This is a genomic window from Brachybacterium sp. AG952, from assembly GCF_004362645.1.
GTDB classification, from domain to species: Bacteria; Actinomycetota; Actinomycetes; order Actinomycetales; family Dermabacteraceae; genus Brachybacterium; species Brachybacterium conglomeratum.
Map to the genome: position 1 here is coordinate 1 of NZ_SNXV01000007.1, position 55,247 is coordinate 55,247.

The 55,247-nt window shown below is 72.6% G+C and carries 53 protein-coding genes and 1 other RNA gene (1 of these 54 running past the window's edge); 20 read left to right on the top strand and 34 right to left on the bottom strand.

The window, feature by feature from the left end; translation table 11 throughout:
- Positions 1–299: 299 nt before the first annotated feature.
- The 6 genes from rdgB to clpS form a co-directional block, all read right to left on the bottom strand.
- A complete protein-coding gene (rdgB, locus tag DEU31_RS15245) occupies positions 300–938 on the bottom strand; it encodes an RdgB/HAM1 family non-canonical purine NTP pyrophosphatase (RefSeq protein ID WP_133677760.1) in 639 nt (212 codons plus the stop codon).
- A complete protein-coding gene (gene rph / locus DEU31_RS15250) occupies positions 935–1,693 on the bottom strand; it encodes a ribonuclease PH (RefSeq protein WP_010549737.1) in 759 nt (252 codons plus the stop codon). The genes rdgB and rph overlap by 4 nt, the downstream gene beginning before the upstream one ends.
- A 24-nt stretch (positions 1,694–1,717) precedes the next feature.
- Positions 1,718–2,500, bottom strand: coding sequence for an MBL fold metallo-hydrolase (locus DEU31_RS15255; RefSeq protein ID WP_010549738.1), 783 nt, complete (start codon positions 2,498–2,500; stop codon positions 1,718–1,720).
- A complete protein-coding gene (gene murI / locus DEU31_RS15260; RefSeq protein ID WP_133677761.1) occupies positions 2,497–3,309 on the bottom strand; it encodes a glutamate racemase in 813 nt (270 codons plus the stop codon). The genes DEU31_RS15255 and murI overlap by 4 nt, the downstream gene beginning before the upstream one ends.
- Positions 3,310–3,411: 102 nt before the next feature.
- On the bottom strand, positions 3,412–4,047 hold the full coding sequence (locus tag DEU31_RS15265) for a DUF2017 domain-containing protein (protein ID WP_010549740.1): 636 nt from the start codon (positions 4,045–4,047) through the stop codon (positions 3,412–3,414).
- The gene (gene clpS, locus DEU31_RS15270) at positions 4,047–4,370 is read right to left on the bottom strand and encodes an ATP-dependent Clp protease adapter ClpS (RefSeq protein WP_010549741.1); all 324 of its coding nucleotides are present in this window, start codon (positions 4,368–4,370) and stop codon (positions 4,047–4,049) included. The genes DEU31_RS15265 and clpS overlap by 1 nt, the downstream gene beginning before the upstream one ends.
- A 111-nt stretch (positions 4,371–4,481) precedes the next feature.
- Here clpS and DEU31_RS15275 point away from each other — a divergent pair, with 111 nt between their 5' ends.
- Positions 4,482–5,861 (top strand): nicotinate phosphoribosyltransferase, encoded by a 1,380-nt coding sequence (locus tag DEU31_RS15275; RefSeq protein ID WP_010549742.1) that lies wholly within the window; start codon positions 4,482–4,484, stop codon positions 5,859–5,861.
- Between the two features lie 323 nt (positions 5,862–6,184).
- Here the strand turns inward: DEU31_RS15275 and DEU31_RS15280 are convergent, their stop codons facing one another.
- Positions 6,185–7,993 carry a DEAD/DEAH box helicase gene (locus DEU31_RS15280; RefSeq protein WP_224765315.1) on the bottom strand — a complete coding sequence of 603 codons (1,809 nt, stop codon included), beginning with the start codon at positions 7,991–7,993 and terminating at the stop codon, positions 6,185–6,187.
- 136 nt (positions 7,994–8,129) lie between these two features.
- The gene (locus DEU31_RS15285; RefSeq protein WP_040366846.1) at positions 8,130–8,504 is read right to left on the bottom strand and encodes a DUF3039 domain-containing protein; all 375 of its coding nucleotides are present in this window, start codon (positions 8,502–8,504) and stop codon (positions 8,130–8,132) included.
- Positions 8,505–8,614: 110 nt separating this feature from the next.
- On the opposite strand from DEU31_RS15285, the gene DEU31_RS15290 reads away from it, so the two are divergent.
- Positions 8,615–9,079 carry a VanZ family protein gene (locus DEU31_RS15290; RefSeq protein WP_243733857.1) on the top strand — a complete coding sequence of 155 codons (465 nt, stop codon included), beginning with the start codon at positions 8,615–8,617 and terminating at the stop codon, positions 9,077–9,079.
- Between the two features lie 150 nt (positions 9,080–9,229).
- Here the strand turns inward: DEU31_RS15290 and DEU31_RS15295 are convergent, their stop codons facing one another.
- Positions 9,230–10,687, bottom strand: coding sequence for an NAD-dependent malic enzyme (locus tag DEU31_RS15295; RefSeq protein WP_010549746.1), 1,458 nt, complete (start codon positions 10,685–10,687; stop codon positions 9,230–9,232).
- 193 nt (positions 10,688–10,880) lie between these two features.
- Here DEU31_RS15295 and DEU31_RS15300 point away from each other — a divergent pair, with 193 nt between their 5' ends.
- The 3 genes from DEU31_RS15300 to DEU31_RS15310 are packed head-to-tail and all read left to right on the top strand — an operon-like array spanning position 10,881 to position 12,848.
- Positions 10,881–11,993: a C2 family cysteine protease gene (locus DEU31_RS15300; RefSeq protein WP_166649541.1), complete on the top strand. Its 1,113-nt coding sequence runs from the start codon at positions 10,881–10,883 to the stop codon at positions 11,991–11,993.
- A complete protein-coding gene (locus DEU31_RS15305) occupies positions 11,993–12,334 on the top strand; it encodes a hypothetical protein (protein ID WP_133677763.1) in 342 nt (113 codons plus the stop codon). The genes DEU31_RS15300 and DEU31_RS15305 overlap by 1 nt, the downstream gene beginning before the upstream one ends.
- Entirely contained in the window at positions 12,327–12,848 is a 522-nt protein-coding gene (locus tag DEU31_RS15310) for a hypothetical protein (RefSeq protein ID WP_133677764.1), read from the top strand. The genes DEU31_RS15305 and DEU31_RS15310 overlap by 8 nt, the downstream gene beginning before the upstream one ends.
- Positions 12,849–12,898: 50 nt before the next feature.
- Here DEU31_RS15310 and DEU31_RS15315 read toward each other — a convergent pair whose 3' ends face one another.
- The 3 genes from DEU31_RS15315 to DEU31_RS15325 all read right to left on the bottom strand — a co-directional run bounded on the left by DEU31_RS15315 (position 12,899) and on the right by DEU31_RS15325 (position 18,352).
- Complete coding sequence (locus DEU31_RS15315; RefSeq protein ID WP_010549750.1) at positions 12,899–13,498, bottom strand: hypothetical protein; 600 nt, start codon at positions 13,496–13,498, stop codon at positions 12,899–12,901.
- Between the two features lie 368 nt (positions 13,499–13,866).
- Positions 13,867–17,781, bottom strand: a complete 3,915-nt coding sequence (hrpA, locus tag DEU31_RS15320) for an ATP-dependent RNA helicase HrpA (protein WP_133677765.1) — start codon at positions 17,779–17,781, stop codon at positions 13,867–13,869.
- Positions 17,782–17,878: 97 nt separating this feature from the next.
- The gene (locus DEU31_RS15325) at positions 17,879–18,352 is read right to left on the bottom strand and encodes a hypothetical protein (protein ID WP_133677766.1); all 474 of its coding nucleotides are present in this window, start codon (positions 18,350–18,352) and stop codon (positions 17,879–17,881) included.
- A 313-nt stretch (positions 18,353–18,665) separates the two neighbouring features.
- Here DEU31_RS15325 and DEU31_RS15330 point away from each other — a divergent pair, with 313 nt between their 5' ends.
- Positions 18,666–19,193: a hypothetical protein gene (locus DEU31_RS15330; protein ID WP_010549753.1), complete on the top strand. Its 528-nt coding sequence runs from the start codon at positions 18,666–18,668 to the stop codon at positions 19,191–19,193.
- A 58-nt stretch (positions 19,194–19,251) separates the two neighbouring features.
- Here the strand turns inward: DEU31_RS15330 and DEU31_RS15335 are convergent, their stop codons facing one another.
- Positions 19,252–20,205, bottom strand: coding sequence for a phosphotransferase (locus tag DEU31_RS15335; protein ID WP_133677767.1), 954 nt, complete (start codon positions 20,203–20,205; stop codon positions 19,252–19,254).
- A gap of 335 nt (positions 20,206–20,540) precedes the next feature.
- On the opposite strand from DEU31_RS15335, the gene DEU31_RS15340 reads away from it, so the two are divergent.
- Positions 20,541–21,422 carry a sugar phosphate isomerase/epimerase gene (locus tag DEU31_RS15340; protein WP_133677768.1) on the top strand — a complete coding sequence of 294 codons (882 nt, stop codon included), beginning with the start codon at positions 20,541–20,543 and terminating at the stop codon, positions 21,420–21,422.
- Positions 21,419–23,437 (top strand): glycoside hydrolase family 3 N-terminal domain-containing protein, encoded by a 2,019-nt coding sequence (locus DEU31_RS15345; protein WP_133677769.1) that lies wholly within the window; start codon positions 21,419–21,421, stop codon positions 23,435–23,437. The genes DEU31_RS15340 and DEU31_RS15345 overlap by 4 nt, the downstream gene beginning before the upstream one ends.
- A gap of 175 nt (positions 23,438–23,612) precedes the next feature.
- On the opposite strand, the gene ssrA is transcribed toward DEU31_RS15345, so the two are convergent.
- Positions 23,613–23,983: a transfer-messenger RNA gene (ssrA, locus tag DEU31_RS15350) on the bottom strand.
- A gap of 254 nt (positions 23,984–24,237) precedes the next feature.
- On the opposite strand from ssrA, the gene DEU31_RS15355 reads away from it, so the two are divergent.
- Positions 24,238–24,810: a hypothetical protein gene (locus tag DEU31_RS15355; RefSeq protein ID WP_166649542.1), complete on the top strand. Its 573-nt coding sequence runs from the start codon at positions 24,238–24,240 to the stop codon at positions 24,808–24,810.
- An 80-nt stretch (positions 24,811–24,890) separates the two neighbouring features.
- Here DEU31_RS15355 and smpB read toward each other — a convergent pair whose 3' ends face one another.
- The 13 genes from smpB to DEU31_RS15420 form a co-directional block, all read right to left on the bottom strand.
- Positions 24,891–25,397 (bottom strand): SsrA-binding protein SmpB, encoded by a 507-nt coding sequence (smpB, locus tag DEU31_RS15360; RefSeq protein WP_053917651.1) that lies wholly within the window; start codon positions 25,395–25,397, stop codon positions 24,891–24,893.
- Positions 25,398–25,528: 131 nt separating this feature from the next.
- Positions 25,529–26,851, bottom strand: a complete 1,323-nt coding sequence (locus DEU31_RS15365) for a M23 family metallopeptidase (RefSeq protein ID WP_133677770.1) — start codon at positions 26,849–26,851, stop codon at positions 25,529–25,531.
- A 2-nt stretch (positions 26,852–26,853) separates the two neighbouring features.
- Positions 26,854–27,771, bottom strand: coding sequence for a permease-like cell division protein FtsX (gene ftsX / locus DEU31_RS15370; protein ID WP_133677771.1), 918 nt, complete (start codon positions 27,769–27,771; stop codon positions 26,854–26,856).
- Entirely contained in the window at positions 27,768–28,799 is a 1,032-nt protein-coding gene (gene ftsE / locus DEU31_RS15375; RefSeq protein WP_133677772.1) for a cell division ATP-binding protein FtsE, read from the bottom strand. The genes ftsX and ftsE overlap by 4 nt, the downstream gene beginning before the upstream one ends.
- Before the next feature lie 183 nt (positions 28,800–28,982).
- Entirely contained in the window at positions 28,983–30,098 is a 1,116-nt protein-coding gene (prfB, locus tag DEU31_RS15380) for a peptide chain release factor 2 (protein WP_010549763.1), read from the bottom strand.
- Positions 30,099–30,109: 11 nt separating this feature from the next.
- Complete coding sequence (locus DEU31_RS15385) at positions 30,110–31,261, bottom strand: glycerate kinase (RefSeq protein ID WP_133677773.1); 1,152 nt, start codon at positions 31,259–31,261, stop codon at positions 30,110–30,112.
- 220 nt (positions 31,262–31,481) lie between these two features.
- On the bottom strand, positions 31,482–31,889 hold the full coding sequence (locus DEU31_RS15390) for a pilus assembly protein TadG-related protein (protein WP_243733858.1): 408 nt from the start codon (positions 31,887–31,889) through the stop codon (positions 31,482–31,484).
- Positions 31,890–32,017: 128 nt separating this feature from the next.
- Positions 32,018–32,497: a hypothetical protein gene (locus tag DEU31_RS15395; protein ID WP_133677775.1), complete on the bottom strand. Its 480-nt coding sequence runs from the start codon at positions 32,495–32,497 to the stop codon at positions 32,018–32,020.
- Positions 32,491–32,835: a TadE/TadG family type IV pilus assembly protein gene (locus tag DEU31_RS15400; RefSeq protein WP_010549767.1), complete on the bottom strand. Its 345-nt coding sequence runs from the start codon at positions 32,833–32,835 to the stop codon at positions 32,491–32,493. Before DEU31_RS15400 ends, DEU31_RS15395 begins: the two co-directional genes overlap by 7 nt.
- Positions 32,836–33,013: 178 nt before the next feature.
- Positions 33,014–33,283, bottom strand: coding sequence for a hypothetical protein (locus DEU31_RS15405; protein WP_010549768.1), 270 nt, complete (start codon positions 33,281–33,283; stop codon positions 33,014–33,016).
- Between the two features lie 167 nt (positions 33,284–33,450).
- Positions 33,451–34,389, bottom strand: coding sequence for a type II secretion system F family protein (locus DEU31_RS15410; RefSeq protein WP_010549769.1), 939 nt, complete (start codon positions 34,387–34,389; stop codon positions 33,451–33,453).
- Complete coding sequence (locus tag DEU31_RS15415; RefSeq protein WP_010549770.1) at positions 34,386–35,258, bottom strand: type II secretion system F family protein; 873 nt, start codon at positions 35,256–35,258, stop codon at positions 34,386–34,388. The genes DEU31_RS15410 and DEU31_RS15415 overlap by 4 nt, the downstream gene beginning before the upstream one ends.
- Complete coding sequence (locus DEU31_RS15420; RefSeq protein ID WP_133677777.1) at positions 35,255–36,481, bottom strand: ATPase, T2SS/T4P/T4SS family; 1,227 nt, start codon at positions 36,479–36,481, stop codon at positions 35,255–35,257. The genes DEU31_RS15415 and DEU31_RS15420 overlap by 4 nt, the downstream gene beginning before the upstream one ends.
- A 197-nt stretch (positions 36,482–36,678) precedes the next feature.
- On the opposite strand from DEU31_RS15420, the gene DEU31_RS15425 reads away from it, so the two are divergent.
- The 6 genes from DEU31_RS15425 (at position 36,679) to DEU31_RS15450 (ending at position 44,380) form a co-directional block, all read left to right on the top strand.
- Positions 36,679–37,842 (top strand): YihY/virulence factor BrkB family protein, encoded by a 1,164-nt coding sequence (locus tag DEU31_RS15425; RefSeq protein ID WP_133677778.1) that lies wholly within the window; start codon positions 36,679–36,681, stop codon positions 37,840–37,842.
- A 1-nt stretch (position 37,843) separates the two neighbouring features.
- Positions 37,844–38,590, top strand: coding sequence for an SOS response-associated peptidase (locus DEU31_RS15430; protein ID WP_010549773.1), 747 nt, complete (start codon positions 37,844–37,846; stop codon positions 38,588–38,590).
- 130 nt (positions 38,591–38,720) lie between these two features.
- A complete protein-coding gene (locus tag DEU31_RS15435) occupies positions 38,721–40,175 on the top strand; it encodes a sensor histidine kinase (RefSeq protein ID WP_133677779.1) in 1,455 nt (484 codons plus the stop codon).
- Positions 40,172–40,861 (top strand): response regulator transcription factor, encoded by a 690-nt coding sequence (locus tag DEU31_RS15440; RefSeq protein ID WP_010549775.1) that lies wholly within the window; start codon positions 40,172–40,174, stop codon positions 40,859–40,861. The genes DEU31_RS15435 and DEU31_RS15440 overlap by 4 nt, the downstream gene beginning before the upstream one ends.
- A gap of 211 nt (positions 40,862–41,072) precedes the next feature.
- On the top strand, positions 41,073–41,852 hold the full coding sequence (locus DEU31_RS15445) for an ABC transporter ATP-binding protein (protein WP_133677780.1): 780 nt from the start codon (positions 41,073–41,075) through the stop codon (positions 41,850–41,852).
- On the top strand, positions 41,852–44,380 hold the full coding sequence (locus tag DEU31_RS15450) for an FtsX-like permease family protein (protein WP_133677781.1): 2,529 nt from the start codon (positions 41,852–41,854) through the stop codon (positions 44,378–44,380). The genes DEU31_RS15445 and DEU31_RS15450 overlap by 1 nt, the downstream gene beginning before the upstream one ends.
- A 206-nt stretch (positions 44,381–44,586) precedes the next feature.
- Here the strand turns inward: DEU31_RS15450 and DEU31_RS15455 are convergent, their stop codons facing one another.
- Entirely contained in the window at positions 44,587–45,006 is a 420-nt protein-coding gene (locus DEU31_RS15455) for a hypothetical protein (RefSeq protein ID WP_010549778.1), read from the bottom strand.
- Positions 45,007–45,346: 340 nt separating this feature from the next.
- Between DEU31_RS15455 and DEU31_RS15460 the strand changes: the two genes are divergently transcribed.
- Positions 45,347–45,595 carry a WhiB family transcriptional regulator gene (locus DEU31_RS15460; protein WP_010549779.1) on the top strand — a complete coding sequence of 83 codons (249 nt, stop codon included), beginning with the start codon at positions 45,347–45,349 and terminating at the stop codon, positions 45,593–45,595.
- Positions 45,596–45,752: 157 nt separating this feature from the next.
- Here the strand turns inward: DEU31_RS15460 and DEU31_RS15465 are convergent, their stop codons facing one another.
- Positions 45,753–47,264 carry a histidine kinase N-terminal domain-containing protein gene (locus tag DEU31_RS15465; protein ID WP_133677782.1) on the bottom strand — a complete coding sequence of 504 codons (1,512 nt, stop codon included), beginning with the start codon at positions 47,262–47,264 and terminating at the stop codon, positions 45,753–45,755.
- Positions 47,265–47,358: 94 nt separating this feature from the next.
- On the opposite strand from DEU31_RS15465, the gene DEU31_RS15470 reads away from it, so the two are divergent.
- On the top strand, positions 47,359–47,865 hold the full coding sequence (locus DEU31_RS15470) for a DUF2505 domain-containing protein (RefSeq protein WP_133677783.1): 507 nt from the start codon (positions 47,359–47,361) through the stop codon (positions 47,863–47,865).
- A 10-nt stretch (positions 47,866–47,875) separates the two neighbouring features.
- Here the strand turns inward: DEU31_RS15470 and DEU31_RS15475 are convergent, their stop codons facing one another.
- The 3 genes from DEU31_RS15475 to DEU31_RS15485 are packed head-to-tail and all read right to left on the bottom strand — an operon-like array spanning position 47,876 to position 50,226.
- The gene (locus tag DEU31_RS15475; RefSeq protein ID WP_126988190.1) at positions 47,876–48,322 is read right to left on the bottom strand and encodes a hypothetical protein; all 447 of its coding nucleotides are present in this window, start codon (positions 48,320–48,322) and stop codon (positions 47,876–47,878) included.
- A 12-nt stretch (positions 48,323–48,334) separates the two neighbouring features.
- Positions 48,335–49,609 (bottom strand): P-loop NTPase, encoded by a 1,275-nt coding sequence (locus DEU31_RS15480; protein WP_133677784.1) that lies wholly within the window; start codon positions 49,607–49,609, stop codon positions 48,335–48,337.
- On the bottom strand, positions 49,606–50,226 hold the full coding sequence (locus tag DEU31_RS15485) for an SAF domain-containing protein (RefSeq protein ID WP_224765239.1): 621 nt from the start codon (positions 50,224–50,226) through the stop codon (positions 49,606–49,608). The genes DEU31_RS15480 and DEU31_RS15485 overlap by 4 nt, the downstream gene beginning before the upstream one ends.
- Before the next feature lie 233 nt (positions 50,227–50,459).
- Between DEU31_RS15485 and DEU31_RS15490 the strand changes: the two genes are divergently transcribed.
- On the top strand, positions 50,460–50,699 hold the full coding sequence (locus DEU31_RS15490) for a helix-turn-helix domain-containing protein (protein ID WP_010549785.1): 240 nt from the start codon (positions 50,460–50,462) through the stop codon (positions 50,697–50,699).
- Between the two features lie 113 nt (positions 50,700–50,812).
- Here DEU31_RS15490 and DEU31_RS15495 read toward each other — a convergent pair whose 3' ends face one another.
- Positions 50,813–51,358: a hypothetical protein gene (locus DEU31_RS15495; RefSeq protein WP_010549786.1), complete on the bottom strand. Its 546-nt coding sequence runs from the start codon at positions 51,356–51,358 to the stop codon at positions 50,813–50,815.
- Between the two features lie 427 nt (positions 51,359–51,785).
- Between DEU31_RS15495 and DEU31_RS15500 the strand changes: the two genes are divergently transcribed.
- Both DEU31_RS15500 and DEU31_RS15505 read left to right on the top strand, forming a co-directional pair.
- On the top strand, positions 51,786–52,862 hold the full coding sequence (locus DEU31_RS15500; protein ID WP_133677785.1) for a hypothetical protein: 1,077 nt from the start codon (positions 51,786–51,788) through the stop codon (positions 52,860–52,862).
- Entirely contained in the window at positions 52,859–53,260 is a 402-nt protein-coding gene (locus DEU31_RS15505) for an Rv3235 family protein (RefSeq protein ID WP_010549788.1), read from the top strand. The genes DEU31_RS15500 and DEU31_RS15505 overlap by 4 nt, the downstream gene beginning before the upstream one ends.
- 70 nt (positions 53,261–53,330) lie before the next feature.
- Here DEU31_RS15505 and secA read toward each other — a convergent pair whose 3' ends face one another.
- A protein-coding gene (secA, locus tag DEU31_RS15510) for a preprotein translocase subunit SecA (protein WP_133677786.1) crosses the window boundary here: on the bottom strand, positions 53,331–55,247 show its 3' portion. The gene runs 1,065 nt beyond the window's last position; the window shows 1,917 of its 2,982 coding nt (coding positions 1,066–2,982); its start codon lies beyond the right edge, outside the window; its stop codon occupies positions 53,331–53,333.

Here is a 55,247-nt window from a genome sequence, read left to right on the forward strand (position 1 = left end):
CGGCTATGACTGCCTCGATGACCTCCGCTCGAAACGACGCAGGCAACATCAGCAACTCCCTCCTCAGGAGTCGCACTCACCCGTTGAGGCGGCCTCAGTGATACCGGTCGAAACCTGCCACTCGATTCCGTCGGGGACCCGCCAGGCCGCCCCGGGCCGTCGACCCGCCGCCGAGTGCCGCATCGGGACCGGCACCCGGCGGGCCGGTGCAACGGTCGGGATGCAGCATCGGGTCCTGGGGGGGGGGATGGGGTGGCCGGTGCAGGGACGGGGCGGCCGAGGCAGCGCCTGCCGGCGGCTCAGCCGAGGAGGCGGGCGACGTGCGGGGCGATCGCGCGGAACGCCTTCCCGCGGTGGGAGATCGCGTCCTTCGCCTCGGCGGTGAGCTCGGCGGAGGTGAGCTCCTCCCCGTCGGGCAGGAACAGCGGGTCGTAGCCGAAGCCGTCCTCGCCCCGTCGCTCCCGCAGCAGCACACCGGTCATCTCGCCGCGCTCGACGTGCTCGACGCCGTCCGGGCCGACGAGCGCCGCCGCGCACACGAAGCGGGCGCCGCGATGCGCGTCGGGCACGTCGGAGAGCTGGGCGAGCAGCAGGTCGTTGTTCGCCTCGTCGTCGCCGTGACGGCCCGACCAGCGGGCCGAGAAGATGCCCGGGGCGCCGCCGAGCACGTCCACGGCCAGGCCCGAGTCATCGGCGACGGCGAGCAGACCGGTCGCCGACGCGGCGGAGCGGGCCTTCAGCAGGGCGTTCCCCTCGAAGCTCACCTCGTCCTCGACCACGTCGGGCAGCGCGATCCCGGCAGAGGAGATGACCTGCTCAGGGGCGAGGCCGGGCACGGCCGCGGCGAGGATCCGCTGCAGCTCGCGGAGCTTCTTCGCGTTGTGGGAGGCGAGGATGACCCGGGCCCCGGCGGGGACGACGCCGGAGGCGGCGCTCATGCCTGCGCGGCCAGGACGTCGCGCTGGATCTCGGCCAGCTGGGCGCAGCCGGTGGTCGCGAGGTCCAGCAGGGTGCCGAGCTCGGCGCGGTCGAAGGGGGTGCCCTCGGCGGTGCCCTGCACCTCGACGAAGCCGCCGGTGCCGGTGACCACGACGTTCATGTCGGTGTCGGCGGTGACGTCCTCGCGGTACTCGAGATCCAGCAGCGGCCGGCCGTCGACGATGCCGACGCTGATGGCGCTGACAGTGTCGGTGAGCACCTCGGACGCGGCCGGCAGATCGGTGTGGCGCTTCGCCCAGGAGACCGCGTCGGCCAGCGCCACGTAGGCGCCGGTGATCGCGGCCGTACGGGTGCCGCCGTCGGCCTGGAGCACGTCGCAGTCGAGCTGGATGGTGTTCTCGCCGAGCGCATCAAGGTCGATGACTGCACGCAGCGAGCGGCCGATGAGGCGGGAGATCTCGTGGGTGCGCCCGCCGATCTTCCCCTTCACGCTCTCGCGCGGGGAGCGGGTGTTCGTGGCCCGCGGCAGCATCGCGTACTCGGCGGTGACCCAGCCGGAGCCGGAGCCCTTCTTCCACCGCGGCACGCCCTCGGTGAAGGAGGCGGTGCACAGCACACGGGTGCGGCCGAACTCGATCAGCGCGCTGCCCTCGGCCTGGTCCTGCCAGCCCCGGGTGATGCGCACCTCCCGCAGCTGGTCGGGGGTGCGGCCGTCGACGCGGTCGCCGACGAAGGTCTCGGTCTGGGGGCTCACGGGAGCTGCCTCCTCAGGGGTGGGTCAGACGGTCACCTCGAGGATATCGGCCGGGCGGACCATCGTGATCGGGCCCGAGTGGACCTCCTGCGCCTCCGCGAGCGGGATCGCCGGATCGGTCCAGGCCGGGATGTGGGTGAGCGCGAGATGGCCCACCCCGGCTCGGGCGGCGGCCTCGCCGGCGCGGCGTCCGGTCAGGTGCACGCCGGTGAAGCGGTCGTCGCGACCCTCGATGTAGCCGGCCTCGCACAGGAACAGGTCCGCGCCGCGTGCCAGGTCGTCCAGCGCCTCGCAGGCGTCGGTGTCGCCGGAGTAGGCGAGGACGGCGTCACCCGCGGTGATGCGGAAGCCGTAGGCCTCCACCGGGTGCAGCACGGCGCGGGTCTCGATCGAGAAGGGCCCGATCGTGAAGCGGTGTCCGTCGGAGAGCGGGTGGTGCTCGAACGGGGAGCAGGTCACGCCGTCGGGCACGTTCCCCTCGCGGCTGAGCACCGCGGAGAGCCGGTCCGGCAGCGGGGCCGGGGCGTGGATCGACAGCTGGCCCAGGTCCGTGCGGGAGTGGTAGGCCCAGAACACCTCGAGACCGGTGAGGTCGAGGTAGTGGTCGGGGTGGAGGTGGGAGATGATCACCGCGTCGAGATCGGCGGGGTCGATCACGCTCTGCAGCGGCCCGAAGGCGCCGGAGCCGAGGTCCATCAGCACCCGCCATGTGCGCCCCGCCTCGTCCTCGTGCTCGAGGAGGTAGCTGGAGGCGGCGCCCTCGGGGCCGGCGAAGCTGCCGGAGCAGCCGATGACGTGGACCCTCATGCGCTCACCACCGGCAGCGACTCGGTCATGTCCAGGGTGGGGCCGAGGAAGCGGCGCGAGAGCAGCGCGAACTGCTCGCTGCCGCGGCCCTCGGCGGTCTGGGAGAAGACGTGGCGCGGGGAGCGGTCGGTCTCGCGCAGGGCGTCCGCGGCGTGCAGCTGGCGGAACACGTCCAGCGCCGTCTCCTCCGCGGACGAGACGAGGGTGACGTCCGGACCCATCAGGTAGCTGATGGGACCGGCGAGCATCGGGTAGTGGGTGCAGCCGAGCACGAGCGTGTCCACGCCCGCCTCGCGCACGGGGGCGAGGTACTCCTCGGCCACCTCGAGCACCTCCCGCCCGCTGACCACGCCGTTCTCGACGAACTCGACGAAGCGGGGGCAGGCCTGGGTGATCAGGTCGAGCTGCGGGGCCGCGGCGAAAGCGTCCTCGTAGGCGCGGGAGGTGACGGTGCCCTGGGTGGCGATCACGCCTACCCTCCCGTTGCGGGTCGCGGCGACGGCGCGGCGCACGGCCGGCTGGATCACCTCGATGACCGGCACGTCGTAGCGTTCGCGCGCATCGCGCAGCACGGCGGCCGACGCGGTGTTGCAGGCGATCACGAGCATCTTCACGCCGTGCTCGACGAGATGGTCCATGATCTCCAGCGCGAGGGAGCGCACCTCGGCGATCGGGCGGGGGCCGTAGGGCCCGTGCTCGGTGTCGCCGATGTAGAGAAGCTCCTCCTGCGGCAGCTGATCCAGCACGGCGCGGGCGACCGTCAGGCCGCCCACCCCGGAGTCGAAGATCCCGATCGGCGCGTTGTTCATCCCGGCAAGGCTAGTGCGGACAGGTGTCCAGGGCAGTGACGGCGCGCTCACTGCGTGCCGTTTCACAGTTCGTCCACACCCGGCACGCGACCGGACGACCCGTCAATCCAGGGCTCGCAGCAGGCTCTCCTGGAGCCAGCTCAGCAGCTCGTACACGGCGATGACGATGTCGGAGCCGACGTGCTCCTCGTCGCCGGTGGAGTCCGCGCCCTCGACCCGCTCGCCGATCTGCTGGAGCATCCGGACGGTGTCGAAGTCGCCGTCGCGCTGCAGGCCGAGCCGGTCGGCGAGCACGATCCGCACGTCGTTCAGGGCGCGCAGCATCGACATCGCCTCGTCCTCGTCCAGGATCACCTCGCTGTGCCCTCCCCCGGCCGCGTCGAGGATCCTCATCACGCGGCGGAGATCGGCGAGCTTCGCGTCGGCCAGATCGCGCTGCCCCAGGCGTCGGTACTCCTCGGCGAGCGCCGGGTCCTCGGAGGCGGCGGGGAACAGGCGCCGCACGGCGGAGTCCGAGGGGGTGCGGGCCTCGCGACCGGCGAACTCGGCCTCGAGCCGGCGCAGCGGGTCCTCGCTCTCGGCGGCGCGGCGCAGCGCGTCCCCGCCCTGGTCGATGCCGAGGTCCCCGCGGATCAGGTCCGCGGTCTCCTGGGCGACCTGGGCGACGATCGCCTTCTCCTCGCCGTCGAGGCGGCAGGCGAGGGAGCCGTCGGGGCGACGTCGGAACGCATGCGCCATCAGCCCTCTCCCGCCTTCTCGATCGTGGACTGCAGTCCGAAGGAGTGCATGGCCTGCACGTCGGTCTCCGCCTTCTCGCGCGAGCCGCGGGAGACGATCGCGCGGCCCTCCTCGTGTACCTGCATCATCAGCTGCTCGGCGACCACGCGGGAGTACCCGAAGTAGCGGCGGAAGACGAACACGACGTAGCTCATGAGGTTCACCGGGTCGTTCCAGACCACGGTGCACCAGGGGCCCTCGGTCTCGAGCGTCGTGCGCTCCTCCGTCGCGGCATCGGTGCGGGTCCGCGTCCGCGGCTCCGCCCGCGGCAGATCGACCGGCATGCACATCCCTCCTGAGTCTCGCCGCTGCCCGGGGCGCCGGGTGGGCGGCGCACCGAGTCTACGGGGCGCGCCGCCTCCCCTGCCCGCCCGCCACGCACTACGGTGGACGCCGTGACTTCCGCCCTGCTCACCGACCTCTACGAGCTGACGATGCTGGAGGCGGCCCGGGATGCGGGGACCGCCTCCCGCCGCTGCGTCTTCGAGGTGTTCACCCGCTCCCTGCCCGCCGGGCGCCGCTACGGCGTGCTCGCCGGCACCGGCCGCGTGCTCGACGCGATCGCGGACTTCCGCTTCGACGACGCGGACCTGCGCTACCTCGCCTCCACCGGCGCGCTGCGGGAGGACACCCTCGACCATCTCGCGCAGTACGAGTTCACCGGCGACGTCTTCGGGTACCAGGAGGGCGAGCTGTTCTTCCCGAACTCGCCCGTGCTGCGGATCGAGGGGACCTTCGAGAGCGCGGTGATGCTGGAGACGGTCGTGCTCTCGATCCTGAACCACGACAGCGGCGTCGCCTCCGTCGGCTCGCGCATGGTCACCGCCGCGCGGGGCCGTCCCCTGATCGAGATGGGCGGGCGGCGCGTGCACGAGGATGCCGCGATCGCCGCGGCCCGCTCTGCGTACCTGGTCGGCTTCGCCTCCACCTCGAACCTCGCCGCGGGCGCGCACTACCGCATCCCCGTCGCGGGCACCTCCGCGCACGCCTTCACGCTGCTGTTCGACAGCGAGGAGGACGCCTTCCGCGCCCAGCTCACCACCCAGGGCGCCGGCACCACCGTGCTGGTGGACACCTACGACGTGGAGTCCGCGGTGCGCACCGCGGTGGAGATCGCCGGCCCCGGGCTCGGGGCGGTGCGGCTGGACTCCGGCGACTTGACCGAGCAGGCCGGGCGCGTGCGGGAGCTGCTGGACTCGCTCGGCGCGACCTCCACGCGCATCACCGCCACCGGCGACCTCGACGAGCACCGGGTCGAGGAGCTGAGGGACGAGCCGCTGGACGGCTACGGGATCGGCACCCGCCTGGTGACCGGCGGCGGGCACCCCGCCCCCGGCTTCGTGTACAAGCTCGTCGAGCGCGAGGGCGCCGACGGGCAGATGCATCCGGTCGGCAAGCGGTCGACGGACAAGGCGACGCTCGGGGCGGGCAAGGCCGCGTACCGGATGGTCGTCGGCGGGCAGGCCCGGGCGGAGCTGGTGCTCCCGGGCGAGGCGGAGGTCGCGGAGTTCGAACGGGAGCTGACGGCGGAGCTGATCTCCGGCACGTCCAACCCCGACTGGGCGCGCACCTCGCTGCGTCCGCTGCAGGTGCCGCTGATCGAGGCCGGCGAGGACGTCGCCCCGAAGCGCGCCCCCGCACGGCTCGAGGCCGCCCGCGAGCGCCACGCCGCCTCCCTCGCGGAGCTGGGCCTCTCGGCCGACGATGGGCCCGACGGCGAGATCGCGATCCCGACCCTCACCGACGGCGCGGAGGCCGCCCGCGTCCTGCGCTGAGACGGGCCGCTGACTGTGCTGGGTCCGCCTGCGCGTTGCGCTCAGGGCGCGGACATGGACCCCCGTTCATGGTCGACTGCTGGCGCGTGGCGTGCCACTACGCCTATATCGCCGTAGTGGTACGCCACACGCCAGGACCTGACCATCGGCCTGGTCGATACGGGCGGGGCGGCGTACGACGGGAGCGGCGACCGGGTCCGGCGCGGCAGGCGGTCCGGAACGGCAACCGGGCCCGGCGCGGCAGTCAGGCCCGGTGCGGAAGGCGGGCTCAGAGGCGGCAGCCGGGCCCGGCGCGGCAGTCAGGCTCGGCGCGGCAGGCGTGCTCAGCGGCGGCCGACGAACCAGCCGCGGACGATCGAGATCCGCTCCTCGATCTGCTCGGCGCTGGCCTGCGCGACGGCGGGCCCGCCGCTGCGCGAGCGCAGCGTGTTGTGGACCGAGCCGTGCGGGGTGCCGGACTTTTTCGCCCACGCCGAGACCAGGGAGCTGAGCTCCTTGCGCAGGTCCATGAGGCGGCGGTGGTCGACCACGCCGGGGGTCGTCGGCTGCTGGTCCGCACCGCTCTTCTGGCGTCGGGCCTGCTGCTGGGCCTGCTGCTGCTGGAGCACGACCCGCATCTGGTCGGCGTCCAGCAGCCCGGGGATGCCGAGGAACTCCTGCTCGTCCTCCGAGCCGATCATGCCGCCGGCGCCGTACTCGCCGCCGTCGAACAGGACCCGGTCGAAGGAGGCCTCCGACTCGAGCGCCTCGAAGCTCATCTCGAGCTGGTCGCTGGCCTGCTCGGGCCGGTTGGCCTGCTCGATCAGCGACTCGTCGAGCCCGGTCTCCTCATCGCCCGTCTTCGGCCGACGGTCCAGGACGTGGTCGCGCTCCTCCTCCATCGCGGCGGCGTGCGCCATCAGGATCGGGACGGTGGGCAGGAAGACGCTCGCGGTCTCTCCGCGGGTCCGCGAGCGCACGAAGCGGCCCACGGCCTGGGCGAAGAACATCGGGGTGGAGGTCGAGGTGGCGTAGACGCCGACGGACAGGCGCGGCACGTCCACGCCCTCGGACACCATGCGCACCGCGACCATCCAGCGGTCGTCGGAGGCAGAGAAGTCCTCGATCCGCTTGCCGGCGCCCTCGTCGTCCGAGAGCACCACGGTGGGCGCCTGCCCGGTGAGGTCGTGGAGGGTCGCGGCGTAGGAGCGGGCGGCCTTCTGGTCGGTGGCGATGACGAGCCCGCCCGCGTCGGGCACGTGGCGGCGCACCTCGGTCAGGCGCCGGTCCGCGGCCGAGAGCACGGACTGGATCCACTCCCCCTTGGGGTCCAGCGCCGTGCGCCAGGCCTGCTGGGTGATGTCCTTGGTCTCCAGCGCGCCGAGCTGGGCGGAGACCTCGTCGCCCGTCTTCGTGCGCCAGTGCATGCGCCCGGAGTAGGTCATGAACAGCACCGGGCGCACGACGTGGTCGCGCAGCGCCTCGCCGTAGCCGTAGGTGTAGTCCGCCTTCGACCGGGCGAAGCCCTCCGCGTCCTCCTCGTAGGTGACGAAGGGGATCTCGGAGTCGTCCGAGCGGAACGGCGTGCCGGTCAGGGCCAGGCGCCGCGTGGCGGGGTCGAAGGCCTCGCGCACCCCGTCGCCCCAGGTGCGGGAGTCGCCGGCGTGGTGGATCTCGTCGAGGATCACCAGGGTGCGGTCCGCCTCGGTGCGGGCGCGGTGCAGCGCCGGGTGCATGCCGATCTGGGCGTAGGTCACCGCGACGCCCTGGTAGTGGCTGCCGTGCGCGCCCTGGGAGTTGGAGAAGTTCGGGTCCAGGGAGATGCCCACGCGCGCGGCGGCGTCGGCCCACTGGGTCTTCAGGTGCTCCGTCGGGGCGACGACGGTGACCCGTCGGACGGTCCCCTCGGAGAGCAGCCCCGCCGCGATCTGCAGCGCGAAGGTCGTCTTGCCGGCGCCGGGGGTCGCGACGGCCAGGAAGTCCTTCGGCGCCCGGGTGCGGTACATCTCGAGGGCCTCGGCCTGCCAGGCGCGGAGCTTGGGGACGGTGCCCCAGGCGGCGCGCTCGGGGTAGGCGACGGGGAGCGTCCTCGCCGCGGCCTCGGAGGGCTGGCGGGGGTCGCTCTGGGAGAAGAGGGAGGGAGTGGTGTTCACGGCGTGGACCACCGTACCGCCGGGGACCGACGACCCGCCCACCTGCCCGATGTGAGGAAGTCCGCGGGGGCGACGCGAGGGCGGCACCGCCTCTCGGCGGCACCGCCCTCGCGGCGGGTTCCTGCAGGGCAGGGGCTCAGCGGCGACCGCCGAAGAAGCCGCGGAAGCCACCTCCGCCGCGGCCGGAGCCTCCCTTGCCTCCTGTGCCGTCGCCGCCGTCGTTCGGCTCGCGGATCCCCTCGTAGATCTCCTTGCACTCCGGGCACACCGGGTACTTCTCGGGGTCGCGGCCGGGCACCCACACCTTGCCGCACAGCGCGATCACGGGCGTGCCGCCGAGCGCGGCCTGGGTGATCTTGTCCTTGCGCACGTAGTGCGCGAACCGGTCGTGGTCGCCGTCGTCGGTGGTCTGCTCCTGCTCCTGCACCTGACGGTCCAGGACGGCGGTGGGCGCGGCCCCCGGGTCATCGGAGTAGGGGTCCATGCGGGACGGATCGGACGTGGAGGACATGGAGGTCATGACAGCCTCCCTCGCTTTCTGCCTCGGTCGCGGGCGTGCTCGTCGAAGCCTAGCGGCCCCGCCTCCGCGAGGACAGGACACGGGCCTGGGAGACTGGGCCCATGGATGGCGTGGCCGAGTTCTTCCGGAGGATCCCCGTCGAGATCGTGCGGGTCGGCGGCTCCGTGCCGTGGCGGACCGGCCTGCTCGGCCTCGCGCTGGTGCTCAACATCGGTTTCTTCCTGCCGCTGTCCCCGGGCGGGATCGGCCTGCCGGGGCTGGACAAGGCCGTGCACCTGCTCCTCTTCGCGGCCACCGTGTTCACCGCCGGACGGGTCCTCGCCCCCGCGCGGCGCTTCCCCATCGGCTGGGTCGTGGTGGCCGCGCTGGTCCACGCCCTGGTGGTCGAGCTCGTCCAGCACATCGCGATCCCGGGCCGCTCCGGCGACCCGGTGGACGTCCTCTTCGACGTGGTCGGCATCGCGCTCGGCCTCGGGCTGTGGGCCGGCGAGCGGATGCTGCGCCGCGCCGCCGCCGAGCGCGAGGTGGAGCCGTCGGCCCCGCCGATCGAGCAGCCGCAGCGCTGAGCGGCCCTGGATCCGAGCTGCCATGGATCCGAGCGGCCGCAGCGCCGAGCGGCCGCAGCGCCGAGCGGCCGCCCGACGGGCCGCTCCCGGCCCGCGAGCGCACCGGTCCGACGCCGCCGGGGCCGCCACGGCCCCAGCGGCGCGGCGGGGTCAGCCGTTCAGCGTGATCTCGTCGGCGTAGACCGCCGTCATCGTCCCGGTGATCGTGTCGATGGTGCCGGCCTCCTCGCGGGCGACCTGCTCGACCGCGCTCGCGACCGCCTTGGTCACCCCGTCGTGGAAGACGCTGGGGACGATGTAGGTGGGGTTGAGCTCCTCGGCGCTGACGACGTCGGCCAGGGCGTTCGCCGCGGCCAGCAGCATCCGGTCGCTGACCCGGGTGGCGTGGGCGTCCAGCAGCCCGCGGAACACGCCGGGGAAGGCGAGGACGTTGTTGATCTGGTTGGCGAAGTCGCTGCGCCCGGTGGCGACGACCTCGGCGTGCTTGACCGCCTCGGCCGGGTCGATCTCCGGGGTCGGGTTCGCCATCGCGAAGACGACGGCGCGGTCCGCCATCGTCGCGACGTCCTCGGCGGAGAGGATGTTCCCGGCGCTGACGCCGATGAACACGTCGGCCCCCGCGACCGCGTCCTGCAGGGTGCCGGTGAGCTGGCGCGGGTTGGTGACCTCGGCGATCCAGGGAAGGCGCCCCTCGAGCTTCTCGCGGTTCTCGTGGATGATGCCGTCGATGTCGGTGACGATGACGTCGCGCGCACCTGCCGCGCGCAGCAGGCGCAGGATCGCGGTGCCCGCGGCGCCGGCGCCGGAGAGCACGATCCGGGCGGTGGAGATGTCCTTCTCCACCACGCGCAGGGCGTTGCGCAGCGCGGCGACGACCACGATCGCGGTGCCGTGCTGGTCGTCGTGGAAGACGGGGATGTCGAGCTCGGCGCGCAGACGGTCCTCGATCTCGAAGCATCGCGGGGCGGAGATGTCCTCGAGGTTGATGCCGGCGAAGACGGGCGCGATCGCCTTGACGTGGGCGACGATGTCGTCGACCGAGTGGGCGTCCAGGCAGATCGGGAACGCGTCGATGTTCGCGAAGCGCTTGAACAGGGCGGCCTTGCCCTCCATCACCGGCATCGCGGCGAGCGGCCCGAGGTCGCCCAGGCCCAGGATCGCGGAGCCGTCGGAGACGACGGCGACGGTGTTGCGCTTGATGGTCAGGCGGCGCGCGTCCTCAGGGTTCTCGGCGATCGCCTTGACCACGCGGGCCACGCCCGGGGTGTAGATCATCGAGAGGTCGTCGCGGTGGCGGATCGGGAGCTTCGACTCGACCGTCAGCTTGCCGCCCAGGTGGGCGAGGAAGGTGCGGTCCGAGACCTTGCCCAGCTCGACGCCCTCGAGCTCCTTGAGCGACTCGACGACCTCCATCGCGTGGTCGTGGCCGCTGGTAAGCACCGTGATGTCCGCCCGCATGCGCTCGGGCCCGGAGGCGGAGACGTCGAGCGCGGTGACCGTCGCCCCGTGCTGCTCGATGCGGCCGGTGATGTCGCTGACCGCCGCGGAGCGCGCCGCGAACTCCAGACGGACGGTGATGGAATAGCTGACGGATGGCATCGGTGACATGCGGCACAGCCTAACGTGCAGGACCTGCCGGGAACGACCGCGCACCCCGCATGTCAGGACGGCCGTCGGGAGGCTGCGGGCGGTGGTCGCGCCGAGGATGGGGAGTTCTGCCGATGGCGCCATGTCGCGAACCCTGCTTGAGTATGCGTGGACGGGCAGGGGACCCGTGGGGCGACGAGGAGAGCGTGAGCATATGGAGTTCCTGGGGGCGGACACCGAGGCGCTGGTCGACGTGGCCGGGCGATGCCGTGATGCGGGCGAGCGGCTGGTGACGATGAGCGTCGACCTCGACGGCATCGTCGACGCGGCGGAGTGGACGGGGCCCGACGCCGACAGGTTCCGGGCGGACTGGGAACGCGCCCGCGCCGATCTCTCGCTGCGCGGTGACCACGTGGCAGCGACCGCCGAGCTGCTCGCCCGTCAGGCCGCCGAGCAGGACGCCGCCTCGGACCCGCTCGGACGCATCGACAGCGCGGACTACGACGGGATGCTCGGGGGCGAGTTCCCCGACTGGTCGGACATCATCAACACCGGCGAACGGGTCGGGGACCTGTGGCGCGACCGCGTCGAGGCGGGCGATCCCGACTCCGCTCTCGGGGAGCGCTACACAGACGTCCATCCCGACTGGGACCCCGAGGAGGTGGGCGTCGACCGCGCCGCGATCGAGAGGTCGACCGTCGACCAGGGCGCCCTCGGCGACTGCTGGTACCTCGCAGCGCTCATGTCCGTGCAGCGGACCGATCCGGAGCTGCTCGCCGAGAACATCAGCGGGCTCGGCGACCCTCCCGGCTCCGAGGGCTGGAAGGTGCGGCTGTACGTCGACGGCGAGTGGACCGACGTGGCGGTCGATCCCACCGACCTCGGTGCCCAGGGGACGGTCGACGCGTCCAGCGGCGAGCCCAGCTGGGCGTCGATCTACGAGATGGCGATGATCAACGCCCACGACGGACGTCCCTCCGCCATCTCCGCGGACACGCCCGCCGCAGGGATCGAGATGATCACCGGCGAGCGGGCGAGCGAGTACGACACCGTCGCACAGCCCTCCTTCGAGGAGTACAAGCAGGCGATCGACGAGGGACGCCCGGTGACGGTCATGACCGATCCGCTCAAGCCCATCGGTCCGGCGGCGGACGATCTCGTCGCGGCGCACGTGTACGAGGTCTCGGGCTACGACGAGGCGACCGGCGAGATCATCCTGACCAACCCGCACGGCCCGCAGTCGCAGAACCCGTACGAGGTGAGGATCGACCCGGACCACCCCGGATACGCCTTCTCCATCACCATGACAGGGATCGGTGAGCCGTGATGCCGCACTCCGAACACCGATCGGCGACCGCCGGGCCGCCCCCGCACCGCCATCTCGTCCAGCAGGCCGGTCAGGTCATCGAGCCGGGACTCCGTCTGGGCGTGTTCCGGACCCTCGCCGACGACGACGGCGCCTTCACAGTGCTCCGCCTCCGGCGGGAGCGCTCCGAGGAGGTGCTCGAGGTCGAGATGCGAGCGGGGACCGTCTTCGAGGAGGAGGGCATCGGACGGATCGAGGTGCTGGAGGTCGTTCCCTCTGCCGCGGAGCATCGAGGGGCAGTCCTGCTCGAGGTCACGCCGACGAACCTGGAACCGCAGGCGGAAGAGGACTCCGATGAGTGAACAGCACATGCGCCGCTCACGGCTCGGCGTCGTCGCGGCTCCCCGACGGGCGGTGACCCTCGCTCTCGCGACCGTCCTGCTGGCCGGCTGCGGCAGCGGCGCTCCCCTTCCCCCGTCGGAGGCGGTCGCGACCTACGAGGCGGTGGCCGAGGACCTCCTCGCCGCCACGACCTCGGTGCACGCGATGAACTGGGAGCGGCGCGGGCAGGAGATCCTCGAGCCCGGCGCCGAGGACTGCCGCTACCGGGCGGGGGTCTGGCAGGCCGACGGCAATCTCTATCCCGTGCCCGGACAGGGCATGGACTGGGATCCCTGGCGGGAGGCGCTCGACCCCGTCCTCGAGGAGCACGGCTTCTCGTCGCTGGGCCGCGAACGACGCAGCGGCGCCGTCACCTGGCTGGAGGCCGACGGCGAGCACGGTGCACGGGTGCGGCTGACCGCCGAGGGCGAGCTGCGGATCACGGACATCCGTGTGGACGCCGAGCCGTGCGAGGACTCCGCCCTCGGGCTCTGACCCCCACGCCCCGGCGGCTCCTGGTGCAGGACCGCCGGCTGGAACGGGCCTTAGTCGGTGTACGCGGCGACGTCCCCGGCGTAGCGGGCCCAGAGGGTCTGCGCGGCGGGGATCTGCTCGGCGTAGCGCTCGGGGTGGGCGGAGATCTGCACGGCCTGCGCGGCCTCGCCGGGCGCCCACTCGTGGTAGTCGGGGGCGAGGTCCAGCAGTCCGGGGGCCTCGGAGTGGTCGCCCAGGCCCAGGAAGGCGTCGATCGCGCGCTTCTTGTGGCGCACCTCGTCGTAGGTGCCCCAGCCCATCGAGGGGCGCTGCTGGAACAGGCCGCCGGAGTCGAGGTCGACGGCGGGCTCGTAGTTGCGCAGCCAGGACTCCACGATCGCGGTCGCGAGGGTGATCGTCGCGGCCTGCTCGTCGAGGCCGTGCCCCTTGATCACCGCGATGATGAACTTCGCGTTCTCGACCTGCCACTCGTCCATCGCGTCCAGGAGGAAGCCCTCGCGGGTCTCGGGACGGGTCATGAACTCCTCGGTCCAGACGTCTTCGGCGCGGGCGGGGGCGATGGAGCCGAGCGCGGCGAGGGAGGAGAGGCCGACGGCGCCGGCGAGGAGCAGGTGACGGCGGGAGAGCGCGGCGGACGGGGAGACGGGCATCGGGGTTCCTTCGGTGCGGAGGGCTCCGGGCTCGTCGAGCTCTCGGGGCGGGGCTCGGACAACGTAACGAGACGCCCGGGATCCTGTGAAGAGCACCAGAACCGTGCAGCCAGCGCTGCGACCTGCGGTTTGATCTGCACATGACCTCGCCATGGAAGTTCGCGGCACGGAGCTCGTCGCGGCGTCACCCCCGGTCGTGCCCGCTCCTGGACGCCTGTCGCGGAGCCTCGGCGCGGCGCGAGGAGCCGCCTCTTCGGCCCGTCGGACGACTTCGGTAAAGCTTTCGTAGAACGCCCCGATCACCGGCTGGGAGGGGCATGGGTCACGCGCAGGTCACGGCGCGGAGGCGCCCGTCGCCTCGGTGCCGCTCAGGCGCAGAGCTCGGCGATCGCCTTGCGGATCCGCTTGTCCGAGACGGTCTGCGCCGTGCCGAGGGTCTGCGCGAACAGGCTCACCCGCAGCTCCTCGAGCAGCCAGTCGATCTCCTTCACGTCGGGCTCGGCGCGGCGACGGGCGGAGAGCTTCTGCTTCTGTGCGGCCCAGTACTGCTCGAGGTCCCCGATCTGCCAGGCGAGCTGCTCGTCCCTGCGCGGGTTCTCCGGCAGCTTCTCCAGGCGGTGCAGATCGGCCTGCAGGTAGCGGGAGAGGTCCCCGAGGTGTGCGATCCCGGTGCGGGAGATGAACCCGTCGCCGAGCAGGGAGGCGGCGTGCTCGCGGATCTGCGTGAGATGCGAGAGGACCGCGAGGGAGGTGGCCCGGCCCAGCTCGCGCTGCAGCTTCGCGTTGACGGCGAGCGCGGCGGCGGCGTCCTTCACGGCGTCGGCGGCGAGCTCGTCGTGCCGCTGCCGCACGGTCCCCAGCAGCTGCTCGTACTCCGCGCGGGTGCGCACCTGGGCCTGCCCCGCCAGGTGCACGGTCGCGGCGCGGGAGGCATCGGCCAGGAGCGCGGCGGTGGAGGCGTAGTCGGAGCCGGAGACGGCGAGCTTGGTGGGATTGGGCAGGGCGTTCAGCACGCGGGAGAGGTCGGTGCCGATCTCCCGGTCGATCAGCGCGATCACGCCCTCGCGGTGGGCGAGCGCTTGTTCATCGGCCGTGGCGAGGACGGCGAGGTCGACCCGCTCGAGCCGCCCGTCCTTGCCGCGCCGGGCGACGAGGGACGGGTAGCCGGTGACCTTCAGACCGCCGACGGTGGACTCGTGGACGGCCGGCACGCCGCCTGCGGGGAAGCTGGGCAGGTCGGTGCGCGCGATCTCGGTGGACTGGCTGGAGACGGTCGTGTCCACGCGCTTCTTCAGCCGCTGCTTCAGCGCCTCGAGGTCATCGCCGGCGCCGACCTCACGGCCCTTGCCATCCACGACCCGGAAGTGCATCCGCAGGTGGGCGGGCAGCTTCGTCAAGTCGAACTCGGGGCCGTACAGCGGCAGGTCCTCGGGCACGCCGGGCAGGGCCACGAGCTCGTCGGCGACCGCCTCGACGAACGCCTCGCCGCCGTCGGGGTCGTCGTCGTGCAGGGTCCCGGCGACGGCCTTGGCCCGTTCGGGGGCGGGGACCAGGTGGCGGCGGATCGGCTTCGGGAGGGAGCGGATCAGCTCGGTGACCAGCTCCTCGCGCATGCCGGGCACGAGCCAGTCGAACCCGCGCGGTGCGAGGCGGTTCAGCACCGCGAGGGGGATCGTGGCGGTCACGCCGTCGGCGCCCTTCGCCCCGACCTCGCCGAAGGAGTAGCTCAGCGGCAAGGTGATGTCGCCCTGCACCCAGGTGTCGGGGAAGTCGGAGCGGATCGCCTCGGTGACCTCCTCGTCGGCGGCCAGCAGGTCATGCTCGGTGAGGGTGAGCAGGTCCGGGGTCTCGTGGCGGGCCTTCTTCCACCAGGTGTCGAAGTGCCGACCGGAGACGACGTCCTTCGGGATCCTCGCGTCGTAGAAGGAGAAGAGCTGCTCGTCGGAGATCAGCAGATCGCGGCGGCGGGTCTTCGCCTCGAGCTCCTCGAGCCGGGCGATCAGGGCGCGGTTGTCGCGGAAGAAGTGGTGGCGGGTGCGCCAGTCCCCCTCGATCAGCGCGTTCCGCAGGAAGATGTCGCGCGCGGCCTCGGGGTCGATGCGACCGTAGCCGACGACGCGGTCGGCGACCAGCGGCACGCCGTACAGGGTCACCTTCTCGTGCGCCATGGCGGAGGCGCGCTTGGAGGACCAGTGCGGCGCGGAGTGGGAGCGCTTGACGACGTGCGCACCGGTCTCCTCCGCCCAGGCGGGGTCGATGCGGGCGGCGGTGCGGCCCCACAGCCGGCTGGTCTCCACGAGCTCGGCGACCATGACGTAGTCGGGTCGCTTCTTCGCCAGCGTCGAGCCGGGCCACAGCGCGAAGCGTGCGCCGCGGGCGCCGGAGTACTCGCGGGTGCGGTCGTCCAGCAGGCCGACGTGGCTGAGCAGCCCCGCCAGCAGCGCCTGGTGGATCGCCTGCGGGCTCGCGTCGTTGTCGTTCCGGGAGAGCCCGGCGTCCTTGGCCATGTCCCGCAGCTGGGCGTGCAGGTCCCACCACTCGCGGATGCGGAGGTAGTGGAGGTGCTCGGCGCGCACCTCGCGGCGGAAGGCGCTGGAGGAGAGCGCGTCGCGCCGCTCCTGCAGGTGGTTCCACAGGTTGAGGAAGGAGAGGAAGTCGCTGGTCTCGTCCTCGAAGCGCTTGTGCTTCTCCTTGGCCTGCTGCTCCTGCCCGAGAGGCCGCTCGCGCGGGTCCTGGATCGACAGGGCCGCGACGATGATCAGCACCTCGCGCAGCGCACCGAGCCGACCGGCCTCGATGAGCATCCGCGCCATGCGCGGGTCCAGCGGGAAGCGGGCCAGGGTGCGGCCGACGCGGGTGAGCCGGCGACCGCCCGGTGCGCGCTCGTCGGGCTCGATCGCGCCGAGCTCCTCGAGCAGGCGCACGCCGTCGGTGATCGCGCGGGAGGCCGGCGGCTCGACGAAGGGGAAGGACTCCACGTCGCCGAGGCCGAGGCTCGTCATGAGCAGCACGACGGAGGCGAGGGAGGTGCGCAGGATCTCCGGCTCGGTGAACTCGGGCCGGCCCTCGAAGTCCTCCTCGGAGAACAGGCGGATCGCGATGCCGGGGGCGGTGCGGCCCGAGCGGCCGGAGCGCTGGTTCGCGCTGGCCTGGGAGATCGGCTCGATCGGGAGGCGCTGCACCTTGGTGCGCTGGGAGTAGCGGGAGATGCGCGCGAGCCCGGAGTCGATGACGTAGGTGATGCCGGGGACGGTCAGGGAGGTCTCGGCGACGTTCGTCGACAGGATGATGCGGCGGTAGGTTCCGGCCTTCGGCGGGGAGAAGATCTTCTGCTGGTCCTGGGCGGAGAGCCGTCCGAACAGGGGCAGCACCTCGACGGGCAGGGCGGAGCGGCCGCGGGTGCCGCGGGCGAGGTGCTTCTCGAGGGAGTCGGAGATCTCGCGGATCTCCCGCTCCCCCGGGAGGAAGACGAGCATGTCGCCGGGGCCCTCGGCGGCGAGCTCGTCGACCGCGTCGGTGATGGCCTCGGTGAGGTCCCGTTCGATGGAGTGGATGTCCTCGAGCTCGTCGTCCTCGTCGACATCGGCCTCGAGCACGAGGGGGCGGTAGCGGACCTCGACGGGATAGGTGCGCCCGGAGACCTCGATGATCGGGGCGGGCTCCTTCTCCCCCGAGGGCAGCGTCGCGGCGAAGTGCTCGGCGAAGCGCTCGGGGTCGATCGTGGCGGAGGTGATGATGACCTTGAGGTCGGGGCGCTGCGGGAGGATCTGGCGGAGGTAGCCGAGGATCACGTCGATGTTCAGCGAGCGCTCGTGGGCCTCGTCGATGATGATCGCGTCGTAGCGCGTCAGGAGGCGGTCCCGGCCGATCTCGGCCAGCAGGATGCCGTCGGTCATCAGCTTCAGCCGGGTGCCGCGGGAGGTCTCCTTGGTGAAGCGGACCTGGTAGCCGACGGTCCCCTCGCCGAGCTTCTCCCCCAGCTCGCTCGCGATGCGCTGGGCGACGGAGCGGGCGGCGATGCGGCGCGGCTGGGTGTGGCCGATGATCCGGCCGTCCTGCCCGTAGCCGAGCTCGAGCAGCATCTTCGGGATCTGGGTGGTCTTGCCGGAGCCGGTGGCGCCGGCGATGACCACGACCTGGTTCTCGGAGATCGCCTTCTGGATGTCCTCGCGGCGCTGCGAGACGGGCAGGTCTCCCGGGTAAGTGATCCGCGGCCCGGGGGCAGGGGCCTGCTCGGCAGGGTGCGAGGCGGACGGATCGGGGCTCGAGGAGGTCGTGGTCATGGCGGGGCCACTCTACGTGGGCGGCCCCGCCGCCGTCGTGCCGATTCCGGGCCGCGGCGACGGGGCCCACAGACGGCGGACGACTCTTCCGTCAGTTCTAGCAGGGAGGGAGCGAAGGAACCGCGAACTCCTGCGTGACGGCCTGGACGACACCCGTGACGTCCTCGTACTCGAACGTAGCGACCGCGGTGCCGTTGGCCATGTTGCCCGCCTTGTCGGACTCGTACGTCACCACCTCCTCGCCACCGGCAGGGAGGGAGAAGGGGGCTTCGTCCGAGACGGGGAACGTGACGGGTGAGCCGGAGTTCGGGGTGACGGAGACAGAGCTCATCTTCACCATCGCATCACTGCCGGAGTTCGTGAACGCGAAGACCAGGCGGTACTTGTGGATGCCGCCGGTCACCTTGCAGCTCGCGTTCGTGTTCAGGACGGCCATGACGGGCGGCGGGTCGATGGGCGGCGAGGCGGCGAGGGCGGGTGCGGCGACGGCCATCGTCATCGCGGGCGCGGCCCACGCCATCCCCTTCATCATCGAACGTCGGGTGGTGACGCTGCGCGCGGTGCTGCTCATCGGTGCTCCTTCGAACGTGCCGGACCCCCGGCTCCCTCCCCGATCCGTGCAGGGGCCCACCCCTCCACGTCGAAACAGGCATGCTTCCCATTTCGCCCCAATCGGTTGAACCGGACATTATTCGGCAGTACCGGGAGAAGCTACGCATCTCGGACATTCGGGGCGTTCGTGACACAACCGTGATCCGCGGGCGTCCTCCTGCGTGCCCCCCGGTCACGGCGCCGTGCTGAGGAGGAGCCGTCGCGCGGAGCGCTGACCTGGGCGTTGTGCACAACCCGGAGCGCGTCGCCACCGTCCGGGCAGGATCCGGGGCATGAGATATCGGATCGGCTTCTGGATCGGGCCCGCCCCCGTCGACGACGAGTCGGCGTGCGCGGACCTGCACATGCACCTGCACACCGCCGGACAGTTCGTCGGCTCGCCCACGCCTCCCCTGCCACCCACCCCGCGGATCGTGCGCTTCACCGCGGACGTGCTCGAGGAGTTCCCGGCAGACCTCGCGGACCCCCGGTCCCCGTGGCGGGACGCGGACGCCGCGGAGGCCGCGCACGGTCAGACCTTCGCCCCGGTCCTGTTCGGGCCGGACAGGAAGGTGATCGGGCGGCTGACCCAGCTCGCGCACGAGCACGGCCTGCAGACCTTCGACCTCGCCGCCCATCGGCTGCTGCGCCTCGAGGACGTCGTGGAATGGGAGGACGGCCCCTGGATCACGGGCCCGCTCGGCGGAAGCTGGGACGAGCCCGAGGCCTTCGCCTGCCGCGGGCCGGAGATCGCCCGGGAGAGGCTCGGACTCACTCCTTCAGCCCATGTGCTGGCCGGAACGGGAGAGGACAGTCCCTGAACGACGTCGGCCGGCGCCCGGATGCCCCGAGCGGTCCAGCGGGTGCGCGCGGCCCCGGTCAGCTCGCGAGCAGCCGCCGGCCGGTGCGCCCGAGCGGGTGCTCCTCGGGATAGACGAGCACGAGCCCGAGCGCCATCCGCGTCGCCCATGCCCGAGCGCGCGCCTGGAGGGCCTCCCAGATCGCGTCATCCTCGATCCCGGTCCAGGCCGCAGAGGCCCGGTAGAGGTCGAGCAGTCCGGCGGAGGAGGCGGAGGGGTGGAGCAGCAGGCCGCCCAGATCGCTCGCCGGGTCGCCGCGGGTGGTGTCGCCCCAGTCGATGAGGGTCACCGCTGCCGCGGAGGTCGGCGACGGGACCACGACGTTGCCCGGATGCGGGTCACCGTGCAGCAGCAGCTCGCGGCCCTGCCATTCCTCGGCGTCGATACCCGCCTGCCATGTCCGAGCGGCGCGGCGCGCGGCGTCCTCGTCGAGACCCGCCCGCTCGAGATCGGCCGCGAAGAACTCGGCGCGATGCACGAGCGGCACGCCGCGCACCGGGTTCCGCACCACCTCGGGGGCGGGTCCGGAGTGGATCGTCGCGAGCATCCGGGCCAGGTCCTCGGCGACCTCCTCCTGCCTCGCGACGTCGGACTCCGCAGCCGTCACCCCGTCGATCCACTCGACCGCGACGGCGTCCTCGGCCGTCGCGATCACGCGCGGCAGGTCCATCGGGAGGGTGGTGCCGAGCCCCCGCAGGCGGCGCAGCACCGTCACCTCCCGACCGAGCAGCTCCCGGGAGATGCGGCGTCGCGCGATCCGCAGCACGAGAGGCGCGCCGTCGAGGGTCCCGATCGGCCACAGCACGTTGTCCCAGCCCTCGCCGCGGGGACGCTTCCCGATCGCCCAGCTGATCCGCTCGAGCTCGACGCCCTCCTCGGGCCGCAGCCACGCGCAGAGCAGCTCCACGCGGCGCAGGTCCACGGGCAGGTCGGCAGGAGGGAGGACGGGGGCGATATCCGGCGTGCCGGTCATCCGCCCACCGTACCGGGCAGGGGCCCGCCCGGACGGGAGTTTTCCGACGCCGCCCGTGCCCCGGGTCCCGGAGGTCGTGCGTCGGACCGATCCTCATCTGCGTCCCTGTCCCTGCTTCGCTGAGCCCCCGCGCCGCGCAGCCCTTCCCGCGACGGCAACCGGAGGGAAGCCGAGCTGGTCTCCGCCGGGCGTGAGTACGGTGTGAGCTGGAGCGAGCATCGAGGCTCCATGGCCCCTGCGGTGCGTCCGCGGCGCCCAGTCGCCTCGGCCGAGCGCCCCGTCGCAGGGCGACTCCCCGTCGGCCCCGCGGCCATGACCGACCCCAGGAGGTTCCCGTGGCCCGCATCGGCATCCAGCTCATGATGCTCAAGGAGCACGTGGCCCAGCAGGGGCTGCTGCCCGTGCTCGAGCGCGTGCGCGAGACCGGCTTCGAGGTCGTGGAGGTCTCCCAGATCCCGCTGAGCGAGGAGAACCTCGTCGCACTGGAGACCGCCCGCGAGCAGCTCGGCATCGAGGTCGCCGCGATCTCCGCGACCACGTCCCTGCCGCCCGGCGGCGAGGGCCCCACCCTCCGGGACGATCTCGCGCTGCACGTCGAGCACGCACGACGCGCCGGCACCCGCATGATCCGCATCGGCATGATGCCCACCTCCGCGCTGCGCTCCCGGGAGGCCTTCGACGCCTTCGTCGCCGAGGTCGACGGCTATGCCGAGCAGCTCGCGACCGAGGGGATCAGCCTCAGCTACCACAACCACCACGTCGAGTTCGCCCGGGTCGACGGCACGACGCTGCTGGAGAAGCTGCGCGCCGGGGCGCCGCACCTGCGCTACGAGATCGACTGCCACTGGGTCCAGCGCGGAGGCCGAGACCCCGAGCGGACCCTCGCCGAGTTCGCCGGGGTGCTCGACCTGGTCCACCTCAAGGACCACCGGATCGCGCTGCCGAGCGCGGAGGTGCTCGATGCCCGCGACGCCCGGGACCGCGAGACCTGGGAGCGCTACTGGGGCGGGGACATCGTCCAGTTCGCCGAGGTGGGCGAGGGGACCCTCGACTGGCGTCCCGTGATCGAGCAGGCCCTCGCCTCGGGCGCCCATCACCTGCTCATCGAGCAGGACCGCACCTACGGCCGGGACATCTGGGAGTCCCTGGCCGCCAGCCGCGCCCATCTGGTGGCGCTCGGCTACGAAGGAATTATCACCACAGGAGGTCGTCGATGACGCAGCAGGTCCCCCTCTCCAGCAGGGTCAAGAAGATCATCGAGGTCGACGGGCTGGAGTTCCGCGACCTCGACGGCGACGGGCAGCTCACCCCGTTCGAGGACTGGCGCCTCTCCCCCGCCGAGCGCGCCGCGGACCTCGTCTCACGCATGTCCCCGGACGAGAAGCTCGGGCTGATGGTCATCAGCTCCCGCCCGATGGGCATCTCGCAGCACAACAAGGAGCTCACCAGCCACGACGGCGTGCTGGACGAGCAGCACCTGCCGATCAAGGTCGACCCGCACACCAGCGCCGGCATCCCCTTCCAGGGCACCACCGAGATGATCCGCGGCATGCACATGCGGCACTTCATCATGCGCGAGGAGCCCACCGGCTCCCGGATCGCCACCTGGATCAACGCGATGAACGAGGTCGCCGAGGACACCCGCTGGGGCATCCCGGTGATCGTCGCCGCGAACTCGAAGAACGAGGCCGGCGGCTTCAAGATGGGCGGCACCCCCGAGGACCAGCCGTTCGCGCAGTGGCCGGGCACGCTGGGCCTGGCCGCGACGGGCTCGCTCGAGGTGATCGAGTCCTTCGCCGCGCACTCGCGCCGCGAATGGGTCGCCTCGGGCCTGCGCAAGGGCTACATGTACATGGCCGACGTGCTCACCGATCCGCGCTGGTTCCGCGGCCAGGGCACCCTCGGCGAGGACCCCGAGTTCGTCTCCCGCGCGATCGGCGCGCTGGTGCGCGGCTTCCAGGGCGAGGACGGGCTCGAGAAGGACGGCGTCGCGCTGACCACCAAGCACTTCCCCGGCGGCGGCGCGCGCGAGAACGGCACCGACCCCCATTACGCCGAGGGCCGCTTCAACATCTACCCCACCCCCGGATCGCTGGAGGACTACCACCTCCCGCCCTTCCAGGCCGCGATCGACGCCGGCACCTCCTCGGTGATGCCGTACTACGCGATCCCCTCGGACGAGAAGTCCTCCACCCCGCAGGGCCGGGTCACCGAGTTCGAGCAGGTCGGCTTCGCCTTCAACCGCGAGATCCTCGACCTGCTGCGGCAGATGGGCCACCGCGGCTACATCAACTCCGACTCCGGCGTGCTCTCGAAGATGGCCTGGGGCGTCGAGGAGCTCACCACCGCCGAACGCGTGGGAGCCGCCGTCATGGCCGGCACCGACATGTTCGCCGACACCAACGACGTGGACTCCGTGCGCGAGGCGTACGTGAAGGGCCTGTTCACCTCCGAGCGGCTCGACGAGGCGGCGAGCCTGCTGCTCGAGGAGCTGTTCGCCCTGGGGCTGTTCGAGAACCCCTACGCCGATCCGGAGGAGGCCGACCGCGTGGTGGCGAACCCCGAGGCGGCGGCCGCGGCGCTGGACGCCCACCGCCGCTCAGTGGTGCTCGCGAAGAACCACGACTCCGTGCTCCCCCTGACCGCCGAGTCCCTCGCCGGCAAGCGCGTGTATCTCGAGCTGTTCGCGAAGGACCTGCTGGTCAAGGACCTCGATGCGCTGCGCCGACGGATCGCCGAAGCGCATCCGGGCATCGACTTCACCACCGACCACCGCGGTGCGGACGTCGCGATCGTGATCCTCGCGCCGTTCATCGGCAGCTACTTCGAGTTCGTCGGCATCGGGGACCTCGCGATCGACGACCACTCCCATGTCGAGCTCGCCAAGGTGAAGGAGATCCGCGAGAGCGTCGGCACGATGGTCGTGGCGCTGGATGCGAAGTTCCCCTGGCTGCTGGACGACGTGGAGCCGCTGGCCGACGCGCTCCTGGTCGGCTTCGACACCGACCGCGGCGTGCTGGTCGACGCGGCGCTCGGCGAGTTCGCGCCGACGGGGAAGCTGCCGATCACCTTCCCGGCCGACGCCGACGCGATCGCCGTGGACGAGGACGGGCGCTGCGCCTCCCCGAATGACGTGCCCGGCTTCGCGAAGGAGCAGCACATGGACGGCCGGGCGTACGTCTACGTCGACGCCGACGGGAACCGCTATCAGCTGGGGCACGGCCTGAGCTGATGAGCCGAGCGGGGCGGAGGTGCGGGAGAGCCGCGCCGCCGCCCCACGGTTCGTCGGCGCTCCGTGCGGCGCCGCGCCCGCGGTCCTCGGCGTCCGGTGACGAGCCCCGGACATGACGAAGGCCCCCTCCCCCGCGCGTCTGCGCAGGTGAGGGGGCCTTCGTCGGTGAGTGCGATGGTGGAGCCGGCGGGAATCGAACCCGCGTCCGATAGTGCGGAGCCAGGGCTTCTCCGGGCGCAGTCCGTGTTGGCGTTTTCTCAGTCCCGACGATCCCACGGACACGTCGTCGACGGACTCAGTCACTCTGAGGTGTTCATCCTTCCCCGGTGACCAGGGTCGGCAGCAGTGGCTCCTTAGATGATGGAACGATCCGGGTCAGGAGCACCCCCGGGGTTCCAGACTGCTAACGCTGATCAGGCAGCGAGAGCGAAGTCAGTGCGCTTGGGTTCGGCACTTATTGGTTTCCAGAGGACATTAACGAGATGACTCTGGGTTCTCGGCCCGCTTCCCCTTGCTGGACAACTACCGTCGAAACCGATCGGCCCCTGGCGTGGGAAGGCATGACTATCGTGACGGCGCTCTGGCCGTCGTCGCACTCACTCTTCGGTTGTCAAACATCCACGTGCGCCCCTCGGGAGGAACGCTGTGGATCGAGTCTACCGCGAGCGCGCGACGATCTGAAGCGGATATTCCTCAGCTCACGGCGAAGCCCGCTCCTCACCAGGACCGCTCCTCCCGCTACCTGGCGCGTGCGCCACGGAGCCTGGACCATGAGCCGCATCGGCGGGGAGGATGGGAAGATGAGCAGCTCCGAGGCCGCCGGCACGCGCATCAGCATCGATCCCGAGACCCTGCGCGAGATCGTGCTGAACCCTGCGGCCCTGGCCGAGTGGTGCGCGGCGCACCCCACCGATCCCCGAGCCGTGGCGTTCCTGCGGATGCTGGGGAGGCTGGACGAGGCGGCGATCGCGGGCAGGCAGGCGCTCGAGGCGCCGGGGCTCTCCCCCGTGATGCGGGCCGTCCGTCGCACCCGGTACGCGCACGTGCTGCAGTGGCAGGGCGCCTTCGTCGCGGCGGAGGAGCAGCTGGACCTCGCCGCCGAGGAGACGGGCCTGGAGGACCCCACCTCCCCGTCGTCACTCTCGGCGCTGGCCTCCGTGTTCCAGCACCGGGCGAAGTGCAGGTTCGAGCACGCCCTCGCCGAGCAGCGTGACCAGCGACCGCGGGCGGCGGGGAGGCTGTGGGAGGCGGCGCTCGAGGATGCGCAGCGGGCGCTGTACATGCGGGAGCGGCTCGGCGTCGCCGCCGAGGACGCCATCGAGTCCAGTCGGCAGACGGTGCGCCGCCTGGAGCGTCGCGACCTGGACGGCTGACCGGCCGCCGGCTGACGGACCGACCGATCGGGTCGTCCGCCTCGCGGGGACGTTGGCCGTTCAGGCGGTGAGCGCGGGGCTCAGGCGAGCTCGCGGTGGCGCATGGCGCGCTGCGCCTCGCGCAGGTCCTGCTTCTCGCGCAGGGTCTGGCGCTTGTCCCATTCCTTCTTGCCGCGGGCCAGGCCGATCTTCACCTTGGCGTGCGAGCCGAGGAAGTACATCTCCAGCGGCACGATCGTGAAGCCCTTCTCGCGGGACTTGCTGGCGAGCTTCTCGATCTCCTGCTTGTGCATGAGCAGCTTGCGCTTGCGGCGGGCGGCGTGATTGGTCCAGGTGCCCTTGACGTACGGGGCGATGTGGGCGTTGTCCATCCACACCTCGCCGGCGTCGACGTAGCAGTAGCCGTCGATCAGGGACGCGCCCCGGTCGCGCAACGACTTCACCTCGGTGCCGGTCAGGACGATGCCGGCCTCCCAGGTCTGGTCGATGAAGTAGTCGTGCAGCGCCCGCTTGTTCGAGGCGATGAGCTTCTTCTGGGGTCCCTCGTTCGCGGCGGCCTTCTTCTTGTCGGCCTTCTTCGCGGACATGGGTCCTCCTTCTCTCCGTCTCCGGATGCTGCACTGGTGATCGCGGCCGCGATCGGACGTCCCAGCGTACGCCGTGGCCGCGCAGGATCGCGACCGGTTTCTCCGCGGGCGCACACCCGGACGGGCCGGGGTCAGAGGTACTTCGCGGGGTTGACCGCGTTGCCGTCCTCATGGGTCTCGAAGTGGAGGTGGCAGCCGGTCGAGGACCCGGTGGTGCCCACATAGCCGACGGTCTCCCCCGCCGAGACCTGCGCGCCGACCGGCTTCGCGAAGCCCTGCAGGTGGTGGTAGGAGGTCGTGACCAGGCGGCCGTTCATGATGCCGTGGCTGACGATGAGCTTGTTGCCCGCGCCGCTGTTGTAGGTGCGGGCGATGACGCGGCCGGAGTGCGCCGCGCCGACGGGCACGCCGCAGGCGACGGGGAAGTCCACCCCGGCGTGCAGCTTCTTCGTGCCGTAGATGGGGTGCACGCGCCAGCCGAAGTTCGAGTTCAGCCGCGCGTTGACGGGGTAGACCCAGCCGCCGCCGGTGTTCGCGGAGCCTGCCACCGGGGCGCTGCCACCGCTGCTCTTCTGCTGCTGCTGGGCCTTCAGCCTCTCCTCGCGCTCGCGCTCCTGCTCGGCGAGCTCCTCGATCTCGTCGTCGAGGGTGCTGCTGCGGGTCTCGAGGGACTTCTGGTCGCCCTCGTACTTCGTCTTCTTCGCCTCGAGGTCGTCGCGCTGGGTCTTCTGCGTCTCGTACAGCGCGTCGAGCTCGTTCTTCGCCTCGGTCGCCTCCTCCTCGGCGACACGCGTGCGCTCGAGCGCGTCCTCCGCGTCGATCTTGAGCTGCTTGATCTCCTCGCGCACGGCCGACAGGCGCTCGGCGGAGTTCTCCGTGACCGACTGGTCCGTGCGCAGCGAGTCCAGGCGGGTGCCCTGGGAGGCCATCGTCAGGCGGTAGTTCATCGAGCGGTCCACCGCGTCCTGCGGGGAGCTGTTGCCGACGTACACCGACGAGGGGCTGGGCATCCCGCCGCCCTTGTAGGCGGACAGCGCGACCGTGGCGAGCTCGTCATCGCTGCGGTCGACCTCCTCCTGTCCGGTCTCGACCTCGCCCGAGAGGCGGCGCTCCTCCTCCTCGGCCTCGGTGAGGCGCTCGCCGACCTTCCGGTCCTCCTCCTGCGCCTCGCCGAGCGCGACCCGCGCGTCCTCGAGGTCCTGCTGGGCCTGCGGGATCAGCAGCTCGGTCTCCGCGAGCGCGAGATAGGTGTCGGCCAGATCGTCGTTGACGTCGTTCAGCTCGATGCGGAGGTCCTCGAGCTGCTGGTCGACCTCCGCGCGCTCGGCGATCTTGTCGTCCTTGCTGCCCTCGGCGGAGGCCGGGGAGACGACGGGGCCGGTGAGCATGCCTGCGGCCAGGATCGCGGCGGCGGCGAGGAGGCTCAGGGGGCGGCGCAGACTTCTGGAGGACATGCTCACACCTTCAGGTAGCGGTTGAGGGAGACCACCGACGAGGCGATCGACAGCACGGCGCCGAGGACGACCAGCAGGGGTGCGGCCCAGACGAGGTCTGCGGTGGAGACAGTGATCAGCTGCTCGCCGAGGGTCGGTGCGAGCCAGCCCTGGACGAGATGGTTCAGGCCCAGCCAGAGCATCCCCGAGGCGATCAGGCCGCCGATGATCGCGGCGACCGCTCCTTCGAGCAGGAAGGGCAGACGGATGAAGAGGTTCGAGGCGCCCACCAGGCGCATGATCGCGATCTCGCGGCGCCGGCCGGCGACCGACATCCGGATCGTGGTGGCGACCAGCAGCACCGCGGCCACCAGCATCAGCACCGCGAGCCCGAGCGCGAAGAGCGTGGACTGGTTCAGCACGTCGATGAAGGGGGCGAAGGTGCTCAGCAGGTCGGTGACCTCGTCCACGCCGTCGCGGCCCTGGAAGAACTCGACCACGGCGGCGGAGTCGTCGGCGTCGCTGAGGGTGATGTGGAAGGAGACCGGCATGTCCTCGGCGGTGAAGTTCGAGACGAAGGACTCGCCGGCGAACTGCTCCTGGTAGATCGCGAGCGCCTCCTCCTGGTCGCGCTCCTCGACGGAGGCGATGTACGGGGAGAGGACCTCGCCCTCGAGCGCCTTGCGTACCGAGTCGATCTGGGCGTCGGTCGCGGCGCCGCCGGCGCAGGAGGAGGCCGTCGAGTGCGGGGAGCACAGGAAGATCGTCACCTGGGACTGCTCGACCAGGGTCGACTTCATGTCCATGATCTGCTTCTGCATCAGCACGCCGGTGCCCACGAAGGTCAGCGACACGGCGGTGACGATCACGACAGAGATGACCATGGCGATGTTCCGCCACAGGCCGGTGAGGATCTCGCCGAGGATGTAGCGGGCCCTCATCGCAGCTCCCCCTGGTCCTGGTCGAAGTCGCCGGTGAAGTCCTCGGACTCGCGCACCCGGCGGGCCTCGCGCTCGTCGATCAGGTCCTCCTCCAGCACGTCCTGTGCGACCGGGCGGTCCTCGGCCGACGGGTCGGTGCCGGCGTCGCCCGCGTCGGGCCCGTCGAGCTCGACGGGGCGGTCGGCTCCGGCGGGGCCGGCGTGCTCCTCGGCGCTCTCGCGCTCGGCGGCGGGCGACTCGGGCGCCCCGTCCCAGTCGGCGACGAGCTCCTCGTCGTCCAGTGGGTGCTCCTCGCGGTGGGTGGAGTCGTCGGGCAGGTTCCCGGAGATCACGCTGACCGGGGCGGGGGTCTCGTAGCCGCCCTGCTCCTCGTCGCGCACCACCTTGCCGCCGACCATCTCCACGACGCGGCGGCGCATGCGGTCCACGGCGGCGCGGTCATGGGTGGCCATCACGACGGTGGTGCCGCGCTCGTTGATCTCGGCGAGCAGGTCCAGGATGCCCTCTGCGGTGGCGGGGTCGAGGTTGCCGGTGGGCTCGTCGGCCAGCAGGATCGAGGGGCGGTTGACGTAGGCGCGCGCGATCGCGACGCGCTGCTGCTCACCGCCGGAGAGCTCGTGCGGGAGCCGCTTGCCCTTGTCCTCCAGGCCCACCATCTCGAGCATCTCGGGGACCAGGCGGCGCACCACCTTGCGGGGCGTGCCGATCACCGCGAGCGCGAACTCGATGTTCTGGTAGGCGGTCTTCGAGGGCAGCAGGCGGAAGTCCTGGAACACCATGCCGATGTCGCGGCGCAGCGCCGGCACCTTCCAGGACGGGATCCGGGAGAGGTCCTTGCCGGCGACGTAGACGGTGCCGCGGGTGGGGGCGACCTCCTTGAGCACCATCCTCATCAGGGTCGACTTGCCCGAGCCGGAGGCACCGACCAGGAACACGAACTCCCCGCGGGTGAACTCGATGTCGAGGTTCTCCACCGCGGGGTGCTGGCCACGCATGTACGTCTTGGTGACGTCGTCGAAACGGATCACTGCTGCCTGTCACATCAGGGGGAAAGTCTGGCGCTCCCAGCGTAGGGGCGCACGGTCGTGTTTCCACGGCGCTGTGGACAGGGGTCGGGTCAAAACCTGGTCAAACCCGGGGTGGATCAGGTCACTCAGTCCTGCGCCGTCCTGACTGATCTCCTACCGGCTCGTCCCTCGCCAGCACGTCGATCAGTCCTGCGACTTGCCCTGCTCGGCACGCCAGCGGATGCCCGCGTCGATGAAGCCGCTGATCTCGCCGTCGAAGACCGAGGAGGGGTTGCCCTCCTGGTACTCGGTGCGCAGGTCCTTCACCATCTGGTACGGGTTCAGCACGTAGGAGCGCATCTGGTCGCCCCAGGACGCCTTGACGTCGCCGGCGAGCTCCTTGCGCTCGGCGGCCTCCTCGGCCTTCTTGAGCAGCAGCAGGCGCGACTGCATGACGCGCAGCGCCGCGGCGCGGTTCTGGATCTGGGACTTCTCGTCCTGCATCGACACGACGGTGCCGGTGGGCAGGTGGGTCATGCGCACCGCCGAGTCGGTGGTGTTCACCGACTGGCCGCCCGGGCCGGAGGAGCGGAAGACGTCGATCTTCAGGTCGTTCTCGGGGATCTCGATGTGGTCGGTCGACTCGATCAGCGGGATCACCTCGACCGCCGCGAAGGAGGTCTGGCGGCGGCCCTGGTTGTCGAAGGGGCTGATGCGCACCAGGCGGTGGGTGCCGCCCTCGACGGAGAGAGTGCCGTAGGCGAAGGGGCCGGCGACCTCGAAGGTCACCGACTTCAGCCCCGCCTCCTCGGCGTAGGAGGTGTCCATGACCTTGGTGGAGTAGCCGTTGTTCTCGGCCCAGCGCAGGTACATCCGCATCAGCATCTCGGCGAAGTCCGCGGCGTCCACGCCGCCGGCGCCGGCACGGATGGTGATCACGGCGTCGCGCTCGTCGTACTCGCCCGACAGCAGCGTGCGCACCTCGAGCTCGTCGAGGGTCTTGTGGATGCTGACCACCTCGGCCTCGGCCTCGGCGAGGGTGTCGGGGTCGTCCTCCTCGGCGGCGAGCTCGACCATCACCTCGAGGTCCTCGATGCGGGAGGCGAGCTCGGAGATGCGGCGCCGCTCGGACTGGGCGTGGGAGAGCGCGGAGGAGACCTTCTGGGCGTTCTCGACGTCGTCCCAGAGGTCCTGAGCGGAGGCCTGCTTCTCCAGGTCCGCGATCTTCTTATCGAGGGCGTCGACGTCCGTCACCTGCTCGATCGAGGACAGAGTCGAGCGGAGCCGGGGGATCTCTTCGGAGAAGTCGATGGAAGCCACGATCGGGGAGTCTACGGCAGAGGGCTCGATGCGGCCCGGGAGTCGCGGAGGAGAGCGGGCAGGGCGCGTCCCATCTCACGGCCCACCTCCTCCAGCAGTGCCTCGCCGCGCGCGATCGCGTCGGGCACGTCGGCGGCGCGGGAGACGAGGTCGAAGGCCTCGTCGATCCCGGCGGAGGCGAGCTCCTGCTGATCGAGGGTGACGGCGCCGGCGACGGCGAGGACGGGCAGTCCGGCCGCGGCGGCGCGGCGGGCGACCTCGGCGGGGCCCTTGCCCTGGAGGGTCTGGACGTCGAGCTTCCCCTCCCCCGTCACCACGAGGTCCGCGGCCGCGAGGCGGGCGTCGAAGCCGGCGAGCTCGAGGACGACGTCGGCGCCGGAGCGCTGGGTCGCGCCGAGCAGCAGCAGGGCGTAGCCGACGCCGCCGGCGGCACCGGCGCCCTCGGCGCGGGCCGTCGCGCCGCTCGGGTCCAGCAGCGCCGCGGCCGCGGCGAGGGTCCGGTCGGCGGCGGTCACGGCCTCCGGTCCGAGCCCCTTCTGCGGGCCGTAGACGGCGGCCGCCCCGTCGGCACCGAGCAGGGGGTTGGCGACGTCGTTCGCGGCGGTCAGCGAGGCACCCTCGAGGGCGGCGAGGGCCGGGGCGAGGTCGACGCTCGCCAGGGCCTCCAGACCGGCGAGGCCGGAGGCGATGTCCTCGCCGTCGGCGGTGAGCAGGCGCGCGCCGAGGGCCTGCAGGAGTCCGGCGCCGGCGTCGGTGGAGGCGCTGCCGCCGAGGCCGACGACGATCTCGCGGGCTCCGGCGCGGACGGCGGCGAGGATCAGCTCGCCGAGCCCGCGGGAGGACGCATCGCGCGGGGAGAGCTCCTCGCCGGGGAGCGCCTTCAGGCCGACGGCGTCGGCGAGCTCGAGCACGGCGGTGGTGCCCTCGAGCGCCCAGACCGTCTCGCGCGGCTCTCCTGTCGGGCCGGTGACCGTGGCGGGCTGCGCCGTGGCGCCGGCGGCGAGGGCCGCATCGACCGTGCCGTCGCCGCCGTCGGCGATAGGGCAGGCGGTGATCTCGGCGTCCGGGGCCGTGGCGGTGATCCCGCGGGAGAGGGCGGCGACGACCTCGGCGGCGGTGAGGGAGCCCTTGAACTTGTCGGGGGCGAGGAGGAGGCGGGTCATGCGGTGCTCGCGATCTGCTCGACGGTGAGCGACGGATGGGACATGGCGAAGGCTCGTGCAGCGGTGGCGGACGTCATGGCGCTGGTCGGGATCCTACGGAAGCAGAGTCATGCATGCTCGCTCGGCCCGAGACTCGGACTCCCGGTGACCTGGGCGAGCCGACGGCAGGGTCGAACCGGCGGCACGGTCGAGAGGCCGGTACGGACCGGACGGAGGTGGCTCACCGCGCCCGGGCCTCGCCGAGCACGGTCAGCGGGATCGAGGTGTCGGTGCCCCGGGTGAACCAGCCGACCAGCGGCGGATTCGTACGGGCGGCGAGGACGACGTGGGCGGTGCCGTCGGCGTCGACCGTGACCTCCTGGATGTGGATGTCCTCGGTGCTGGTGGTGTCGTAGGGGTAGGTGCGCAGGTGCTCCTCGGCGGCGTCGCGGGCGGAGCCGGTGTGGATCGCGGGGCCGTCCCCGTCGGAGTAGATCCGGGCGGGATCCACGGCCTGAGAGGCGGCGAGCGCGGCGCTGTCGGCGGCGTGCTGGAGGCCGTTGCGCTCCAGCTGCACCCCGGTGATCGAGGTGCCGACGGCGATCACCATCAGGATCACGACGAGCACCCCGGTGGTCAGGATCGTCATCGAGCCGCGCGCGTCCGCCCACCGCTCCCGCACGGTCGCGACCGGCCGGCCGATGCGCGAAGCGAGCGGGGTGGCGGCCGCGCGGAGCAGGAGGGGGCGGCAGCGCCGCTCCTGCGCGGGCCCGGACCTCACAGGTCCGCCCGGTACTGGTCGACGGGCACCGCATGGGCGGCGCCGACCGCGACGGGGCCGGTCTCCCCGAGGATGGGTCCCAGGCCCGGCACGGGGACGGGGATCCGCACCCGTGCGGTGACGACTCCTCCCGCGGTCGCGCAGGGGTCCTCGCTGCAGCTGAGCTCGACGACGTCGCCCGGCGGGAGGCCGTGGTCCTCGAGGACCAGCTCCATGTGGCGCGAGGCCCGGGCGGCGGCACGGTCGGGGTCGGACTCGGTCGCATGGATGCGCGCGGCGTCGCGGGCGATCGTGTCGGCGGCGAAGGCCGCGGCCTGCACGTTGCCGAGGGTGAGCACGAGGTAGAGGGTCGGGATCAGCAGCGCCGCGGCCAGCACCACGAACTCGACCAGGGCGTTGCCCTGCTCGTCCCCGAGCCGGTGTCGGAGCCCGCCTGGAGCGGCGGGGAGCAGGAGGCGACGGAGCCCTCTCACCATGCCTCCTCGTCCACGGCCCTGCCCTCGACGCTCAGCGCGCCTGCGGGACCGATCAGGCCCACGAGCGGGAGCGTCGCGTCGACCTGCACGCGGATGGTCCCGTCGTCCTCCTGCACGGCGGTGGCCTCGGCCTCGAGCCCTCGCCCGAAGCGCTCGTCGACGAGCTGCTGCGCCCGCTGAGCGCCGTCCTGCGGGGACGATCCGGCGAGCGCGGCGTGGTGCGCTCCCTGCACGGCGGCGTCGACGAGGGTGTTGCGGGTGTGGACGATGAGCGCCGCCTGGATGACCAGCAGCGCGATCATCACGATCAGCACCGCGACCATCGGGAACTCGGCCACGGCCGCTCCCTCGTCCTCCCGCAGCCGCGCGGCGAGTCGCCGTGCCGCTCCTCGTCGCGGCTCTGCGGGGCCCCGGGCGGGCAGCCCGCGGGTCTGCACCGCCGCGGTCGCGGGGGTGCAGGGGCGGGGCGGGGCCGGGCGGCGCATCAGCAGGGCGGTTCGCAGGGGACGGGAGCGGTCAGAGGCTGCCGCCGAGGAAGGGAGCCATCGCGTTCTCGAAGATCTGCACGATCTGGTCGGAGGCGACGGCCCAGAGGGCGACGACGATCCCCGCGGTCATGAGGGTGATCAGCACCCAGCCGGGGACGTCGCCCTGCTCCGAGGCCAGACGGGCAAGGAGGCGGCTGCGCAGCCCGGCGCGCTGCCGGATGCGGTCTGACGTGCCGGGCTGGGCGAGGCGGTGGCGCGGTCGCATGCGGGTGTGGAGTCGGGTGCGGTGGACGGTCATGTCGGCCTCCTCGGCGGACGGGTCCGGGTCAGGGCCCGGGCGGGTGCGGATCGGAGCGGTCGGGGACGGAGGGACGGAGGACAGGGCGATGACGGACGAGGTCGGGGACCGAGACGACGTCGCCGTCGCGGGCGATGTCGGCATCGGGTGCGGTACCGGTCGGGCGCTCACAGCGAGATCTCCAGCACCGCGAGGCCGGGGAAGATCGCGAAGAGGATCACCAGCGGCAGCACGAAGAACACCACCGGCACGAGCATGGCGATCTCGCGCTGTCCGGCCATCTCCATGAGGTCGCGCTTGGCGTTCTCGCGGGCGTCCTGCGCCTGGGCGCGGAGCACCTCCGCGAGCGGTGTGCCCCGCTCGATCGCGATCGAGACGCCCTCGCCGAACCGGCTGAGGGACTCCAGCGGGGTGCGCGCCCCGAGCGAGGCGAGTGCCTGGGAGACGCTCGATCCGGATCGGATGTCGGCGATCGTCGCGGCGAACTCGTCGGGCAGCGCGCCCGTGGAGGTCCGTGCCACCCGCTCCATCGCCGCGATCGGGCTCTCTCCCGCGGCGACGGCGAGCGCGAGCAGGTCCGCGACGGTCGGGAACTCGCGCGCCATGCGGGAGGCGCGGCGCTTGATCTCGACTCCCAGCAGGTAGTCGCGCAGCAGCACGCCCAGCAGCGCGCCGAGCGCCACGATGAGCAGCCCCAGCACCGCGCTCGCGTCCCGCATCACGATCGCGGCGACGGCGAGGACGATCCCGAGCACGAGGCCGACGGCCCCGAAGACGACCTGCTCGATGCGGAAGGAGTCGGCGGAGGTGCGTCGCCCGGCCAGGCGCAGGCGCCGCTCGAGCTGGTCAGCACCGCCGGTGAGCCGTTCGAGCAGGCCCAGCCCGCGCGCCGCGACCGGGCCGAAGAGGTTCTCCACGACGATGCGGGCCCGGCTCCTGCTGGTCGGCGCCGCGAACAGCGAGGAGTTCCGGGAGCGGCGGAGGTACGGGTCGACGCGCCGGCCGAGGTCCCGTGTGCGCAGCCAGGGCAGCTGGATGGCGAGCAGGTAGAGGCCGGTGCCGAGCATGAGGCCCAGCAGGATCCCGGCGAGCAGGGACATGCTCATCGCAGCACCCTCTCGTCCTGCGGCAGCTGCGCGATCATCAGCATCACCCGGTAGGCGATCAACGAGACCACCCCGCCGACCACCACCAGGACCATCCCGGCCGCGGAGTCGTAGGCCTGGGCGGCCTCGGGCCGCGTCGACATCAGCGCCAGCACGATCCACGGTGCGACGAGGGCGAGGCGGGCGGCGTTCACGGTCCACGACTGGCGGGCCTCGAGCTCGGCGCGGGTGCGGGAGTCCTCCCGCAGGAACGCCGAGAGGGTGCGCAGGAGCGAGCCGAGATCCGTGCCGCCGACGTCACGGGTGATCCGCAGCGCCTCCACGATCCGATCGCCGACGGGATCGGCGAGACGCACCTTGAGCCGGTCGAGGCAGGCGGCGAAATCTCCGCTGGCCTGGTAATCCAGGGCGAACTCGGAGAACGCGGGCCGCAGCTCCTCGGGTCCCTTCCGGCTCAGCTGCACGAGCGCCTCGGGCAGGGAGAGTCCGGCGCGGATGGCGGAGTTGATGTGGTCGACCGCCTCGGGCCACACCTCCCGCATCGCGGTGGTGCGCCGTCGAGCCGCCGAGCGCAGCACGAGCACCGGCAGGACCGAGCACAGCAGCCCGATCGTCAGCGCCGGGACGAGCGCACTGGAGATCGCCCACAGCGTGGCGGCGACCACGAGCCCCAGCCCGGCGCTGAGAGCCGGCACGGCGGCGGGAGGCACCGAGTCCAGCCCCACCTTGATGAGGTCGTCGCGCAGGCGGTCCATCCCTCGAGAGAGACGGCCGGGACGCGGGACGGCCCCCTCCTGCTCCCACAGCGACCACCAGATCGACAGCAGCCCGAGCCCGGCGACGAGGCCGAGGAACGCTCCGTCGGTCATGCCGCGCTCCTCCCCCCGAGCAGCTCGGCGAGGTCGTGTCCTGCACGGGCGAAGCGCTCGGCGTGCGGCGGATGTCCGTCGCCGCGGACCAGCCGGTCCCCGCGCAGGGAGAAGACGTCGGTCACCTCGATGACCTCCTCCTCGACCCGTCCGCTGAGGCCGACGATCTCGCGCACCCGTCGGCGCCCGTCGGCGAGGATGTCGAGGTGGACGACGAGGTCGATGGCGCTGGCGACCGTGGGGACGACGAAGCGGCTGGAGACGTTCTCCCCCGCCAGCAGCGGCAGCGTGCACAGCTTGGTCACCGCGTCCCGTGCGGAGTTCGCATGGATCGAGGCGAGCCCCGGCAGTCCGCTGTTGAGCGCGATCAGCATGTCGAGGCTCTCCGCCTCACGCACCTCGCCGACGATGATGCGGCTCGGCCGCATCCGCAGCGCCTCCTTCACCAGGCGGCGCATCGAGATCTCGCCGGTTCCCTCGAGGTTCGCCTGGCGGGTCTGCATCGCGACCACGTCCCGCAGGGTGAGGTTCAGCTCGAAGACCTCCTCGATCGTCACCACGCGCTCGCGGGCTCCCATCGACTGGGCCAGGCAGCGCAGGAAGGTCGTCTTCCCCGCCCCGGTCGCCCCTGACGGGATCACGTTGAGCCCGGAGGCGATCGCGGCGTCGAGGAAGTCCGCGGCCTGCTGGGTGAGGGACCCGAGGGCGACCATGCCCTGCAGGTCGTGCGCGCGGGCGACGAACTTGCGGATGTTGATCGCCCAGTGCGTGCGGGTCACCGAGGGGATGACGACGTGCAGGCGCGACCCGTCCGGCAGCAGCGCGTCGACGAAGGGGCTGGACATGTCCAGGCGGCGGCCGCTGGAGACGAGCATCCGCTCGACGATCCCGCGGACCTCGTCGTCGGTCAGCACGATGGTGGTCAGCTCGCTGCGCCCGTTCCTCGCGACGAACACCTGGGAGGGCGAGTTCAGCCAGATCTCCTCCACGCCCGGGTCATCAAGCATCTCCTGGAGCGGGCCGAAGCCGCCGATCCTCGCGGCGACCTGCGCGACCATGGTGTCGTCGTCGTGCAGCACGGGCACCTCGCCCGAGGACGAACGACGGTCGTAGTCGGCGAGGACCTCGCGGATCAGCGGCTCGAGCTGATCGGCGTGCACGTCCAGGCCGCGGCGCCTGATCAGCTCCCGCGACTCGGCCTCGATGATGGTGGCGGCGTCCAACGTGTCCCCTCCCCTGCCCCTACCGCCCGGTCCCTCCACCGTGCGGCACTGTGACGCAGCTCGCGACACGCGTGCCACTCTAGGGCGGATCACCGCATGCCGCGCGGCCTATCCAGGGAATGTGGACAACTCTCCCCGCCCGCTCCCATGGCAGGATGACAGCAGCCCACGAGCCGACTCTCACGCAGGAGCTCCCCATGGCCGAGACCACCAGCACGGGCGAGGACGCCCCGAAGCTGTCCCGACCCACCCTGAAGTACATGGCCAAGCGCGTGATCGCCGAGTTCACGCACGACGGCGGCACCGACCAGGCCGCGAAGCTCACCTACTTCATGGTCCTCTCGATCGCGCCGACGCTGCTGGCGCTGTTCTCTCTCGCGACCCTCCTGCTCGCGGGGATCAGGGACCAGATCGCCGATCTGCTGGTGGACCTCATCAACCAGGCGGCCGGCGGCAGCGGCCTCGGCGCGGAGGGCGCGATCAAGAGCACCGTCGACTCCCTCCTCGGCTCCGCGACCGGCGGCACGATCGCCCTGATCATCGGTATCGGCACGGCCCTGTGGTCGGCCTCGGCCTATGTGAAGGCCTACGGACGGGTCGCGAACCAGATCTACGAGGTCCCCGAGGGCCGCGGCCCCATCCGCATGAACGGCACGATGCTGCTGCTGACCCTCGCACTGATCCTGGGCATCCTGCTGGTGATGGTCTCGCTGCTGCTCAGCGCCTCCCTGGTCGAAGGTCTCCTCGGCCCGATCGCCTCGAGCATCGGGGCCGAGGGCGTGCTCACCTTCCTGCTGGACTCCTTCCTGCCGATCTGGGCGTGGGTGAAGTGGCCGGTGATCCTGGTGATCGCCTTCGCGCTGATCTCGCTGCTGTACTGGGGCGCGCCGAACATCGACAAGCCCTTCCGCTTCATCTCCCCCGGCGGCGTCTTCGCGATCCTCGGCATCGCCGTCGCGGCCGTGGCGCTGTCGATCTACATGGGCACCGTCGCCGGCTACTCCAGCTACGGCGCGATCGGCGGCATCATGGCCGTGCTGTTCGCGCTGTGGATCATCAACATCGTGATCATCCTCGGCGCCGAGGTCGACGCCGAGTACGAGCGGGCCCGCGAGCTCGAGGCCGGCAAGCCCGCCGAGGACTCGCTCGCCCTGCCGATGCGGGAGAGCGCCGGGGCGGAGAAGGCCGAGGAGAAGCGGGAGGCGATCGTCGACGAGGGCCGCGACATCCGCCTGCGGAACCTCCACCACGACTCCAGCGCCTACACCGGCGAGGACGCCCGCCTCACCCCGCGCCACGGCGTGCCCGTCGTCGACGACGAGACGGAGTCCGAGGGGAAGCCCTCCGGGAAGGACTCCTGAGATGTGCGGGCGCTTCGCCTTCTTCCAGGAGATCGATCCGCTGCTGGACGACCTGGGGGCCGTCGATCTCGAGGACCCGCGCCTGCGCTCGCGCTGGAACATCCCGCCGACCGCCCCGATCCATGTGGTCACCGAGTCGATCGACAAGGAGACGGGTGAGGTGCTGCGGGCGCTGCGGGTCGCCCGCTGGGGTCTGCTGCCGGCCTTCGCGAAGGACGAGTCCTTCTCCTCGCGCACCTTCAACGCCCGCCGCGAGACCCTCGGCGAGAAGCCCAGCTTCCGCGGCAGCCTCTCCCGCTACCGGGCGATCGTCCCGATGGACGGCTACTACGAGTGGGTGCGCGATGAGAAGGGCAAGCGCAAGCAGCCGTACTTCATCGCCCCGGCCGACGGCTCCAGCCTGTACATGGCAGCCCTGGTCTCCTGGTGGAAGGGTCCGGGTGGCCACGAGGGTCCCGCGGCCAGTGACGACGGCGCGTTCCTGCTGAGCGCCACGATCATCACGCGCGAGGCCACCGGTGACCTCGCCCGGATCCACGACCGCACCCCGGTGATGCTCCCGCGCGACCAGGTCGATGCCTGGCTGGACACCTCGATGGATCACAAGGAAGCCGCCGCCGCCTGGATCAACGACGACTCCCATCTGCTGGAGGACTCGCTGCTGGCCGTGCGCGAGGTCGATCCGGCCGTGGGCAAGGTCGGCAACGACGGCCCCGAGCTGCTCGAAGGGCCGCAGCGCCTGCTGTGACCGCAGCGTCACGGGGCCGGGACCGCCGGGACGCGAGAGCCGCACGTGTGACGGGCCCCGCAGGCACACGGCCCTTCCGTCCGACTGCGGTCTGACGCCGCGGCACCGCCCCGCCCGTACGCTCGTGGACATGACCGGCCCGTCTCCCTCCGCCCCGTCCCCGGAGCCCGCACCCGCCCACCGGGCGACCGCTGCGCGCCCCCGTGGGCACTCCGGTGCGCGCGGAGGCCTGCGCGACCCGTTCCGCTGGATCATCGAGAACCCGGGCACCGTCGACCTGATCGGCTTTGGCACGGCCGCTGCCCTCATGCTGCTCTTCGGCGTCGGCGCCGGGGGTGCCGGCTGGTGGATGCTGTTCTCGGTCCCGATGGTGCTCGCGGGGGCGGTCTGCCGCACCCGCCCCCTGCTGGGAGTGATCGTGATCGGCGTGCTCGCCATCTCCCACGTGCTGCTCGGCACCCCCGTCGTCGCGGGCGACGCGATGACCTTCTACGCGATGTTCTGCGCCGTCGCCTACGGCACCACCGCCGTGCACCTCATCGGCGTGGCCGCGGGGATGCTCGGGGTGCTCGTCCAGGCGAGCTGGTTCGGGATCGCCGCGCTGTTCGGCGAGTACGGCGGCCTCGGCCAGGGGGCGATCACCTTCGTGGGCCTGGGCATCATCGGCACGATCACGATCATCGCGATCTGGGCCCTCGCCAACCTGCAGCGGGCCCGCGTGCGCCAGCTCGCCCTGACCCGCGACCGGGCCGAGCAGGCGGTGCGCGAGCGGGAGCAGCGCACCGCGCTCGCCGTCGCCGACGAGCGCGCCCGCATCGCCCGCGAGATGCACGACGTCGTCGCACACTCCCTCTCGGTGATCATCGCGCAGGCCGACGGCGGGCGCTTCGTCGCCTCCCAGAAGCCGGAGAAGGCCGTGGAGGTGCTCGGCACGATCGGCGAGACCGGCCGCGCCGCGCTCGCGGACATGCGCTCCCTGCTGGGCGTGCTGCGCCAGGAGGACGAGACCAGCTTCGGCCCCCAGCCCGGCCCCGAGCAGCTGCCCGAGCTGCTCGAGCGCGTCCGCGCCGCGGGCCTCGAGGTCGACCTCGAGTCCGAGGGCTCCCTCGGCCAGCTCCCCCCGTCGGTCGGCATGTCCGTGTTCCGCCTGGTGCAGGAGGCGCTGACCAACGTGCTCAAGCACGCCGGACCCGGCGCGAGCGCCTCCGTGCGCCTGGTCCGCGCCACCGAGGGCCTCGTCATCGAGGTCGTCGACGACGGCCAGGGCACCGATCCGACCTCCGACGGACTCGGCCACGGCCTCACCGGGATGCGGGAGCGGATGAGCGTGCTCGGCGGGACGCTGCAGGCCGGGCCGCTGCCCTCCCGCGGCTACCGTGTGCGGGCGACCGTGCCGCTGCCGGGCGGCCCCGACACGGACACCGCTGCGACGCCCGCCTCCCCGTACGCGACCCCCGCGAGCGCCCCGGAGACCCCGCCCGGCCTCCTCCGCTCCCCCTACCCGAACCAGGCGTCCGGCACGACGCCCGCCCCGGGCACCGCCCCCGACCACGCCGTGACAGATCCTCGAGGAGAGACCCCATGACCGAGACCGCCGATCGTCCCCTGCGCGTCGCCCTGGTCGACGACCAGCCGCTGGTGCGCACCGGCTTCGCCATGGTGATCGACTCCCAGGACGACATGGAGGTCGTGCTGCAGGCGACCGACGGCGCCGAGGCCGTGCGCGAGCTGTCCGCCCGCAGCGTCGACGTGGTGCTGATGGACGTGCGGATGCCGAGGATGGACGGGATCGAGGCGACCTCGACCCTGCTGGAGCGGCTGCCCGTCGAGCGGGCCCCGAAGATCATCGTGCTGACCACCTTCGACCTCGATGAGTACGTGGTCGCCGCGATCCGCGCCGGGGCCAGTGGCTTCCTGCTCAAGGACGCCCAGCCCGAGGACCTCCTCGGCGCGATCCGCACCGTCCACCGAGGTGACGCGGTGATCGCCCCGTCGGCGACCCGACGGCTCCTCGAACGGGTGGTCTCCACCCCCGAGCCCGCCGAGCAGGACACCTCCGTGCTCGCGGAGCTCACCGAGCGCGAGCGCGAGGTGCTCACCCTGATGGGACGGGGCCGCTCGAACCGGGAGATCGGCGCGCAGCTGTTCGTCGCCGAGGCGACGGTGAAGACCCATGTGGGGCGGGTCCTCGCCAAGCTCGGCGCCCGCGACCGGGTCCAGGCCGTGATCATCGCCTTCGAGACCGGGCTGGTCACCCCCGGCGAGCAGTGAGCCGCAGGCATCGCCGGGCCCCGGCTCGCGGTGCCCGCCCTCTCGCGCCGCACGGCCGGCGGTCGGGGCCGCGTCATCCCTGGGTATGACGGCCTCCCCTCCCTCGGTCTCCCCCGGTCCGCGAGGCCGCGACCGGGGGCTGATGACCGCGGTGCCGGCGCTCGGGAAGCATCGGGGTCGACATCATGACCCCGTCGCGAAGGACTTCCCGATGACCACCGCCGCCCAGGCCGCTCCCCCGCCCTCCGCCGACACCTCCGGTGACCCCGTCGCGCTGCGCGCCCGCGCCGTGACGCGCACCTACGGCAGCGGCGCCGGCACCGTCACGGCGCTGGACGCCGTGGACCTCGACATCGCCCGCGGCGCCTTCACCGCGATCATGGGCCCCTCCGGCTCGGGCAAGTCGACGCTGCTGCACGTGCTCGCCGGCCTCGACGAGGTCACCTCCGGCTCGATCGAGCTCGAGGGCACCGAGATCACCTCGCTGCGCGACGACGCCCTGACCCGCCTGCGCCGCGAGCGGATCGGCTTCGTGTTCCAGTCGTTCAACCTGCTGCCGATGCTGACCGCGGAGCAGAACATCCTGCTCCCCCTCGAGCTCGCCGGGACCCGCGTGGACCGCGCCTGGCTGGACACCCTCACCTCCGCCTTCGGCATCGCGGACCGGCTCGACCATCTGCCCTCCCAGCTCTCCGGCGGACAGATCCAGCGCGTGGCGATCTCCCGCGCGCTGGTCACCTCCCCGGCCGTGGTCTTCGCCGACGAGCCGACCGGCAACCTCGACTCCCGCACCACCGAGGAGGTGCTGGACTTCCTGCGCCTCTCGGTGGACGAGTTCGGCCAGACCGTCGTGATGGTCACCCACGAGCGCGACGCCGCCGAGCGCGCCGACCGGATCCTCACCCTCGCCGACGGCCGGATCGCCTCCGACGAGGACCTGCGCGCGACGCGGACCGCGCGCTCCGTGCCTCACGGGAAGGAGCAGCGCTGATGGCCCGCTCCACCGTGAAGCTGACCCCGGTGCGCCGCCACCTCGCGGCGGTCGTCACCATCGCCCTGTCCTGCGCCTTCGTCGCGATCATGGTGCTGGCGGGGAACCTGATGCAGGCCTCCCTGCGCTCCCAGGCCTCCCAGATATACGAGGGCGCGGACCTGGAGATCCAGCGCGAGCTGTCCGACGAGGACTGGGCCTCCGAGGAGCCGCTTCCGGCCCCCGAGGTCGAGGGCACCGAGGCCGTGTGGCCCGCGCCCCGCAGTTACCTCGAGGCGAGCTCGACCAGCGGCGATGGCTTCTTCGAGGCCACGATGCTCCCGCCCGGCCAGGAGGACGCCCTCGAGGAGGGCTCCGCCGCCGGCACCGAGTCGGAGATCGTGCTCTCCCGCTCCGCCGCCGACGCCCTCGAGGCGGGGGTCGGCGACCCGATCACCGTGGAGGGCTCCGGCCCGGCCGCCGGCGGAGACCCGGCGCAGGAGGCGGAGCGGACGCTCACCGTCTCCGGCATCGCCGCAGATCCCGCCGGCGCCGTCTTCGGCGGCACCCCGCGCCTGATGCTCCAGGACGTCAACGCCGCCGCCCTGCTCGGGCCGACCGCCGGGACGACCACCGACACCTGGCTCGCCACGGTCCCCGACGGCGAGGACCCCGCCGCGGTAGCCGAGGCCGCCTCGGCCTCCGCCGCCGAGGGCATCACCGTGCGCGGCGTCGAGGAGGCCGAGGAGGAGGCCGCCGGCGACTTCATGCAGGGCTTCGGAGTGCTCGGGATGATCCTCGGCGTGTTCGTGGTGATCGCCCTGTTCACCAGCGCCGTCGTCATCGCGAACACCTTCGCGGTCACGCTCGCGCAGCGCACCCGCTCCCTCGCGCTGCTGCGCACCCTCGGCGCGACCCGCGCCCAGGTCCGCTCCGTGGTGCTGCGCGAGTCGCTGCTGGTCGGGCTGCTCGGCGCGGCGGTCGGCGTGGTCGCCGGGCACCTGCTGGTCCAGGCGGCGCTCGCGGGCGCCGCCGGGCTCGGCTGGCTGAACGGCGTCGCCCCGGTGCCGGTGAGCCTGTGGTCGGTGCTGCTTCCGCTGCTGGCGGGCGTCGCGATCACCGTGCTCGCGAGCCTCGCCCCGATGCGCTCCGCCACCCGTGTCGCGCCGCTGCAGGCGCTGCGCCCGCAGCCGCCCGCCGTCACCCGCGGGCTCGGGGTGCGCGGCGTGCTGGGCCTCGTGGCCGTGGCGCTCGGCGTGGCCGCGCTCGTCGGCGGGACCGCGCTGGCCCTGAACGGGGTCGCCGCCCTCGGCATCCTCGCGGCGATCGGCGGCGGCGTGCTGAGCTTCACCGGCGTGATGCTCGTGCTCGTCACGCTCACCCGGCCCCTCGCGGCCCTCGCCGCCCGTCTCGGGGCGCTGCTGGGCGGGCTGCCTGCCCGGATCGCCGGGGCGAACGTGGCCCGCAACCCGCGCCGCAGCGCGGCGACGATCGCGGCCCTCCTGATCGGCACCACGCTCATGACGATGATGACCGTCGGCGCCCGCACCGCGGAGGCGACCCTGACCTCGGAGCTCGACTCCCGTCGGCCGATCGACCTGGTGCTCTCCGCGGAGGCGATGCCCGAGGACGCCGCCGAGCAGGTCGCCGCGATCGAGGGCATGGATGCGGCCCACGCCGGCGAGCGCGGGGACGTCGAGGTCGGCGCCGGGGAGCCGATGACCCTGTACTCCGCGACCCCGGAGACGGTGCGCGAGATCTCCCACCGTCCCGAGATGGCGGACGAGCTCGCCGACGGCACCGTGCTGCTCGGGCAGGAGCGGGCCGAGCGCTTCGGGGTCCACGACGGTCAGGTCCTCTCCCTCGAGGGGGCCGACGGACAGAGCCACGACCTGCGCGTCCAGGTGGACGCGAACCTGCAGATGTCGCTGGTGACCCCGGCGACGCTCGAGCAGCTCCTCGGGGAGGGGACCACCCCGGTCGTGCTCGCGGACTTCGCCGATCCCGGCACCGCCGAGCGCGAGGGGATCGACGTGTTCGAGCTGATCTCCTCGGTCGACGAGCTCTCCGCCTCCGAGGGCTTCGAGGGGGCCAGCAGCGATCCCGGCGGCGCCGAGCGCGAGTCCTACGCGCAGATCCTCGACATCCTGCTGGGCATCACCGTGGCGCTGCTCGCGGTCGCGGTGCTCGTCGCCCTGGTCGGGGTCGCCAACACGCTCAGCCTCGGCGTGGTCGAGCGCACCGGGGAGAACGCGCTGCTGCGCGCCCTGGGCACGACGCGCCGGCAGATGCGGGCGATGCTCGGCTGGGAGGGCGTGCTGCTCGCCGCGGTCGGCGCCGTGCTGGGGCTGCTGATCGGCTCCCTCTACGGCGTGCTCGGGATCATCGCGCTGCTGGGCTCGACCTATCCGGTCTCGATCACGATCCCCTGGGACCGTCTCGTGATCGTGCTGGTGCTGGCCCTCGCCGCCGGGGCGCTGGCCTCGGTCCTGCCGGGCCGCGCCGCCGCGCGCACCGCCCCGGCCGCCGCCCTCGCCTCCGCGGAATGAGGCGCTGAGGGCGCACACGGCCGACGGCGCGGGCAGGCGCTCACCGCCGCGGGGCCCGTCGGACGACCGCCGTCCGACGGGCCCCGACCGCTGTCGGAGACGGATCCGCCCGCGCAGCGCGCTCGACGGGCACGAGTCGGCTGCTCCTCGGACGGGCCCGCGCGCCCCGGACGAGGAGCGGCGGAGCGGGAGCGGCCCGGCGGGGCTCAGTCCAGGCGCGAGGGCAGCGGCGTGGAGCGCACCAGCCGGGCGAGGACCACGAAGGTCGCGATCGCGAGGACCAGCGCGATCACGCCCTGCCAGACCATGCCGGAGCTGATCATGCTGGCCCCCACCAGGGCCTGGAACATCTGCCAGGTGATCCCGAAGCCGATCCCGAACCGGCCCTTGGCCAGCACCGAGCGGGCGGCGAGGGCGGTGCCCGCAGCGAACAGCAGCAGGAAGATCCCCAGCCCCACCCCGAGCCGGGCGGTCATCCCGCCGCCGGAGGCCGCCACGAAGCAGAAGGTCGCCGCGGCCGCCAGCACGAGCGTCTCGACGCCGAGCAGCAGCGCGGCCCGCGGGCGGGTGCGCGGACCGGGGTCCTCGGCGTCGGCGGGACGGGTGCTGTCGGGCGCGGTGGGCATGGGGGCACTGTATCCGCCGCGGCCCCTGTGCGATCTCGAGCGCCCGTGACATCTCGAGGGCCTGGTGGCAACGGCTTCGTGCCCGGCATCACCTCCCGATCGCGACTTCTCGCGACGGTGTGGGAAGTGCCACCAGGCCCGGCGGTCCAGGCTCTTGTCGAGGTCGTCAGGAGCCGCAGAGAATGGAGAACGGCTCGTCCCGCCGAGGCCCTCCGGTGCACAGCGCACCAGGCCGAGCGTCGACAGCCGCAGACCCCGAGAACGCCCCACAGGGAGCGACCCTCGCCGCGCCTCGCCCCTGCGGGGGCAGGGCGCGACGTCCTGGAAAGAGAGAGTGACGATGGACTGGCGCCACCGTGCCGAGTGCCTCAACCATGATCCCGAGCTGTTCTTCCCGATCGGGAACACCGGACCGGCGATCACGCAGATCCAGGAGGCGAAGGCGGTGTGCCAGAAGTGCGACGTCATGACGGCGTGCCTCAAGTTCGCCCTCGAGTCCGGTCAGGACTCGGGCGTCTGGGGCGGCCTGTCCGAGGACGAGCGCCGCTCCCTCAAGCGCCGCAACGCGCGCGCCCGCCGCGCCAGCTGACCCCTCGCCTGCGGCGCGCCTCCTCAGCGTCGCAGGCCGCCCCCGGGGCCGTGCCGCGAGCCGCTCCCGGGGCTGCGCCGCGGGCCACCGCCGCGGCAGTGCCGTCGGCCTCCCCCGGGACCCTCGCCGAGCACCCCGGGGGCTCCGTACCTCCCCCTCAGATCGTGAGCGGGTCGAGGTAGACGTCCACGATCGCGCGGGTCCCGCCCTCGCCTCGGTCCTCCCAGGTGAGCGTGCCGCCGAGCTGCCCCTGCACCAGCGTGAGGGCGATGTTCGTGCCGAGACCGGTCGGCTTCGCCGCCCCCATGCCGTTGCCGTCGTCCTCGATGCAGATCACGAGATGGGAGCCCGTCCGCTCGCTGCGGATCGTGAGCGTCCCGCCGGTCTCGGAGAGCCCGTGCTCGACCGCGTTGGTCGCCAGCTCGGTCACCACCAGGGCGAGCGGAGTCGCCTCCTCGGCGCGGATCGTGCCGACCCGTCCGATCTTCTCCGTGCGCACCTCGACCTGCCCGTCGGTCAGACGCGGGCTGCCCGCCCGGTGCACGGTCGCGCTCGCGGCGTCGACGGCGAGGCGCAGGCACCGGTCGATCACCTCGTCGAAGTGGACCGCCTCCTCCGAGCCCTGTAGCAGCGACTCGTGCACGAGCGCGATCGTGGAGACGCGCCGCATCGCCTCGGCGAGCGCCTCCCTCGCCTCGTCGGTCTTCATCCGCCGCGACTGCATCCGCAGCAGCGCCGCGACGGTCTGGAGGTTGTTCTTCACCCGGTGGTGGACCTCGCGGATCGTCGCGTCCTTGGTGATCAGCTCCCGCTCCCGACGCCGCAGCTCGGTCACGTCGCGCACCAGGATCACGGCGCCGGTGCGCTTGCCGGCATCGGTCAGCGGCACGGCCCGCAGGGACAGGGTGCCGCCCCGGGCCTGCATGTCCGAGCGCCAGGCCGCCCGCCCCATCAGCACCAGCGGCAGCGACTCGTCCACGGGGCTGCGGGACTGCAGCACCTCGGTGGACAGCTCCGCGAGGGTGGTCCCGGTCATGTCGCCGGCGATCCCGAAGCGGTGGAAGGCGGAGCGGGCGTTCGGGGAGGTCCACTGCACCACTCCCGCCTCGTCGAGCTCGACGACCCCGTCGCCCACGCGGGGCGCGCCGCGGCGGGGCGGGATCGGGGCTCCCTCGATGGGGAACGCCCCGTGCTGGAGCATCGTCAGCAGGCGTGCGCCGAGCCGGCGCTGATGGGTCTCGTTGTCGCTCGGGTCGTTGTCGGACTCGGGCGCCTCGGCGGCGAGGACGGCCAGGGTGCGGCCGTTCTTGCGGACCGGGACCATCACGCCGGTGGCGCTGCGGCCCTCGCGCTCGATCCGGGTGGGCTCCTCGGAGGGCTCGCCCCCGGCCAGCAGCCGGGCGATCTCGGCGCCCTCGACATCCTCCGCGCCGTCGACCCCGACGGTGCGCACGGTCCCGACGGGATCCTCGTAGTAGACGGTCGATCCGGTCGCCGGACGGCAGTGCGCGACGGCGAGCGGGCCGTCGTCCTCCGCCAGCCACAGCACGAGGTCGGAGCGCAGCAGATCGGACAGGAGGTTCCAGTCCCCGACGAGGTGCTGGAGCCAGTCCGCCTCCTTCTCGGTGAGGGCACGGTTGTCGGCGAGGAACTTGGACAGGCTCGGCATGGGGCCAGGATATGCGTCGGCCCGGGTGTGAGCGCGAATCGCCCGGCCGGCCTGCTCTAGGCTGACGCGGACATCTCCCGAGGGAAGGACCCCGATGAAGCTGCGCGAGACCCTGCACCTGCCCCTTCCGGCCCGTTCGGCCGCCGCGATGTACGCCGATCCCGAGTACGCGGCGATCCGTCGGGAGACGCTCGGTGCGAACGAGGCGACCTCGCACGTCGAGGGCGATCCCGCCGGGTCGTTCACGGTCACGACCGAGCTGGTGCTGCCCACGGACCGGGTCCCGGACATCGTCCGCCCCTTCGTGGGCGCCGCCGTGACGGTGAAGGAGGTCCAGTCCTGGTCCGGTCCCGAGCCCGACGGCTCGCGCACCGGCACGATGCGCCTGGACGTGGTGGGGACCCCTGCCGGCCTGACGGGGACGCTGCGCCTCGCGGCCCTGGACCAGGCGCGCAGCGACGTCGAGATCGACGGGGACCTGGTGGCGAAGGTTCCGCTGCTGGGGTCGAAGATCGAGAAGGCCGCCGTGCCGTACGTGTCCACGGTGCTGCGGGCCGAGGAGCGCTCCGCCGCGGCCTACCGGGACCGTTCGGACGCCTGAGGCAGGGCGTTCAGCCGGCGGCCTCGGCCCCGTCGAGATAGGCGAGGGCCTCGCGCGCCTCGGCGACGTCGAACCACAGCAGGGCGGGGTCGGTGTCGTCGGCCTCGGCCGCGGCGGCGTCGAGCTCGGTGACGTGGAAGCTCGCGATCCGCGCCGAGGCGGAGGTGCCCAGGAGGACGCCGAAGGCACCGCCGTCGTCGGCGTCGCCGATCGCCGCATCCGGCACGTCCAGGGCGATCACCATCGCGCGCTGCGTCGAGGATCCGGCGCCGTAGGCGACGTGGACGGCGTCCTGCAGCGCCTCGTACTCGAGGTCCTCGAGATCCTCGCCGGGGAAGTCCCGCTCGGCCGACGCGGTGACGGCCCAGGCCGCACGTCCCGCAGGGAGCTCGAGGCGGGTGCTCGCGAGCTCGAGGGAGGCGCGATCCGGTGCGGTCAGCGGCAGGTAGATCCTCATGCCGTCATCCTCTCACCGGCGGGCACGCTCGAGCACGCGCTCCCTCCATCCGCGCGCCGGTGCCGGGGATGCTCCCGCCTCCGGCTCTCCGCCGGCTCCGTCCTCCTCGGCGGCGGGGACGAGCATCGAGGCGGCGATGTCGCGCAGCCCGCGGCGCAAGGGCGAGCGGGGCGCGGCCTCGCTGAGCAGCGCGCCGTCCCACACGGCCGTGCGACAGGCGACGGGGTCGTCGGGCAGCAGGTGCAGGGAGTCGACCTGCATGCGGGAGGCGATCAGGTCGCGCAGCCGGTCGCCGGGGACCGGCGCACCGACCCGGTTGACGATCACGTGAAGCTCCTGCACGCCGAGCTCCTCGAGGCGGCCGTGGTCCCGCAGCAGCCGAGTGATGCTCACGGGATCGGCGCCGACCACGGCGATCACGGCGTCGGCGGCCTCGAGCGTGCTGAGGGCGGCGGAGTTCCGCTGCGGCGCGGCGGTGTCGTAGCTGAGCTCCTCGTCCTCCTCCAGCACGGGGCCGATGTCGGCGATGACGGTCTCGCCGCGTCGGCGCAGCGCGTTCCACACCCCGTCCATCGCCCCGCGCCGCAGCTCCGCCCACCGGCCGGGCACGCCGATGCCGGAGAGCAGGCGCAGGTGGGGCTGCACGACGGGCAGGAGCGCGTCGAGGGTCTCCTCGGTGAGGGTGTCGCGGTCGTGGGCGCGGGCGGCGGCGACCAGTCCGGGGGCCTCGTCGAGCACGCCGAGGAGCTGGCTCAGGGAGGGGCCGTAGGTGTCGGCGTCCACGAGCACCGTGCCGTGCCCGGCCAGAGCGGTCTCCGCGGCGAGGTTCGCCGCGATGGTCGAGCGCCCCGGGGCGCCCGTCGGCCCCCACACGGCGACCAGGCGTCCCGCCTCCTGCGCCGGCTCTGCGGCCGCCTCCTGCACCCAGTCCTCGTGCTCCTCCCCGCCGGAGACCGCGGCGGTGACCGTGGCGAGGATCTCGTCGATCGGGGCGTCGGAGCTCAGCACGTGGCGCAGGCCCACGGTGGTGGTCTCGGACTCCTCGCGGGAGCGCAGCCCGATCACCGCGGCACCGCGGAGCATCGTCGCGACGGCGTCGCGGCTGAGCCCTCGCACGGAGAGGTCCACGAGGACCACGTCCCCTATGCCCGCGGAGACGACCGCGAGGGTCTCGGTGAGGTCCGCACAGCGGCGCACGACGCGCGCGGGGCGGGAGCGGTCCATCGCGAGGTCGTGGACGATGCGGACCTCGTCGCTGCCCGAGGCGCACAGGACGATGTCGATCACGGCGTGACCCCGTGGGCGCCGGGCACCCCGATCACGTCGAGGCGCTCGTCCTGGGAGAGGACCTCGAGCACCGCGGCGAGGTCGTCGGCCGGCACGAGGACCTCCACCGACATCGAGCGCATGCCCAGCGAGCTCCCCTCGTCGATGCGGCGCACCACGGCGTCGGGCACGAGCAGCTCGGCCTCGCCGGTGCCGCCGTCGTCGACCGACGGCGAGGTGTGCCACAGCTCGACGGAGGAGCCCGGCACCACGGACTCGGCGACCGTCGCCTCCACCGGGATCACCACGGGTCGCAGCGGCACGTCCTGGCTCTGCCCCACCGCGGAGACGGGGACCAGCTCCCCCGCCTGGACGGTCTGCGTGGCGACCGCGCCCTCGGGGATCGCCTCGAGGGTCCCGACGTACTGCTCGCGGTGGTCGCCGAGCCGGAGCTCGACGGTGGCGAGGTCGGCGCTCTCCAGCGGATCGCCCGGCACGATCGGACCGCGCGCCACGAGCACGGACGTCGTGGCGGAGAGCCGGGAGACGAGCAGCGCCCCCATCAGCACGCTCGCCAGCACGAGCACGATCCCGACGATCAGCCGAGGATCCTTCCATCTCGGCGCGCGCAGCCTCATCACCGGTGCAGTGGCCCCCACAGCTGTCCCCCGTCCCCCTCGTTCGTCCCCTGGTCCTCGGCACGCTCGCGGCGCGCCTTCCGGGAGATTACGGCAGTAGGGGCCTCGATGGGGGCGGTCCGCCCCGACTGTGGAAAACCTGCCCGGCGCGTTCGTCCACAGCTCCCGCCGCCTGTCGGCTCGGGGATGAGAGACTGGGTCGACCTGCTCGTCCCGGACCGGAAGGATCGTCGATGCCGCCACGCTTCGTCCCGCTCTCCGATGTCGCGGAGACGCTGTCGATCTCGGCCTCGCAGGCGTACGCCCTCGTACGCTCCGGCGAGCTGCGCGCGATCAAGGTGGGCGGCCGAGGCCAGTGGCGGGTCGAGGTCACCGAGCTCGAGTCCTACATCGAGCGGAGCTACCGGCGGACGGAGGCGCTGCTCGAGGAGGAGCGCGCACTCGAGCGCGACGCGTCCGGGGGCCGCTCCTGACCGTCCCGGCGACCGCCGACGACCGCTCCTGAGCCGGCTCAGCACGTTCCCCGGCCGCCGGGGCTCCCCCGTGCCGCACCCGTCCGCCCTGGCCGGCGCCGCACCGGTTCCCCTCAGCGCGGCAGCACCGCGAGCAGGGAGGACATGGTCACCGTGAGCCGGGCAGAGCCGGGCACGCTGCTGGACTCCCCCGTCGGCAGCGACAGCACGTCCAGCGCATCCGCGCCGACACCGGCGATCCTGCCGAGCACGGTGCCCGCGGTCGTCTCCAGGCGCACGACGCTGCGGTCCCGTGCGATCTCGCGCAGCACCGACCCCAGCCGCAGCGGCGAGCGCAGCGACTCCTCCGCCGGCCGGGCCCGCGAGGAGAGGCCCTCCACGATGCCGATCGCGGCGAGCGGCACGACGGCGCGCTGAGCAGTGCGGGTCTCGCGCAGCGAGACCCACTCGGCGCCGACCTCCTCCACGGCCCCCGCCAGGCGCAGCCCCGATCCGACGTGCAGGGTGAGCTCGCGCCGGCCCGCACCGCGGAGCCGGTCGGCCAGGGTCAGCTGGGCGCGCTCGGCACGCGCGAGGTCCTCGGAGACGGCCCGCAGCTCCTCCTGCTCGTGGTGCTCGAACCGTCCCTCGAGGTCCTCGAAGATCCTCTCGAAGCGCATGCGCCCACTGTAGGGCGCGCCGGGCGACGGCCGGGCCCGGACGGCACATCGGGGACGAGGACGCGTCCGGGCGGGGACGCTTCCGGGCGGGGACGCGGACCAGCCCGCCGGGACCGGGACCGTTCCACCGGGACCGGGGCGCGTCCTCCGGGAGGGGCGACCTCCCCTCCACAGCCGGCCCGGATCAACAGCGCCACCTCGAACAGTTGCGGCCTGCATCACATCGGGCTACCTTTCCTCATATGCGATCCAGTCGCACCAAACTGCATCAAACGACACCATCGGGATGAACGGCGAGCGGGGAGACCGACGCCGCGGAGCATGAGGCGAGGGGAAGGCCATGGGGGACCGGGGACGGGAGCAGGCAGCACAGGGAGCGGGGGCCTCGTCGCTGGGCGCCGTCGCCGCCGCCGGAGGTGCGGTCGCGATGACCCAGGCGGCGAGGACGCTCGGGAGCACCGCGGGCAGCGCCCACGGCGAGGAGCAGCTGATCGGCTGGGTGCTCGTGGGCCTGGCCGGCGCGGGGGCGCTGCTGTGCCTGTACCTCGCGCTGATCTGGGGGCTCGCCGCCGCGATCCTCCTGGCCGGCCCCGCGGGGCGGACGGGTCGGATGCTGCTGCCGGCCCTGCGGGTGCTGGCCCCGCGCCTCGCCCGTCGCGTGAGCATGGGCGCCGCGGTCGCCACCGCCGCCACCGGGCTGGTGCTCGGTCCGGCGCTGGCCAGCGAGCAGCTCCAGCTCGAGGAGAGTGCCCCGGCCTCGTCCCAGACCTCGCAGGAGCTCCCCGGTGACGAGCCGGCGACGCCGGAGCCCGAGGCGCCCCAGGAGGCCGGCGCCGGGGAGCCCCTCCCCTCCCTCGGCTGGGGTGAGGAACCTGCGCCCGCCGCCGAGGAGCCGGCGACGAGCCCCGCCCCCGACGGGGAGGGCGACGAGTCGCCGACGACCGCGCCCGGGCAGCCCTCCGACGAGGGCACGCCGCAGGAGACGGGAGCCGAGGGGACCGAAGCGCCGGAGCGGGCGCAGGAGGCGCCGCGCTCCGAGAGCCCTGCCGACGAGGCGTCCCCGGACAGCTCCGAGGCCCCCGACGGGGCAGGTTCCCCGGACGGCTCGGAGGCATCGGACACCCCGGAGGGCCCGGCGCAGGACTCCCCCGACGAGCCGCCCGCCGCGGGCTCGACCCCGTCGGAGACCGGGAGCGCCCAGCCGTCCGCCGGCGACGACGAGGCCGCGGGCACAGGCACGGGCACGGACGAGGCCGCGGGCGATGCAGGGGGCGACGCGGACGCACCGCCGCCGAGGACCGTGATCGTCCAGAAGGACGACACGCTGTGGTCGCTGACGGACGACGTGCTCGGCCCCGGACCGGACGACCCCGCGCTGCTGGCGGAGGCCTGGCCCCTGCTGCACGAGCAGAACCGTGACGTGGTCGGCGAGGATCCCGATCTGCTGGTCCCCGGCCAGGTGCTCACCGTGCCGGCCTCCCTCGACGAGGAGGCCCGGTCATGAGCACCACCGATCAGCGCCCTGCCGACGCCGCCCTCCGCCCCGCCTCCCGGGCACCCGAGGATCCTCTGATCGTGGAGCAGATGGTCGCACCGGTGGCGCGCCGGGCCGTCGAGATCATCCGGGACATGCGGCCGACGAACGCGCTGTCGCGGCTGGTCACGCCCGAGATCGCTCAGGTCCTGTCGCGTCGGGCGGCGCTGACCCGCCGCCTGCGGGCCTCGACGGGATACGCCCCGCCCCGGCAGCTGCAGGTCACGGGCGTGCGCACCTGCGTGGTCAACGAGCGCACGGTCGAGGCCAGCTGCGTGCTGCGCGAGCCGGACCGTGCCCGCTTCCTCGCCATGCGCTGGGAGCTGCGCCACTCCGGATGGAGGGTGACCGTCCTCGAGATCGGCTGAGACCCGAGATCGGAGGAGAAGAGCCCCGGGCCGCGTGGCCCGGGGCTCCTCCCGTACTGCGTCGGCGCGATCAGCCCTTGCGGCGGCGTCCAGAGCGACGCTGCGCCCGGTTCAGGCCGTCACCCTGCGGAGCGCCCTCGGGCTTGTCCGAGACGGTGTTCGCAGCGGTCCCGTCCTCGCCGCGCGCACGGCGACGGCGCTGAGCGCGGGTGAGCGTGCCGGAATCCTGGACGTCGCTGCCCTCGGCGGAGCTGTAGCGCAGCTGGCGCTCGTTCGGCCCGTCGTCGAGCCCCTTGGCGCGCAGCACGACGGAGCTCTCCGCCTTCAGCTGGTCCTCGGCCTCCGTGTCCTCCGCCTCGGCGGAGCCGGCGGCCTCGGAGCCGGCGTGCTCGGAGGCGGTCGCCTCGGCGTCCGCGTCCTTCTCCTCCGTCGCCGTCGACGCAGGCTCCGCCCCGGCCTTCGCGCCGGCACCGGCCTCGACGGCGGCCGCAGCCTTGGCGCCGGTCCGGCGCAGCAGGTCGGAGACGGCCTGGGGGACGACGGGCTTGGCCTTCTCGACCTGGACCTCGAGGTTGTAGACGTAGCCGACCACGTCCTCCTTCACCCCGGCCATCATGTCGTTGAACATGAGGTGGCCCTCGCGCTCGTACTCGATGAGCGGGTCGCGCTGGGCCATGGCGCGCAGTCCGATGCCCTCCTTGAGGTAGTCCATCTCGTAGAGGTGCTCGCGCCAGCGACGGTCCATCACCGACAGCAGCACCCGGCGCTGGAGCTGGTGCAGCCCCTCCTCGCCGAGCTCCTCCTCGCGCTTCTCGTAGGCGACCTTCGCGTCGGCGAGGATCTCCTGCTTGAGCTCGCTCGCCTCGAGGTTCTCCTTGCCGCCCACCTCGTCGATGACGTCCTGCGGGGTGAGGGAGACGGGATAGGCCGCACGCAGCGCGCCCCACAGCTCCTCGAGGTCGACGTCCTCGCCGGGCTTGCCGGCGGTGTGCGCGTCGACGGTGCCGCCGATGACCTCCTCGATGAAGCGCTCGATGTGCGCATCGAGCTCCTCGCCCTCGAGGATGCGCGCACGCTCCTCGTAGAACTTCCGGCGCTGCTTGGTCAGGACGTCGTCGTACTTCAGGACGTTCTTGCGGATCTCGGCGTTGCGGGACTCGATCGAGTTCTGTGCGCGCTGGATCGCGCCGGAGACCATCCGCCCCGTCAGCGGGATCGACTCGTCCACGCCGCCGCGGGCGAGCAGCGACTCGGCGGCGCCCGAGTTGAACAGGCGCATCAGGTCGTCCTGGAGGGAGAGGTAGAAGCGGGACTCCCCCGGGTCGCCCTGTCGGCCGGAGCGGCCGCGCAGCTGGTTGTCGATGCGGCGCGACTCGTGCCGCTCGGTGCCCAGCACGTACAGCCCGCCGAGCTCGACGACCTCGTCGTGCTGCTCGGCCACGGCCTGCTTCGCGCGCTCGATCTCCTCGTCCCAGGCGGCCTCATAGGCCTCCGGGTCCTCCTCGGCGTCCAGGCCGCGCTTCTCGAGCTCGGCATGCGCCATGAACTCGACGTTGCCGCCGAGCATGATGTCGGTGCCGCGGCCGGCCATGTTGGTCGCGACCGTGACCGCGCCCTTGGCACCGGCCATCGCGACGATCGCCGCCTCACCGGCGTGGTTCTTGGCGTTGAGCACCTCGTGGGCGACGCCCTGGGCGGTCAGCAGCTTCGAGAGGTACTCGGACTTCTCCACGCTGGTGGTGCCCACGAGGACGGGCTGGCCCTTCTCGTGCCGCTCGACGATGTCCTCGACGACCGCGTCGAACTTCGCCTTCTCGGTGCGATAGATGCGGTCGGCCTGGTCCACGCGCTGCATCGGGCGGTGCGTGGGGATCGGGACCACGCCGAGCTTGTAGGTGTTCATGAACTCGGCGGCCTCGGTCTCGGCCGTGCCGGTCATGCCCGAGAGCTTCTCGTAGAGCTTGAAGTAGTTCTGGAGGGTGATCGT

Coding starts and splice junctions, on each gene's coding strand:
- DEU31_RS15300 (WP_166649541.1), top strand. CDS start 10,881: ATGGAGTTCCTGGGGGCGGACACCGAGGCGCTGGTCGACGTGGCCGGG.
- DEU31_RS15385 (WP_133677773.1), bottom strand. CDS start 31,261: ATGACCCGCCTCCTCCTCGCCCCCGACAAGTTCAAGGGCTCCCTCACC.
- DEU31_RS15295 (WP_010549746.1), bottom strand. CDS start 10,687: ATGTCACCGATGCCATCCGTCAGCTATTCCATCACCGTCCGTCTGGAG.
- DEU31_RS15495 (WP_010549786.1), bottom strand. CDS start 51,358: ATGCGCTTCGAGAGGATCTTCGAGGACCTCGAGGGACGGTTCGAGCAC.
- DEU31_RS15405 (WP_010549768.1), bottom strand. CDS start 33,283: ATGACCGTCCACCGCACCCGACTCCACACCCGCATGCGACCGCGCCAC.
- hrpA (WP_133677765.1), bottom strand. CDS start 17,781: ATGACCACGACCTCCTCGAGCCCCGATCCGTCCGCCTCGCACCCTGCC.
- DEU31_RS15445 (WP_133677780.1), top strand. CDS start 41,073: ATGACCACCGCCGCCCAGGCCGCTCCCCCGCCCTCCGCCGACACCTCC.
- DEU31_RS15440 (WP_010549775.1), top strand. CDS start 40,172: ATGACCGAGACCGCCGATCGTCCCCTGCGCGTCGCCCTGGTCGACGAC.
- murI (WP_133677761.1), bottom strand. CDS start 3,309: ATGAACAACGCGCCGATCGGGATCTTCGACTCCGGGGTGGGCGGCCTG.
- DEU31_RS15395 (WP_133677775.1), bottom strand. CDS start 32,497: ATGGTGAGAGGGCTCCGTCGCCTCCTGCTCCCCGCCGCTCCAGGCGGG.
- rdgB (WP_133677760.1), bottom strand. CDS start 938: ATGAGCGCCGCCTCCGGCGTCGTCCCCGCCGGGGCCCGGGTCATCCTC.
- DEU31_RS15485 (WP_224765239.1), bottom strand. CDS start 50,226: ATGAGGCTGCGCGCGCCGAGATGGAAGGATCCTCGGCTGATCGTCGGG.
- DEU31_RS15315 (WP_010549750.1), bottom strand. CDS start 13,498: ATGCCCGTCTCCCCGTCCGCCGCGCTCTCCCGCCGTCACCTGCTCCTC.
- DEU31_RS15345 (WP_133677769.1), top strand. CDS start 21,419: ATGACGCAGCAGGTCCCCCTCTCCAGCAGGGTCAAGAAGATCATCGAG.
- DEU31_RS15425 (WP_133677778.1), top strand. CDS start 36,679: ATGGCCGAGACCACCAGCACGGGCGAGGACGCCCCGAAGCTGTCCCGA.
- DEU31_RS15335 (WP_133677767.1), bottom strand. CDS start 20,205: ATGACCGGCACGCCGGATATCGCCCCCGTCCTCCCTCCTGCCGACCTG.
- DEU31_RS15505 (WP_010549788.1), top strand. CDS start 52,859: ATGAGCACCACCGATCAGCGCCCTGCCGACGCCGCCCTCCGCCCCGCC.
- DEU31_RS15255 (WP_010549738.1), bottom strand. CDS start 2,500: ATGAGGGTCCACGTCATCGGCTGCTCCGGCAGCTTCGCCGGCCCCGAG.
- DEU31_RS15355 (WP_166649542.1), top strand. CDS start 24,238: ATGAGCAGCTCCGAGGCCGCCGGCACGCGCATCAGCATCGATCCCGAG.
- DEU31_RS15455 (WP_010549778.1), bottom strand. CDS start 45,006: ATGCCCACCGCGCCCGACAGCACCCGTCCCGCCGACGCCGAGGACCCC.
- DEU31_RS15415 (WP_010549770.1), bottom strand. CDS start 35,258: ATGACCGACGGAGCGTTCCTCGGCCTCGTCGCCGGGCTCGGGCTGCTG.
- DEU31_RS15435 (WP_133677779.1), top strand. CDS start 38,721: ATGACCGGCCCGTCTCCCTCCGCCCCGTCCCCGGAGCCCGCACCCGCC.
- DEU31_RS15430 (WP_010549773.1), top strand. CDS start 37,844: ATGTGCGGGCGCTTCGCCTTCTTCCAGGAGATCGATCCGCTGCTGGAC.
- DEU31_RS15285 (WP_040366846.1), bottom strand. CDS start 8,504: ATGTCCTCCACGTCCGATCCGTCCCGCATGGACCCCTACTCCGATGAC.
- DEU31_RS15465 (WP_133677782.1), bottom strand. CDS start 47,264: ATGCCGAGCCTGTCCAAGTTCCTCGCCGACAACCGTGCCCTCACCGAG.
- DEU31_RS15460 (WP_010549779.1), top strand. CDS start 45,347: ATGGACTGGCGCCACCGTGCCGAGTGCCTCAACCATGATCCCGAGCTG.
- DEU31_RS15330 (WP_010549753.1), top strand. CDS start 18,666: ATGAGATATCGGATCGGCTTCTGGATCGGGCCCGCCCCCGTCGACGAC.
- smpB (WP_053917651.1), bottom strand. CDS start 25,397: ATGTCCGCGAAGAAGGCCGACAAGAAGAAGGCCGCCGCGAACGAGGGA.
- DEU31_RS15470 (WP_133677783.1), top strand. CDS start 47,359: ATGAAGCTGCGCGAGACCCTGCACCTGCCCCTTCCGGCCCGTTCGGCC.
- DEU31_RS15475 (WP_126988190.1), bottom strand. CDS start 48,322: ATGAGGATCTACCTGCCGCTGACCGCACCGGATCGCGCCTCCCTCGAG.
- DEU31_RS15365 (WP_133677770.1), bottom strand. CDS start 26,851: ATGTCCTCCAGAAGTCTGCGCCGCCCCCTGAGCCTCCTCGCCGCCGCC.
- DEU31_RS15265 (WP_010549740.1), bottom strand. CDS start 4,047: ATGGCGCATGCGTTCCGACGTCGCCCCGACGGCTCCCTCGCCTGCCGC.
- ftsX (WP_133677771.1), bottom strand. CDS start 27,771: ATGAGGGCCCGCTACATCCTCGGCGAGATCCTCACCGGCCTGTGGCGG.
- DEU31_RS15290 (WP_243733857.1), top strand. CDS start 8,615: ATGGATGGCGTGGCCGAGTTCTTCCGGAGGATCCCCGTCGAGATCGTG.
- DEU31_RS15310 (WP_133677764.1), top strand. CDS start 12,327: ATGAGTGAACAGCACATGCGCCGCTCACGGCTCGGCGTCGTCGCGGCT.
- DEU31_RS15325 (WP_133677766.1), bottom strand. CDS start 18,352: ATGAGCAGCACCGCGCGCAGCGTCACCACCCGACGTTCGATGATGAAG.
- clpS (WP_010549741.1), bottom strand. CDS start 4,370: ATGCCGGTCGATCTGCCGCGGGCGGAGCCGCGGACGCGGACCCGCACC.
- DEU31_RS15305 (WP_133677763.1), top strand. CDS start 11,993: ATGCCGCACTCCGAACACCGATCGGCGACCGCCGGGCCGCCCCCGCAC.
- DEU31_RS15490 (WP_010549785.1), top strand. CDS start 50,460: ATGCCGCCACGCTTCGTCCCGCTCTCCGATGTCGCGGAGACGCTGTCG.
- DEU31_RS15410 (WP_010549769.1), bottom strand. CDS start 34,389: ATGAGCATGTCCCTGCTCGCCGGGATCCTGCTGGGCCTCATGCTCGGC.
- DEU31_RS15450 (WP_133677781.1), top strand. CDS start 41,852: ATGGCCCGCTCCACCGTGAAGCTGACCCCGGTGCGCCGCCACCTCGCG.
- DEU31_RS15390 (WP_243733858.1), bottom strand. CDS start 31,889: ATGACGATCCTGACCACCGGGGTGCTCGTCGTGATCCTGATGGTGATC.
- DEU31_RS15500 (WP_133677785.1), top strand. CDS start 51,786: ATGACCCAGGCGGCGAGGACGCTCGGGAGCACCGCGGGCAGCGCCCAC.